General features: G+C 72.5%; 44 protein-coding genes, 1 tRNA gene and 1 rRNA gene. 30 read left to right on the forward strand and 16 right to left on the reverse strand.

The window, feature by feature from the left end:
- The 3 genes from rrf to ACIPM1_RS24250 all read left to right on the forward strand — a co-directional run.
- Positions 1-93, forward strand: a 5S ribosomal RNA gene (rrf, locus tag ACIPM1_RS24240); the annotation flags it as partial.
- Between the two features lie 114 nt (positions 94-207).
- Positions 208-870, forward strand: coding sequence for a DegT/DnrJ/EryC1/StrS family aminotransferase (locus ACIPM1_RS24245; protein ID WP_402438367.1), 663 nt, complete (start codon positions 208-210; stop codon positions 868-870).
- 109 nt (positions 871-979) lie between these two features.
- A tRNA-Thr gene (locus tag ACIPM1_RS24250) sits at positions 980-1,055 on the forward strand.
- Between the two features lie 125 nt (positions 1,056-1,180).
- Here the strand turns inward: ACIPM1_RS24250 and ACIPM1_RS24255 are convergent.
- Positions 1,181-3,937: a SpoIIE family protein phosphatase gene (locus ACIPM1_RS24255; protein ID WP_402437933.1), complete on the reverse strand. Its 2,757-nt coding sequence runs from the start codon at positions 3,935-3,937 to the stop codon at positions 1,181-1,183.
- A 375-nt stretch (positions 3,938-4,312) separates the two neighbouring features.
- Between ACIPM1_RS24255 and ACIPM1_RS24260 the strand changes: the two genes are divergently transcribed.
- From ACIPM1_RS24260 to ACIPM1_RS24300, 9 genes are all read left to right on the forward strand, one after another.
- Positions 4,313-9,817 (forward strand): HAMP domain-containing protein, encoded by a 5,505-nt coding sequence (locus ACIPM1_RS24260; RefSeq protein WP_402437936.1) that lies wholly within the window; start codon positions 4,313-4,315, stop codon positions 9,815-9,817.
- Between the two features lie 294 nt (positions 9,818-10,111).
- Positions 10,112-10,792: a response regulator gene (locus ACIPM1_RS24265; protein ID WP_356193643.1), complete on the forward strand. Its 681-nt coding sequence runs from the start codon at positions 10,112-10,114 to the stop codon at positions 10,790-10,792.
- Positions 10,793-10,973: 181 nt separating this feature from the next.
- The gene (locus tag ACIPM1_RS24270; RefSeq protein ID WP_402437940.1) at positions 10,974-13,781 is read left to right on the forward strand and encodes a DNA translocase FtsK; all 2,808 of its coding nucleotides are present in this window, start codon (positions 10,974-10,976) and stop codon (positions 13,779-13,781) included.
- Between the two features lie 285 nt (positions 13,782-14,066).
- On the forward strand, positions 14,067-14,909 hold the full coding sequence (locus ACIPM1_RS24275) for a RodZ domain-containing protein (protein WP_356193639.1): 843 nt from the start codon (positions 14,067-14,069) through the stop codon (positions 14,907-14,909).
- 100 nt (positions 14,910-15,009) lie between these two features.
- A complete protein-coding gene (gene rimO / locus ACIPM1_RS24280) occupies positions 15,010-16,482 on the forward strand; it encodes a 30S ribosomal protein S12 methylthiotransferase RimO (protein WP_402437943.1) in 1,473 nt (490 codons plus the stop codon).
- A 248-nt stretch (positions 16,483-16,730) separates the two neighbouring features.
- A complete protein-coding gene (pgsA, locus tag ACIPM1_RS24285) occupies positions 16,731-17,552 on the forward strand; it encodes a CDP-diacylglycerol--glycerol-3-phosphate 3-phosphatidyltransferase (protein ID WP_402437945.1) in 822 nt (273 codons plus the stop codon).
- A complete protein-coding gene (locus ACIPM1_RS24290) occupies positions 17,549-18,094 on the forward strand; it encodes a CinA family protein (protein ID WP_402437948.1) in 546 nt (181 codons plus the stop codon). Before pgsA ends, ACIPM1_RS24290 begins: the two co-directional genes overlap by 4 nt.
- Positions 18,095-18,203: 109 nt before the next feature.
- On the forward strand, positions 18,204-18,578 hold the full coding sequence (locus ACIPM1_RS24295) for a helix-turn-helix domain-containing protein (RefSeq protein ID WP_402437951.1): 375 nt from the start codon (positions 18,204-18,206) through the stop codon (positions 18,576-18,578).
- 289 nt (positions 18,579-18,867) lie between these two features.
- On the forward strand, positions 18,868-19,101 hold the full coding sequence (locus ACIPM1_RS24300; RefSeq protein WP_402437954.1) for a hypothetical protein: 234 nt from the start codon (positions 18,868-18,870) through the stop codon (positions 19,099-19,101).
- Between the two features lie 7 nt (positions 19,102-19,108).
- On the opposite strand, the gene ACIPM1_RS24305 is transcribed toward ACIPM1_RS24300, so the two are convergent.
- Positions 19,109-19,972: an Fpg/Nei family DNA glycosylase gene (locus ACIPM1_RS24305; protein ID WP_402437957.1), complete on the reverse strand. Its 864-nt coding sequence runs from the start codon at positions 19,970-19,972 to the stop codon at positions 19,109-19,111.
- Between the two features lie 117 nt (positions 19,973-20,089).
- Positions 20,090-25,123 carry a DEAD/DEAH box helicase gene (locus ACIPM1_RS24310; protein ID WP_402437960.1) on the reverse strand — a complete coding sequence of 1,678 codons (5,034 nt, stop codon included), beginning with the start codon at positions 25,121-25,123 and terminating at the stop codon, positions 20,090-20,092.
- A 124-nt stretch (positions 25,124-25,247) separates the two neighbouring features.
- On the opposite strand from ACIPM1_RS24310, the gene ACIPM1_RS24315 reads away from it, so the two are divergent.
- From ACIPM1_RS24315 to ACIPM1_RS24325, 3 genes are read left to right on the forward strand one after another with little or no spacing between them, the layout of a single operon-like run.
- Positions 25,248-26,213 carry an AraC family ligand binding domain-containing protein gene (locus tag ACIPM1_RS24315; RefSeq protein WP_402437962.1) on the forward strand — a complete coding sequence of 322 codons (966 nt, stop codon included), beginning with the start codon at positions 25,248-25,250 and terminating at the stop codon, positions 26,211-26,213.
- Positions 26,114-26,860 carry an AzlC family ABC transporter permease gene (locus tag ACIPM1_RS24320; protein WP_402437965.1) on the forward strand — a complete coding sequence of 249 codons (747 nt, stop codon included), beginning with the start codon at positions 26,114-26,116 and terminating at the stop codon, positions 26,858-26,860. The genes ACIPM1_RS24315 and ACIPM1_RS24320 overlap by 100 nt, the downstream gene beginning before the upstream one ends.
- Complete coding sequence (locus ACIPM1_RS24325; RefSeq protein WP_402437968.1) at positions 26,857-27,165, forward strand: AzlD domain-containing protein; 309 nt, start codon at positions 26,857-26,859, stop codon at positions 27,163-27,165. Before ACIPM1_RS24320 ends, ACIPM1_RS24325 begins: the two co-directional genes overlap by 4 nt.
- Positions 27,166-27,281: 116 nt before the next feature.
- On the opposite strand, the gene ACIPM1_RS24330 is transcribed toward ACIPM1_RS24325, so the two are convergent.
- Entirely contained in the window at positions 27,282-28,226 is a 945-nt protein-coding gene (locus ACIPM1_RS24330; RefSeq protein WP_402437971.1) for a prenyltransferase/squalene oxidase repeat-containing protein, read from the reverse strand.
- An 80-nt stretch (positions 28,227-28,306) separates the two neighbouring features.
- Here ACIPM1_RS24330 and ACIPM1_RS24335 point away from each other — a divergent pair, with 80 nt between their 5' ends.
- The 4 genes from ACIPM1_RS24335 (at position 28,307) to recX (ending at position 32,049) form a co-directional block, all read left to right on the forward strand.
- Positions 28,307-28,501 (forward strand): DUF3046 domain-containing protein, encoded by a 195-nt coding sequence (locus ACIPM1_RS24335; RefSeq protein WP_392195203.1) that lies wholly within the window; start codon positions 28,307-28,309, stop codon positions 28,499-28,501.
- Positions 28,502-28,561: 60 nt separating this feature from the next.
- Entirely contained in the window at positions 28,562-29,905 is a 1,344-nt protein-coding gene (locus ACIPM1_RS24340) for an AI-2E family transporter (protein ID WP_402437975.1), read from the forward strand.
- 230 nt (positions 29,906-30,135) lie between these two features.
- Complete coding sequence (gene recA / locus ACIPM1_RS24345; RefSeq protein WP_402437978.1) at positions 30,136-31,260, forward strand: recombinase RecA; 1,125 nt, start codon at positions 30,136-30,138, stop codon at positions 31,258-31,260.
- Between the two features lie 3 nt (positions 31,261-31,263).
- Positions 31,264-32,049 carry a recombination regulator RecX gene (recX, locus tag ACIPM1_RS24350; RefSeq protein WP_402437981.1) on the forward strand — a complete coding sequence of 262 codons (786 nt, stop codon included), beginning with the start codon at positions 31,264-31,266 and terminating at the stop codon, positions 32,047-32,049.
- Between the two features lie 120 nt (positions 32,050-32,169).
- Here recX and ACIPM1_RS24355 read toward each other — a convergent pair whose 3' ends face one another.
- The 8 genes from ACIPM1_RS24355 to ACIPM1_RS24390 form a co-directional block, all read right to left on the reverse strand.
- Entirely contained in the window at positions 32,170-32,592 is a 423-nt protein-coding gene (locus ACIPM1_RS24355) for a rhodanese-like domain-containing protein (RefSeq protein ID WP_402437984.1), read from the reverse strand.
- Positions 32,589-33,143 (reverse strand): cysteine dioxygenase, encoded by a 555-nt coding sequence (locus ACIPM1_RS24360; protein ID WP_356193600.1) that lies wholly within the window; start codon positions 33,141-33,143, stop codon positions 32,589-32,591. The genes ACIPM1_RS24355 and ACIPM1_RS24360 overlap by 4 nt, the downstream gene beginning before the upstream one ends.
- An 81-nt stretch (positions 33,144-33,224) precedes the next feature.
- Positions 33,225-33,311, reverse strand: a complete 87-nt coding sequence (locus ACIPM1_RS24365; protein WP_356936238.1) for a putative leader peptide — start codon at positions 33,309-33,311, stop codon at positions 33,225-33,227.
- 211 nt (positions 33,312-33,522) lie between these two features.
- On the reverse strand, positions 33,523-35,124 hold the full coding sequence (locus ACIPM1_RS24370; protein ID WP_402438370.1) for an FAD-dependent monooxygenase: 1,602 nt from the start codon (positions 35,122-35,124) through the stop codon (positions 33,523-33,525).
- A gap of 211 nt (positions 35,125-35,335) precedes the next feature.
- Entirely contained in the window at positions 35,336-36,217 is an 882-nt protein-coding gene (locus ACIPM1_RS24375) for an amino acid ABC transporter permease (protein WP_402437988.1), read from the reverse strand.
- Positions 36,214-36,879 (reverse strand): amino acid ABC transporter permease, encoded by a 666-nt coding sequence (locus tag ACIPM1_RS24380; RefSeq protein WP_402437990.1) that lies wholly within the window; start codon positions 36,877-36,879, stop codon positions 36,214-36,216. The genes ACIPM1_RS24375 and ACIPM1_RS24380 overlap by 4 nt, the downstream gene beginning before the upstream one ends.
- 76 nt (positions 36,880-36,955) lie before the next feature.
- Positions 36,956-37,792, reverse strand: coding sequence for a glutamate ABC transporter substrate-binding protein (locus tag ACIPM1_RS24385; protein ID WP_402437993.1), 837 nt, complete (start codon positions 37,790-37,792; stop codon positions 36,956-36,958).
- Between the two features lie 167 nt (positions 37,793-37,959).
- Positions 37,960-38,736, reverse strand: a complete 777-nt coding sequence (locus ACIPM1_RS24390; protein ID WP_402437997.1) for an amino acid ABC transporter ATP-binding protein — start codon at positions 38,734-38,736, stop codon at positions 37,960-37,962.
- Between the two features lie 286 nt (positions 38,737-39,022).
- On the opposite strand from ACIPM1_RS24390, the gene ACIPM1_RS24395 reads away from it, so the two are divergent.
- Positions 39,023-39,709: a response regulator transcription factor gene (locus ACIPM1_RS24395; RefSeq protein WP_402438000.1), complete on the forward strand. Its 687-nt coding sequence runs from the start codon at positions 39,023-39,025 to the stop codon at positions 39,707-39,709.
- Between the two features lie 9 nt (positions 39,710-39,718).
- Positions 39,719-41,128: an ATP-binding protein gene (locus ACIPM1_RS24400; RefSeq protein WP_402438003.1), complete on the forward strand. Its 1,410-nt coding sequence runs from the start codon at positions 39,719-39,721 to the stop codon at positions 41,126-41,128.
- A gap of 223 nt (positions 41,129-41,351) precedes the next feature.
- On the opposite strand, the gene ACIPM1_RS24405 is transcribed toward ACIPM1_RS24400, so the two are convergent.
- Positions 41,352-42,350, reverse strand: a complete 999-nt coding sequence (locus ACIPM1_RS24405; protein WP_402438006.1) for a TAXI family TRAP transporter solute-binding subunit — start codon at positions 42,348-42,350, stop codon at positions 41,352-41,354.
- 96 nt (positions 42,351-42,446) lie between these two features.
- On the opposite strand from ACIPM1_RS24405, the gene ACIPM1_RS24410 reads away from it, so the two are divergent.
- Positions 42,447-42,851: a MazG nucleotide pyrophosphohydrolase domain-containing protein gene (locus tag ACIPM1_RS24410; protein ID WP_402438009.1), complete on the forward strand. Its 405-nt coding sequence runs from the start codon at positions 42,447-42,449 to the stop codon at positions 42,849-42,851.
- A gap of 72 nt (positions 42,852-42,923) precedes the next feature.
- Here ACIPM1_RS24410 and ACIPM1_RS24415 read toward each other — a convergent pair whose 3' ends face one another.
- Positions 42,924-44,276, reverse strand: a complete 1,353-nt coding sequence (locus ACIPM1_RS24415) for a glycosyltransferase 87 family protein (protein ID WP_402438012.1) — start codon at positions 44,274-44,276, stop codon at positions 42,924-42,926.
- 161 nt (positions 44,277-44,437) lie between these two features.
- On the opposite strand from ACIPM1_RS24415, the gene miaB reads away from it, so the two are divergent.
- Both miaB and ACIPM1_RS24425 read left to right on the forward strand, forming a co-directional pair.
- Entirely contained in the window at positions 44,438-45,958 is a 1,521-nt protein-coding gene (miaB, locus tag ACIPM1_RS24420; RefSeq protein ID WP_402438015.1) for a tRNA (N6-isopentenyl adenosine(37)-C2)-methylthiotransferase MiaB, read from the forward strand.
- Between the two features lie 183 nt (positions 45,959-46,141).
- A complete protein-coding gene (locus ACIPM1_RS24425; RefSeq protein ID WP_402438018.1) occupies positions 46,142-46,855 on the forward strand; it encodes a class III extradiol dioxygenase subunit B-like domain-containing protein in 714 nt (237 codons plus the stop codon).
- Positions 46,856-46,882: 27 nt separating this feature from the next.
- On the opposite strand, the gene ACIPM1_RS24430 is transcribed toward ACIPM1_RS24425, so the two are convergent.
- Positions 46,883-47,293, reverse strand: coding sequence for a hypothetical protein (locus ACIPM1_RS24430; RefSeq protein ID WP_402438021.1), 411 nt, complete (start codon positions 47,291-47,293; stop codon positions 46,883-46,885).
- 196 nt (positions 47,294-47,489) lie between these two features.
- Here ACIPM1_RS24430 and miaA point away from each other — a divergent pair, with 196 nt between their 5' ends.
- The 6 genes from miaA to hflX all read left to right on the forward strand — a co-directional run bounded on the left by miaA (position 47,490) and on the right by hflX (position 56,252).
- Positions 47,490-48,428, forward strand: a complete 939-nt coding sequence (gene miaA, locus ACIPM1_RS24435; RefSeq protein WP_402438024.1) for a tRNA (adenosine(37)-N6)-dimethylallyltransferase MiaA — start codon at positions 47,490-47,492, stop codon at positions 48,426-48,428.
- Between the two features lie 108 nt (positions 48,429-48,536).
- Positions 48,537-49,037, forward strand: coding sequence for a hypothetical protein (locus ACIPM1_RS24440; RefSeq protein ID WP_356193722.1), 501 nt, complete (start codon positions 48,537-48,539; stop codon positions 49,035-49,037).
- Positions 49,038-49,213: 176 nt separating this feature from the next.
- Positions 49,214-50,083, forward strand: a complete 870-nt coding sequence (dapF, locus tag ACIPM1_RS24445; protein WP_402438027.1) for a diaminopimelate epimerase — start codon at positions 49,214-49,216, stop codon at positions 50,081-50,083.
- Positions 50,084-50,385: 302 nt separating this feature from the next.
- Entirely contained in the window at positions 50,386-52,872 is a 2,487-nt protein-coding gene (locus ACIPM1_RS24450; protein ID WP_402438030.1) for a RelA/SpoT family protein, read from the forward strand.
- Between the two features lie 185 nt (positions 52,873-53,057).
- On the forward strand, positions 53,058-54,563 hold the full coding sequence (locus ACIPM1_RS24455) for a M1 family metallopeptidase (protein WP_402438374.1): 1,506 nt from the start codon (positions 53,058-53,060) through the stop codon (positions 54,561-54,563).
- A 360-nt stretch (positions 54,564-54,923) separates the two neighbouring features.
- Entirely contained in the window at positions 54,924-56,252 is a 1,329-nt protein-coding gene (hflX, locus tag ACIPM1_RS24460; protein ID WP_402438377.1) for a GTPase HflX, read from the forward strand.
- A gap of 70 nt (positions 56,253-56,322) precedes the next feature.
- On the opposite strand, the gene ACIPM1_RS24465 is transcribed toward hflX, so the two are convergent.
- A complete protein-coding gene (locus ACIPM1_RS24465) occupies positions 56,323-57,546 on the reverse strand; it encodes a trypsin-like serine peptidase (protein ID WP_402438033.1) in 1,224 nt (407 codons plus the stop codon).
- Between the last annotated feature and the right edge of the window lie 125 nt (positions 57,547-57,671).

The following is a 57,671-nucleotide window of genomic DNA, read 5'->3' on the forward strand; positions in this document are numbered from 1 at the left end:
ACGCCCGGTTACATTCCGAACCCGGAAGCTAAGCCTCACAGCGCCGATGGTACTGCAGGGGGGACCCTGTGGGAGAGTAGGACGCCGCCGAACAATTCTTCAAAGGGTTGGACCCCGAACTTCGGTTCCGGGTCCAACCCTTTTTTGTTTGCCGTCACTTGAAGTTCACGTTGCGCAACCAGCATCCGTGGCATGGGTACTGCTGCACTGCTCAGGGCTGCCGGCGTCGGAATCGGTGACGAGGTCGTCGTACCGGCGTTCGGGAACGTGGAAGTCACCGAGGCCGTGGTCCAGGTCGGCGCGCTGCCGGTGTTCGCCGACATAGACCCGGTGACGTACTGCCTCGACGTGACCGCCGTCGAGGCGGCCGTAACTCCGCGGACGGCGGGCGTCGTTGCCGTACACCGCTTCGGGCGGTCGGCCGACATCGCGCGGCTGCACGCGCTCGGACGGCGGCACGGTCTGCTGGTGCTGGAACAGGGCGAGTCCGAGGCGCCGTACGACGAGACGGCCCAGCGCAGGGAACGGGCCGCCTATCTGGACGCGAAGCTGCGGGGCGTGCGCACGCCGGACGGCGGCGCCGGGCACACCTACCAGCAGTACGTGGTGCGGGTGCCGGGGAACGGCCGGCCGGACCGGGACGCCTTCGCACGGGCGATACGGACCAGGGGAGTTGACTGCCGGGTGCCCGTGAAGACCCCCGTGCACCGGCTGCCCGAGTACCGGCGGTGCGTGTCGCTGCCGGAGACCGAACGGGCCGCGGAGGAGACGCTCGCGCTGCCGGTGGACGCCGCGTTGACCCGGCGGGAGATGCAGCGGATCGTCTCCGCGTGCAACGCGCTCGGCGGACTGCTGCAGCCCGCGCTGTGACGGCCGTCCGTGACAGGTCGCGTGACCGACCGTCGAGGTTGGGAGCACGGCTTCGTTCGGGGTATTATCTATTCCGTTGCCGCGAGGGAAACCTCGCAGAAGGCGACAGGCCCCTATAGCTCAGTCGGTAGAGCGTCTCCATGGTAAGGAGAAGGTCAACGGTTCGATTCCGTTTGGGGGCTCCAGAACGAAAGGCCTCACCCTACCGGGTGGGGCCTTTCGCATATCCGCGTGTAGGTCCGCGCGCATGTCCGTGTCCGGCCCGGACGGTTCGGTCCGCCGGGCCGGTCCGTGGGGTCCGACCGCCGGTTCAGTCCGTCATGATCTCCGGGACCCGCATCGCCAGGATCGCCATGTCGTCCGACGGCGCGTCCGACGCGAAGCGCTCCACGGCGCGCATGATGCGGGCCGCCACCGCGCCGGCCGTCAGGCCCGTGCAGGTGGTGAGGACGTCCGCGAGGCCGTCGTCGCCCAGCATCCGGGTGCCCTCGCGGCGCTCGGTGACGCCGTCCGTGACGCACAGCAGGACGTCGCCCGGGTCCAGCGTGACCGTCTGCTCGTACAGCTCCAGGTCCTCCATGACGCCGAGGAGCGGCTGCGGTTCGGCGGCCGGCTCGACCGTGCCGTCCTGGCGCAGACGCAGCGGCAGCGGGTGACCGGCGCAGACCACCTTCAGGACCGCGCTGCCGTCCTCCTGCGGCCACAGCTCGCCGTAGAGCAGGGTCAGGAAGCGGCTGCGGGCGCCCTCGTCGAGGATCGCGGAGTTCAGGCGCTGCAGGACCGCGGGGCCGCCGAAGCCCTCGCGGGCCAGCAGCCGGAGCGCGTGCCGGGCCAGGCCCGTGACCGCCGCCGCCTCCGGGCCCGTGCCGCAGACGTCGCCGATGGCGAAGCCGTAGGCGCCGTCGCGGATGGGGAAGAGGTCGTAGAAGTCGCCGCCGACCTCGTTGCCCTCGCCGGCCGCGCGGTAGATGACGTCGACCTCCACGCCGGCGACCTCGGGCAGGCCGGGCGGCAGGAGGCTGCGCTGGAGGGACTGGCTGATCGCCGTGCGCTCCGAGTACAGGCGGGCGTTGTCCAGGGCCAGGGCGGCCCGGCGGCTCAGGTCCTCGGCCAGTTCCAGGATCTCCTGGCGGAAGTGCTCGTCGGTGGGCTTGCCGAGGGTCAGCATGCCGATGACGCGGTTTCGGGCGACCAGGGGCAGGACGACCGTCTCGCCGCCGATCGCGGAGGCCGTCGCCAGGGTCGGGCCGACGGAGGTGCCGACCCGGTGGTGCGAGTCGCCCAGGCCGAGGCTGCGCATGGAGGTGCGCAGCGCGGCCTGGTGGGCCGCCTCGGCCGGGGTCGTCCAGACCCGGGCGCCGGGGGTGGGGACCGGGTCCGGCGGCGGCACCTTCGACAGCAGGGACTTGATCCCGTCGATCAGGTCCTCGTCCTCGTGCAGGACGTACGACAGGTACGGCTCGGAGGCCTGGTCGGCGATCGTGTAGACGGCGCACCAGGTGGCCAGGGTCGGGACCGTCATCTGTGCCATCAGGGCCAGGGTCTGGTCGCGGTCCAGGGTGCCGGCGAGCAGGTCGGAGGCCTCGACCAGGAAGCTGAGGGAGCCCCGGCGCAGCCGCTCCAGTTCGCCGAGGCGGGCCGACTCGACGGCCAGGGCGATCCGGTCGGCGGCGAACTGCAGACGCAGCGCCTCCTCGTTGGAGTATCTGCCGGGGGCCTCCGCGGCGACGCCGAGGGAGCCGGTGAGGCGGCCCTCGACCTTGAGGGGGACGGTGACGACCGAGCGCATGCCGGTGCCGTGCAGCAGCGGCACGGCGCCCGGTACGGCCGCCAGGTCGTCGTGGACGGCCGGCATCCGGGCGGAGCCGTAGCGGCCGGGGCCGGCCTCGACGGGGACGCGGGCGAAGCGCTGGCGGGCGGAGGGCAGGCCGGTCGAGGCACGGACCTCCAGCTCCGTCTCGTCGTCGGTCGCGAGGAGGAGGAAGGCCGCGTCGGCGTCGAGCATGTCGCGGGCGCGTTCCACGGTGCGCTGGAGCAGGCCGTCGAGGTCGTCGGGGGCGGGGGAGCCGATGAAGACCTCGAACGGGTCGGCGCTCTGGCCGTCGGAGGCGGTGCCCGCGTCGGTGGACGCCGGGACGCGCGACGGGGTCTGCAGAACGGCCCGTTCGTGGTCCTGCACCAGCAGGCACACGGTTGACGGCTCGCCGGCGGTGTCGCGGACGCGCAGGTGTGAGGCGTAGACGGGGATGACGCGGCCGTGGGCGCCGCGGATGCCGTAGCTGCCCTCCCAGCGGGAGAGCTGGAGCGCCTCCGCGATGCCGGTGCCGGTGCCCGGGGTGTGCGGCCAGGCCGCGAGGTCGGTGAGCGGCTTGCCGGTGACCTGCTCGGCGGCGTAGCCGAAGAGGGTCTCCGAGTCCTCGTTCCAGGACGTGATGGAGCCGCCGCGGTCGATCTGGACGACGGCCACGCGGACCCGGCCGTCGGCGAGGGGGAGCATGGCGGCGGGGAGGGCGGGGCCGGCGGCGCGGGTGCCGACCGGGCGCTCGGGCAGGTCCAGCAGGAACCAGACGTTCTTGTGCGTGGGCGTGTACTCCACGCCCCAGCGGCCGGCCAGGGCGGCGCACAGCTGGAGTCCCCGTCCGCCCTCGCGGTCGGGGCTGCCCATGTTGATCGCCGCGCCCTGGAGCGGGATCTCCCGCTCGGGATAGCGGTCGGCGACCTCGATCCGCACCCCCGCGTCGCTGCGCAGGCACAGGACGTCGGCGGCGGTGCCCGCGTGGACGACGGCGTTGGTGACCAGCTCGCTGGTCAGGACCACGGCGTCGTCGACGATGTCGCCGAAGCCCCACCCCTGGAGGGTGTCGCGGACGAAGGAGCGGGCGGTCGCGACCGATCGTCCGACGGGCTCGAAGCTGGCGGCCGCGCGCGCGGTGATCACAGCACTCCTCGTCCGGTTGTCGACGTGCAGGGGTCCGTGGCCGCCCGGCTCGCGCCGCTGCTCGGGCAGCTGCGGGTCGGTCGGCCGTGGCTCCGGGGACTGTCCCCCCGGGATCACTCCGGTGGTCATTGTGTGCGGCCGCCTCCATGCCCGCTCGTTCCGTGCCACCGCCCAGGCCGGGACCGGACCGGCGTGGCTGGACAGCCGCATGCAAGGTTACTTACCTTCGGCGCCCCCGCGGATGCCGGTCAGCAGTGTTTCCGCCCGGAGAGTGTGCGGACGGTGTGCGAAGCTGCCGAACTGTTATGGCCTGGTTCGGGCGGGGTGAAACACTGGGCAAGCTTCCGGTGAAGGTCCGGGCAGGCTGAGTGTGTTCTTCGCATGGGGGGCAGCAACCCTTTAGGTGACCTGATTACATCGGGCAGGAATACGCAGCAGTAACTGGCACGCCGGGTGACACCCGGGCACAGAGCGTGAATGGTCGACCCTTGCGGGAGGGACACAGTGGAGTCTGGCGCAGCGGCGCGGAGCACGAAGACGCGCGCGAAGGGCGGACAGTCCCTGAGCAGCCAGCGCAAACCCCGCGGCGGGACCACCGCGGTCGACACGGCTGCCCTGAACCGGCTGCTCGCCGCGCTCGTCTCCATGCGCGACGGGAACTTCCGCAAGCGGCTCACGGTGTCCGGGGACGGCGTGATCTCGGAGATCGCGGCGGTCTTCAACGAGGTCGCGGACCGCAACCTGCATCTGACGGGTGAGCTGTCGCGGGTGCGGCGCATGGTCGGGCGCGAGGGCAAACTCACCGAGCGCCTGGAGACGGGTGCCTGCGAGGGCTCCTGGGCCACCGCGATCGACAACTCCAACGCGCTCGTCGACGACCTGGTACGGCCCGTGTCCGAGGTCGGCCGGGTGCTGTCGGCGGTGGCCGAGGGCGACCTGTCCCCCCGGATGGAGCTGCGCTCGCAGACGCCGGAGGGGGCCGGGCATCCGCTGCGCGGGGAGTTCCTGAAGGTCGGGCGGACCGTCAACAACCTGGTCGACCAGCTGTCGACGTTCACCGACGAGGTCACGCGGGTGGCCAGCGAGGTGGGCACCGAGGGAAAGCTGGGCGGGCAGGCCCAGGTGCGGGGCATGTCCGGGTCGTGGAAGGACCTCACCGACTCCGTCAACACCATGGCGTACCGGCTGACCGCCCAGGTGCGGGACATCGCGCTGGTGACCACGGCGGTCGCCAAGGGCGATCTGTCGCGCAAGGTCACCGTGCACGTGGCCGGCGAGATGCTGGAGCTGAAGAACACCGTCAACACGATGGTCGACCAGCTCTCGGCGTTCTCCTCCGAGGTGACGCGGGTCGCCCGGGAGGTGGGCACGGACGGCATCCTCGGCGGCCAGGCGCATGTGCCCGGCGTGGACGGGACGTGGAAGGAGCTCACCGATTCGGTGAACCTGATGGCCGGGAACCTGACGGCCCAGGTGCGCGGGATCGCGCAGGTCACCACGGCGGTCGCCAACGGTGACCTGTCGCAGAAGGTGACGGTTCCGGCGCGCGGCGAGGTCGCGCAGCTCGCCGAGACGATCAACCAGATGACGGAGACGCTGCGGATCTTCGCCGACGAGGTCACGCGCGTGGCCAACGAGGTGGGCGCCGAGGGCCGCCTCGGCGGGCAGGCGAACGTGCCGGGCGCGGCGGGCACGTGGAAGGACCTGACCGACTCGGTCAACACCGTCTTCCGCAATCTCACCACGCAGGTGCGGGACATCGCCGCGGTGACGACGGCGGTGGCCAGCGGTGACCTGTCGCAGAAGGTCACCGTGGACGTGGCCGGCGAGATGCTGGAGCTGAAGAACACCGTCAACGGCATGGTCGACCAGCTGTCGTCGTTCGGTGCCGAGGTCACGCGGGTGGCGCGGGAGATCGGTGTCGAGGGTGAGCTGGGCGGTCAGGCGCAGGTGGCGGGGGCCGCGGGGACGTGGAAGGACCTGACGGACTCCGTCAACACCGCGTTCCGCAACCTCACCGGTCAGGTGAGGAACATCGCCCAGGTGACGACGGCGGTGGCCAACGGCGATCTGTCGCAGAAGGTCACGGTGGACGTCTCCGGCGAGATGCTCCAGCTGAAGAACACCGTGAACACGATGGTGGACCAGCTGTCGTCCTTCGCCGACCAGGTGACCCGGATGGCCCGGGACGTGGGCACGGAGGGCCGGCTGGGCGGTCAGGCGCAGGTGGACGGCGTCTCCGGCACGTGGAAGGAGCTCACCGACTCCGTCAACTTCATGGCCGGGAACCTCACCTCGCAGGTGCGGCAGATCGCCCAGGTGACGACGGCGGTGGCGCGCGGTGACCTCTCCCAGAAGATCGACGTCGACGCGCGCGGGGAGATCCTGGAGCTGAAGAACACCATCAACACGATGGTCGACCAGCTCTCCGCCTTCGCCGACCAGGTCACGCGGGTCGCCCGCGAGGTGGGCACGGAGGGCCGGCTGGGCGGTCAGGCGCAGGTGCCCGGCGTCGCCGGTGTGTGGCGGGACCTGACGGACTCGGTGAACGGCATGGCCGGGAACCTGACGGCCCAGGTGCGCAACATCGCGCAGGTCGCCACCGCCGTGGCGCGCGGCGACCTGTCCCAGAAGATCACCGTGGACGCGCGCGGGGAGATCCTGGAGCTGAAGAACACCCTGAACACGATGGTGGGCCAGCTGTCGTCGTTCGCCCAGGAGGTCACCCGGGTGGCCCGTGAGGTGGGCACGGAGGGCATCCTCGGCGGTCAGGCCGAGGTCCAGGGCGTCTCCGGCACCTGGAAGGACCTCACCCAGTCGGTGAACTTCATGGCGAACAACCTGACCATCCAGGTCCGCAACATCGCCGAGGTCACCACGGCGGTCGCCAAGGGCGACCTGTCCAAGAAGATCACCGTCGACGCCAAGGGCGAGATCCTCGAGCTGGTCACCACGGTGAACACGATGGTCGACCAGCTGTCGTCGTTCGCCGAGCAGGTGACCCGGGTGGCCCGTGAGGTGGGCACCGAGGGCATCCTCGGCGGCCAGGCGCACGTGCCGGGCGTCGTGGGCATCTGGAAGGACCTGAGCGACAACGTCAACCTGATGGCCAACAACCTGACCATGCAGGTGCGCAACATCTCCCAGGTCGCGGCCGCGGTGGCCAACGGCGACCTGACGCGGACGGTGACGATCGAGGCGCGCGGCGAGGTCGCGCAGCTCGCGGACACCTTCAACACCATGGTGAAGACGCTGAGTTCCTTCGCCGACCAGGTCACCAAGGTCGCCCGCGAGGTGGGTACGGACGGCATCCTCGGCGGGCAGGCCTACGTTCCGGGTGTGGCCGGCACCTGGAAGGACCTCACCGAGTCCGTGAACCAGATGGCGTCCAACCTGACCGGCCAGGTGCGCAACATCGCCATGGTCACCACCGCCATCGCCAAGGGTGATCTGACCAAGAAGATCGACATCGACGCGCGCGGCGAGATCCTGGAGCTGAAGACCACGATCAACACGATGGTCGACCAGCTGTCCTCCTTCGCCGAGGAGGTCACGCGTGTGGCCCGCGAGGTGGGCACGGAGGGGCAGCTCGGCGGTCAGGCCCGTGTGCGGGACGTGGACGGCACCTGGCGCGACCTCACCGAGTCGGTGAACGAGATGGCCGGGAACCTGACCCGGCAGGTGCGTGCCATCGCGCGCGTGGCGACCGCGGTGACCCGCGGTGACCTGAACCTGAAGATCGACGTCGACGCCTCCGGCGAGATCCAGGAACTCCAGGACTACATCAACAAGATGATCGCCAACCTGCGCGACACCACGATCGCCAACAAGGAGCAGGACTGGCTGAAGGGCAACCTGGCGCGCATCTCCGCCCTGATGCAGGGCCGGCGCGATCTGCAGGACGTGGCCTCGCTGATCATGAGCGAGCTGACGCCGGTGGTCTCGGCGCAGCACGGCGCGTTCTTCGTCGCGATGTCGCCGGCCGACGGCACCGAGCTCGGCGGTGACAGCGGGGACGAGTACGAGCTGCGGATGCTCGGCTCGTACGGCTACTCGATGGGCTCCATGCCGGCGTCGTTCCGGCCGGGTGAGGCGCTGATCGGCACGGCCGCGCAGGAGAAGCGCACGATCCTGGTGGAGAACGCGCCCAGCGGCTATCTGAAGATCTCCTCCGGTCTCGGCGAGGCGCCGCCCGCGCAGGTGATCGTGCTGCCGGTGCTGTTCGAGGGGAAGGTGCTCGGCGTGATCGAGCTGGCGTCCTTCACCCCGTTCACGCAGATCCAGAAGGACTTCCTCAACCAGATCGCGGAGATGATCGCCACCAGCGTCAACACCATCTCCGTCAACACCAAGACCGAGCTGCTGCTGAAGCAGTCGCAGGAGCTGACCGAGCAGCTGCGGCTGCGCTCGGAGGAGCTGGAGCAGCGGCAGAAGGCCCTGCAGGCGTCCAACGCGGAGCTGGAGGAGAAGGCCGAGCTGCTGGCCCAGCAGAACCGCGACATCGAGGCGAAGAACTCCGAGATCGAGGAGGCGCGGCAGGTCCTGGAGGAGCGCGCCGAGCAGCTCGCGGTCTCCATGCGCTACCGCAGCGAGTTCCTGGCCAACATGTCGCACGAGTTGCGCACCCCGCTCAACTCCCTGCTGATTCTGGCCAAGTTGCTCGCCGACAACGCGGAGGGGAACCTCTCGCCGAAGCAGGTGGAGTTCGCCGAGACGATCCACGGCGCGGGCTCCGACCTGCTCCAGCTGATCAACGACATCCTCGACCTGTCGAAGGTCGAGGCGGGCAAGATGGACGTCTCGCCGACGCGTATCGCCCTGGTCCAGCTGATCGACTACGTGGAGGCCACCTTCCGGCCGCTGACCGCGGAGAAGGGCCTGGACCTGTCGGTGCGGGTGTCGCCGGAACTGCCCGCCACCCTGCACACCGACGAGCAGCGGCTGCTGCAGGTGCTGCGCAACCTGCTGTCCAACGCGGTGAAGTTCACCGACTCCGGTTCGGTGGAGCTGGTCATCCGGCCCGCGCGGGGCGACGTCCCGCAGGCGATCCGGGAGCAGTTGCTGGAGACGGGCTCGCTGACCGACCCGGACGCCGAGATGATCGCCTTCTCGGTCACCGACACCGGTATCGGCATCGCGGGCAGCAAGATGCGGGTCATCTTCGAGGCGTTCAAGCAGGCCGACGGCACCACCAGCCGCAAGTACGGCGGTACGGGACTGGGGTTGTCCATCTCGCGGGAGATCGCGCAGCTGCTCGGCGGCGAGATCCACGCGCAGAGCGAGCCCGGCCGCGGCTCGACGTTCACGCTGTACCTGCCGCTGCACCCGGGCGAACTGCCGCCCCAGGGCTACCAGCAGCCCGGATCGGCGCTGAACGCCGACGAGTTGGTCGTGTCCTCGGAGCCGGCGCCGTCCGACCTGTCCGAGCTGTCCGCCGCGGAGATCGAGACGCCGGCGGAGGTGAAGTCGTACCGGGAGACGCAGAACGGAGCCGCGGCTCTGTTCCGGCGCCGTCGCCGTGCGCTGCCGCCCGCCGCGCCGCGGCCCGCGGTGCAGGGCCGGCCGGCGGCGGAGCAGTGGCCGGCCGCCGGGGAGCAGGACGCCGCCGGGCAGGAGCAGCGCGACGCGCGGTTCGGCGGCGAGAAGGTGCTGATCGTCGACGACGACATCCGCAACGTGTTCGCGCTGACCAGCGTTCTGGAGCAGCACGGGCTGTCCGTGCTGTACGCGGAGAACGGCCGTGAGGGCATCGAGGTCCTGGAGCAGCACGACGACGTGGCGGTGGTGCTGATGGACATCATGATGCCGGAGATGGACGGGTACGCGACGACCACGGCGATCCGCCGGATGCCGCAGTTCGCCGGGCTCCCGATCATCGCGCTGACCGCCAAGGCGATGAAGGGCGACCGCGAGAAGGCGATCGAGTCGGGCGCCTCCGACTATGTCACCAAGCCGGTCGACCCCGACCACCTGCTGGCCGTGATGCGGCAGTGGATGCGGGAGGAGTGACGCCCGGGAGAACCAGGGGTGCGCACGCGGAGTTGGCGACGCGTGCGGCCGAAGCCGTGTAGGAGCACGGGATTCGGGGAACCTTCTGGTCTCCCGCTACGTTTCTGCTACGGACACAGTGACATGCACAGTGACATCACGGTGACAGGGTGTGGCGACGGGCGGGGTGCGGCTACGATGACCGGCACAAGGACGGACGGCGTAAGGGAGCCGTCCCCTGGGGCGGCACCCGCGGGTGTCTCCCCGGTTCACGCGGACAGGGGTGGCCCCACGCCGGGGCGAGGAGGGCGGGCCATGGTGCAGAAGGCCAAGATCCTCCTGGTCGATGACCGGCCGGAGAATCTGCTGGCGCTGGAGGCCATCCTCTCTGCGCTCGATCAGACGCTGGTGCGGGCATCGTCCGGGGAGGAAGCGCTGAAAGCGCTGCTCACGGACGACTTCGCGGTGATTCTGCTCGACGTGCAGATGCCGGGTATGGACGGTTTCGAGACGGCGGCGCACATCAAGCGGCGGGAGCGGACCCGGGACATCCCGATCATCTTCCTCACCGCGATCAACCACGGCCCGCACCACACGTTCCGCGGGTATGCGGCGGGCGCCGTGGACTACATCTCCAAGCCCTTCGACCCGTGGGTGCTGCGCGCCAAGGTCTCCGTCTTCGTCGACCTGTACATGAAGAACTGCCAGCTGAAGGAGCAGGCGGCCCTGCTGCGGCTCCAGCTGGAGGGCGGCGGCAAGGCCGGTGTCGGCGAGGGCAAGGAGTCGGCCGGGCTGCTCGCCGAGCTCTCCGCCCGCCTCGCGGCCGTGGAGGAGCAGGCCGAGGCGCTGTCCAAGCAGCTCGACGACGACTCGGCGGACGCGGCCGCGGTGGCCACCGCGGCCCATCTGGAGCGCAAGCTGACGGGCCTGCGGCGGGCGTTGGACGCCCTGGAGCCGGGGGCGGGCAGCACCTCCTCGGTCTCGTCGGCCAACTGATTCGCGCCGCCCGGACGTTCGGCGCCTTCCGGACATGTCGGATGCGCTGTTCGCGGTGTGCGGGTGACGGCCCGTCGGCTCATGAGGTGCCGTCAGTTTCCCGGCCCCGTCGGCACGACACGAACGGGTGAAGCACTGGGCACACGTGTCCGGCGTCGTCTGCACCGGTAACCTCACACCTATGGCCTCACGTCCCTCCGCAGCCAAGAAGCAGCCCGTCAGGAAGGCGGCCGCTCCCGTGAAGGCTGCGGCGAAGAAGGCCGCCGCTACGAAGAGGGCCCCGGCCAAGAAGGCGCCGGCGCGCAAGGCACCCGTCAGGAAGGCCGCGGCCAAGGCGCCCGCGCCCCGGCCGGCGCCGAGTCCGACCGGGGGCGTCTACCGGCTCGTGCGCGCCCTCTGGCTCGGCCTCGCGCACGCCGTCGGCGCCGTGTTCCGCGGCATAGGGCAGGGCGCCAGGAACCTCGACCCCGCGCACCGCAAGGACGGCGTCGCCCTGCTGCTGCTCGCGGTCGCGCTGATCGTCGCGGCCGGCACCTGGGCCGACCTGCGCGGTCCCGTCGGCGACCTGGTCGAGATCCTGGTGACCGGGGCCTTCGGCCGCCTGGACCTGCTCGTGCCGCTGCTGCTCGCGGTCGTCGCCGTGCGCTTCATCCGGCACCCCGAGCAGCCGGAGGCCAACGGCCGCATCGTGATCGGCCTGTCCGCGCTCCTCATCGGCGTGCTCGGCCAGGTCCACATCGCCTGCGGCTCACCGGCCCGCAGCGACGGCATGCAGGCCATAAGGGACGCCGGCGGCCTCATCGGCTGGGGCGCGGCGACCCCGCTGACGTACGCCATGGGCGCCGTGCTCGCCGTACCGCTGCTCGTGCTGCTCACGGTCTTCGGCCTGCTGGTCGTCACCGCCACCCCGGTCAACGCGATCCCGCAGCGGCTGCGGCTGCTCGGGGTGAGGCTCGGCATCCTGCCCGAGCCCGAGGACGACGAACTCGCGTACGCCGAGGACGACGCGCGCTACGACGAGGAGTGGCGCGAGGCGCTGCCCGAGCGGCCCCGCAAGCGCCAGAGCGCCCCTCAGGCGTACGACCCCGAGGGCGCGGAGCAGGAGGCGCTCGCCAAGCGCCGCGGCCGCCCCCGGCGTTCCGCCGTGCCGCAGCCCGACATGGGGCGGCAGATGGACGCCGTGGACGTCGCCGCGGCCGCCGCGGCGGCGCTCGACGGCGCGGTCCTGCACGGCATGCCCCCCTCGCCGGTCGTCGCCGACCTCACCCAGGGCGTGAGCGTGGGCGACCGCGTGGAGACGACCCCGACCCCGGTCCCGGCCGCCCGCCCCGAGCAGGACACCCCCGCCCCCCGCCCCGACCGGGACGAAGCGGCCGCCCGCCCGGCCAAGGCCGCCGCGGCCCCCCGCCCCCCGCAGGAGGAGCGGCCGGCCGGCGTCCCCGACCTCACCAAGACGCCGCCCGCAGAGACCCGCGAGCTGCCGCCGCGCGCCGAACAGCTCCAGCTGTCCGGCGACATCACCTACTCCCTGCCCTCGCTGGACCTGCTGGAGCGCGGCGGCCCGGGCAAGTCGCGCAGCGCGGCCAACGACGCGATCGTCGCCTCCCTGACCACCGTCTTCACCGAGTTCAAGGTCGACGCCCGCGTCACCGGCTTCACGCGCGGGCCGACGGTCACCCGGTACGAGGTCGAACTCGGGCCCGCCGTCAAGGTCGAGCGCATCACCGCGCTCACCAAGAACATCGCGTACGCCGTCGCCAGCCCGGACGTCCGGATCATCAGCCCGATCCCCGGCAAGTCCGCGGTCGGTATCGAGATCCCCAACACCGACCGGGAGATGGTCAACCTCGGCGACGTGCTGCGCCTGGCGGAGTCGGCGGAGGACGACGACCCGATGCTCGTCGCGTTCGGCAAGGACGTCGAGGGCGGCTACGTGATGCACTCGCTGGCGAAGATGCCGCACATGCTGGTCGCCGGCGCGACCGGTTCCGGCAAGTCGTCCTGCATCAACTGCCTGATCACCTCGGTCATGATGCGGGCCACGCCCGAGGACGTCCGGTTGATCCTGGTCGACCCCAAGCGCGTCGAGCTCACCGCGTACGAGGGCATCCCGCACCTGATCACGCCGATCATCACCAACCCCAAGCGGGCCGCCGAGGCGCTCCAGTGGGTCGTCCGGGAGATGGACCTGCGGTACGACGACCTCGCGGCGTACGGCTTCCGGCACATCGACGACTTCAACCGCGCGGTGCGCGAGGGGAAGGTCAAGCCCCCCGAGGGCAGCGAGCGGGAGCTGCAGCCGTACCCGTACCTGCTGGTGATCGTCGACGAGCTCGCCGACCTGATGATGGTCGCGCCGCGCGACGTCGAGGACGCCATCGTGCGCATCACCCAGCTCGCGCGGGCCGCCGGCATCCACCTGGTGCTCGCCACCCAGCGGCCCTCGGTGGACGTCGTCACCGGTCTGATCAAGGCGAACGTGCCCTCACGGCTCGCGTTCGCCACCTCGTCGCTCGCCGACTCGCGGGTCATCCTCGACCAGCCCGGCGCCGAGAAGCTGATCGGCAAGGGCGACGGGCTCTTCCTGCCGATGGGCGCGAACAAGCCGACCCGTATGCAGGGCGCCTTCGTCACCGAGGAGGAGATCGCGGCCGTCGTCCGGCACTGCAAGGACCAGATGGCGCCCGTCTTCCGGGACGACGTCACCGTGGGCACCAAGCAGAAGAAGGAGATCGACGAGGACATCGGCGACGACCTCGACCTGCTGTGCCAGGCGGCCGAACTGGTCGTCTCCACCCAGTTCGGGTCGACCTCCATGCTCCAGCGCAAGCTGCGGGTCGGCTTCGCCAAGGCCGGGCGGCTGATGGACCTCATGGAGTCGCGGAACATCGTCGGCCCCAGCGAGGGCTCCAAGGCACGTGACGTTCTGGTGAAACCCGACGACCTGGACGGTGTGCTGGCGGTGATTCGCGGGGAGTCCGCCGGGTAGCAGCGGAACGGCCGTCCGGCGGATCCGCTTGCTGCGGGTGGGTGAGGTGCGTGCACCGTGACCCACCCGTTAGCGAGCGAAGGGCAACCGTTTCCCCCTGGACATACGTCAAGTTGAGCGAAAGGACGGGCGCGGGTCCCACCCCGGGCTCCGGATCTGTCCCACCATCGGATCGTCCGGCCATTCCGATGGCGTACAAAGTCCTACCGCCGGGTCGCTCCACCTTTCGCACCCCCCTAGACTGAACCTCCAGCACAGGCGGCAACACGCTCGAAAGGCGCCCCCGTGTCCATCGGCAACTCCCCTGAAGACGAGCGTCCGTTCGAAGACGTTTCCGAGGAAGACCGCCCCTCCATCGGCCAGACCCTGCGGCAGGCTCGCATCGCCGCCGGGCTGACCGTCGACGACGTCAGCAGCGCCACGCGGGTCCGCACCACCATCGTGCACGCCATCGAGTCCGACAACTTCGCCCCCTGCGGCGGAGACGTGTACGCGCGCGGGCACATCCGGACCCTGGCGAAGGCCGTGCACCTCGATCCCGCCCCGCTCCTCGCGCGGTACGGCGCCCAGCACGGCGCGGGCCCCGCCCCCACCCCGGCCGCCCCCCTGTTCGAGGCGGAACGCATCCGCCCCGAGCGGCGCGGCCCGAACTGGACCGCGGCCATGGTCGCCGCGATCGTCGCCGTGGTCGGCTTCGTCGGCTTCACCGCCTTCAAGGGCGGCGACTCCGGTGACGGCGCCGGCACCCAGGTCGCCGAGGGGACCACGCCGACGGCCGGCAAGCCGGCCTCGCCCACCCCCAAGAGCAGCAAGCCCGCCGACCAGAAGCCCGAGCCCTCCGACAGCGCCATCGCGGCCGCCCCGCAGGACAAGGTCACCGTCAAGGTCAGCGCAGCGGGCGGACGCAGCTGGATCTCCGCCAAGGACCACAACGGCCGGATGCTCTTCGACGGGCTGCTCAAGAAGGGCGACTCCAAGACCTTCCAGGACGACTCCGAGATCAACCTCATCCTCGGTGACGCCGGAGCGATCCAGCTCTTCGTCAACGGCAAGAAGATCGAGGACCAGTTCCAGCCGGGCGCCGTGGAACGCCTCACGTACACCAAGGGCGACCCGCAGGTCGGATAGGCCCGCGAGGGCCGCAAGGGGTGCGCTTGTGACGGGGTTGGCCAAGATCGGCCAACCCCGTCGACGTGGGGTGTCAGCGGGACGAAGTAGTCTTGAGCCCATGCCTGAACGCCGTACCGTCGCACTCGTCACTCTCGGCTGCGCCCGTAACGAGGTGGACTCGGAGGAGCTCGCAGGCCGTTTGGAGGCGGACGGCTGGCAGCTCGTGGAGGACGCCGCGGAAGCGGACGTCGCCGTGGTCAACACCTGTGGCTTCGTGGAAGCCGCCAAGAAGGACTCCGTCGACGCCCTCCTGGAGGCCAATGACCTCAAGGGCCAGGGCAGAACGCAGGCGGTGGTGGCGGTCGGCTGCATGGCCGAGCGCTACGGCAAGGAGCTCGCCGAGGCCCTTCCCGAGGCCGACGGTGTGCTCGGCTTCGACGACTACACGGACATCTCCGACCGCCTGCAGACCATCCTGTCCGGCGGCATCCACGCCGCGCACACCCCGCGGGACCGCCGCAAGCTCCTGCCGATCAGCCCCGCCGAGCGGCACTCCGCGACCGACGTCGCCCTGCCCGGGCACGGCGCCCCCGCGGACCTCCCGGAGGGGCTCGCCCCGCAGTCGGGCCCCCGCGCGCCCCTGCGCCGCCGCCTCGACGGCGCCCCCGTCGCCTCGGTGAAGCTCGCCTCCGGCTGCGACCGGCGCTGCTCCTTCTGCGCCATCCCGTCCTTCCGCGGCTCCTTCATCTCCCGCCGCCCGAGCGACGTGCTCAACGAGACGCGGTGGCTGGCCGAGCAGGGCGTCAAGGAGGTCATGCTGGTCTCCGAGAACAACACCTCCTACGGCAAGGACCTGGGCGACATCCGCCTGCTGGAGTCCCTGCTGCCCGACCTCGCCGAGGTCGACGGCATTGAGCGTGTCCGCGTCAGCTACCTCCAGCCCGCCGAGATGCGGCCCGGCCTGATCGACGTGCTGACCGCCACCCCGAAGGTCGCCCCCTACTTCGACCTGTCCTTCCAGCACTCCGCGCCCGGTGTGCTGCGCGCCATGCGCCGCTTCGGCGACACCGACCGCTTCCTGGAGCTGCTCCACACCATCCGCACCAAGGCCCCCGAGGCCGGCGTGCGCTCCAACTTCATCGTCGGCTTCCCCGGCGAGACGGAGGCCGACTTCGCCGAGCTGGAGCGCTTCCTGAACGGCGCGCGACTGGACGCCATCGGCGTCTTCGGCTACTCGGACGAGGAGGGCACCGAGGCCGCCGGCTACGACGGCAAGCTCGACGAGGACGTCGTCGCCGAGCGGCTCGCCCACCTCTCGCGGCTCGCGGAGGAACTCGTCTCGCAGCGTGCCGAGGAGCGCGTCGGCGAGACGGTGCGCGTGCTCGTCGAGTCGGTCGACGCCGAGGAGGGCGTGTACGGCCGTGCGGCGCACCAGGCGCCGGAGACCGACGGTCAGGTGCTGCTCACGAGCGGCGAGGGCCTGGACGTCGGCCGTATGGTCGAGGCGAAGGTGGTCGGTACGGAAGGCGTCGACCTGGTGGCGGAGCCGCTCCAGGGCTCGCTCGCGTGCAGTGAGGAGGCGGGCAGATGACGGGAGTCCCGGCATCCGCCGCAGGCGGCTCCTCCGGCGGGCAGGGGGCGACCGCGAGGACGGTCTCGGGCCGTGCCGACACGGGCGGGGCCTCCCCTCGTGCCGGTCGTCCCGGCTCCGGCGCCCTGGCCGGCGGTCAGGTGGGTGTTCCCGCGATGACGGGGGGTTCCGGTGCGTCCGGGGGCGTCGCGGGCGGGCCGGGGGAGTCCGGTGTTTCCGGAGGTGCCGGAGACCCCGGTGTGTCCGGCGTGCCCGGAATTCCTGGGGCGTCCGGCGGTGTCGACGGTGACTCCCGTGCTGCCGGTTCGGCTTCCGTTTCCGGCGCCGGTGTCGGCGCCGGTGCGGGCACGGGTGCCGGGGTCGGATTCGGCGCCGAGGGAGTCGATGCCGGCGCCGAAGTCGCCGGTGCCGAGTCCGGGGCGGGCGAGGAGGGCGGTGTCCGGCCGCTGCGCGGCGGGAAGATCGCGGCAGCGGCGGTCAACCAGGCCAGCGTCTGGAACGTCGCCAATCTGCTGACGATGCTGCGGCTGCTGCTGGTCCCCGGCTTCGTCGCCCTGATGCTCGCCGGCGGCGGATACGACCCGGCCTGGCGCTCGCTCGCCTGGGCGGCCTTCGCGGTCGCCATGATCACCGACCTCTTCGACGGGCATCTGGCGCGGACCTACAACCTCGTCACCGACTTCGGGAAGATCGCCGACCCCATCGCCGACAAGGCGATCATGGGAGCGGCGCTGATCTGTCTCTCCGGCCTGGGCGATCTGCCGTGGTGGGTGACCGCCGTGATCCTCGGCCGGGAACTCGGGGTCACCCTTCTGCGTTTCCTCGTGATCCGCTACGGCGTCATCCCCGCGAGCCGAGGCGGCAAGCTGAAGACCCTCACGCAGGGTGTGGCCGTCGGGATGTACGTGCTGGCGCTGACGGGGTGGCTGGCCACTCTCAGGTTCTGGGTGATGGCCGTGGCGGTCGTCCTGACCGTGGTGACCGGTCTCGACTACGTGAGGCAGGCCGTGGTGCTGCGCAGGCAGGGAATCGCCGAGCGCCGGGCGGCGTTGGAGGAGTCGGAAGCGTGAGTTCCCCGGTCACCGAAGTGGTGAGACTACTCACGGTGAGGGGCGAGTCGCTCGCCGTCGCCGAGTCGCTGACCGGTGGCCTGGTCGCGGCGGAGATCACCACGGTGCCCGGGGCCTCCAAGGTCTTCCGGGGCTCGGTGACGGCCTACGCCACCGACCTCAAGCACGAGCTGCTCGGCGTCGACGCCACCCTGCTGGCCGAGCGGGGAGCGGTGGATCCGCAGGTCGCGGCCCAGATGGCGGCCGGAGTGCGCAAGGCGCTGGGAGCCGACTGGGGCATCGCGACCACCGGAGTGGCGGGCCCCGACCCGCAGGACGGGCAACCCGTCGGGACGGTCTTCGTGGCCGTGGACGGGCCCTCGGAGGCGGGAAAAGGCGCCGTTCACGGCGGGAAAACGGCCTCGCTGCGGTTGAACGGCAGCCGGGCGGAAATTCGTATGGAGAGTGTACGGAGCGTACTCGCACTGCTTCTCCAGCGGCTCGCGAGCGAACAGACCGGAAATGAGCGGGCACAGGATACGGAACGGAACGGGGGGTTTTGATGTTTGCAGCCCTGAGTGAACACGACATCGCTCCCCGCACGGCCGCGGCGCGAGGCGGTACGGTGGGGCGTGAAGGATGCGGCTACGCGGTCCGAGGAGGGAGCCACCGATGATTCTGCTCCGTCGCCTGCTGGGTGACGTGCTGCGTCGGCAGCGCCAGCGCCAGGGCCGTACTCTGCGCGAAGTCTCCTCGTCCGCCCGAGTCTCGCTCGGCTATCTCTCCGAGGTGGAGCGGGGGCAGAAGGAGGCTTCCTCCGAGCTGCTCTCCGCCATCTGCGACGCGCTGGACGTACGGATGTCCGAGCTCATGCGGGAAGTGAGCGACGAGCTCGCCCTCGCCGAGCTGGCCCAGTCTGCCGGGGCCACCGAGCCCGTGCCCACGCCGGTTCGCCCGATGCTGGGTTCCGTGTCGGTGACCGGTGTGCCGCCGGAACGGGTGACCATCAAGGCCCCCGCCGAAGCGGTGGACGTGGTCGCCGCGTGACCTGCCACGCACCTGCCTGCGTGCACTGACGCACACGATGTGAGGCCCCGGCCGGGGTTTCTCCGGGAAGACCCGGAGGGACGCCGGCCGGGGTTTTCGCATGTCCGCGGGGGCTACGGCGCCGTCCTGGCCGTGCCCGTTTGCCGGTGGGGTGAGGTGCGGTCATGGTGGAGGGCGGGCTTCGTTCGGGTGACCGGCGCGGGAAGGGACGGACGCGCCCTCTGTGCGACTCGGTGCGCCCTCCTGCGGGAGGGGGCCGCGTTCTAGCGTCGGGCTGGAGGTGGGAGCGATGACGGGGCCGATAGTGCGCCGGGGGGCCGGTCTGGCGATGGCGCTGGTGTGGTGGTGGGCGGTACTGCGGCTGGCGCTGACGGACGACGCGGGGGTGCTGGAGGGGGCGGTCGCGGCCGGGGGCTGGGGCCTGAGCCTGCTGCCGGTGCACTGCGTGCCCAAGTCCGGGGCGACCGGGACGGCAGGGTCGGACCCGTCCCAGGCATGGCGAAAGCTGGACGAATGGTTCTGACGGGCCGTCAATCAGGCTTGCGGCTCGGAGGACTTGTACGGGCGTAGCGTTCCCGCCACCGCTGGGGGGAACCCGGTGCCGGAGCGGGGCCCGCCTGGCAGGTGGGGCACCAGTAGGTGGGCCGCTCCTGGGAGCCGTCGCCCTGGTCGGCCACCCGGACCGACGTCCGGCAGCGCAGGCAGGGGCGGGGTGCGCGGCCGTACACGAACAGGTCCTGGTGGGGAAGGCCCGTGGTCCGGCGGACCACCCGCTCGCGGTTGACCTCCAGGAGCTTCTTGGCGAGGGCGGGCAGCTTCGCGGCGCGGTCGGCGGGCAGTGCCCCGACGGTGAGCCAGGGGGTGACGCCGAGCAGGAAGCAGACCTCGCTCTTGTACACATTGCCGATGCCGGCGAGGTTGCGCTGGTCGAGCAGGGCCTCGCCGAGCTGGCGGGCGGGGTCGGCGAGGAGATTGGCCAGGGCCCGCTCGGGATCCCAGTCCGGCCCGAGCAGATCGGGGCCCAGATGGCCGACGGCGCGCTCCTCGGCGCTGGTGTGCAGGAACTCCAGGACCGGGAGCCGGTATCCGACGGCCGTGCGGTCGGCGGTGCCGAGGATGACCCGGATCTGGTGGGCGGGGCCTCCCCGCCAGCGTTCGCCGGGTGCGTACACCTTCCAGGCGCCTTCCATCCGCAGATGCGAGTGCAGCGTCACGCCGCCCTCGACCCGGGTGAGCAGGTGCTTGCCGCGCGCGACGGTGTTCAGGACGGCCCGGCCGGTGAGGTCGACCGTGGCGTACTTCGGCACCCGCAGGTCGCTGCGGGTCAGCACCTGGCCCGCCAGGGCGTCGTGCAGCCGTCGTGCGGCCTGCCAGACCGTGTCACCTTCGGGCATGTGTCCAGGGTGCCACGACGGCTGCGCCCCGTGCGCTTCGTATGCCCCGCGGGCCTCGTGCGCCTCGCGTGTCCCGGGAGCACGCGTATGTCCCGGCTCCGGGCGGGCGTGTCCTGTTCACGCCCGCAGCCTCAGGCCGCGCGGGGTGGCGATGAAGCCCGCTCCTTCCAGGAGGGTGCCGATGGGGGAGGTCAGCGCCGGGGTGCCGTTGACCCGCTCGACGGTGACCGTGCCGAGGGAGCCCGCGCGGGCGGCCGCGGCGAGCGCACCGGCGGCCGCCCGCAGCCGCGCGTCCTCGGTGGCCTTCTCCTCCGGGTCGGTGGGCCAGGCCAGCAGTGTCTTGCCGCCTCGCTCCATGTAGAGGGTCAGCTCACCGTCGACGAGGACCACCAGGGACCCCGCCTTGCGGCCCGGCTTGTGCCCCGCGCCGGTCGGTGGTTCGGGCCAGGGCAGGGCGGCGCCGTAGGCGTTCGCGGGGTCGGAGGCGGCGAGGACGACGGCCCGGGAGTCGGCGGTGGGGGTACTGGATCCGCGGCTCCCGAAGCCGTTGCCGTAGCCGGGCCGGGTGCCGGACTCGTGGCCGTTGCCGTGACCGGTGCCGTAGGGGCCGCTGCCTCTCGGGCCGCCGCCGCGGGGGCCGCCCGCGCCCGGGTCCGCGAAGTCGTGGGGCGACCCGTACTCGCCGGGCCGAGGGGGTGCGGGGGGTGGCCAGTCGCCGTCGAGGCCCGGTCCGCCGTCCCAGGGGTCGGCCTGCGGGGCGGGGCCCTCGGACGCGGCCGAGTCGCCGAAGCCGTCCGGGGCGCCGGAGCCGTCCGGGGAGCCGATGCCGTGAGTGGCGCCGAAGTCGTCGGGTGCGAAGCCGCCGCTTCCCAAGGCCGCTGCCGGCGAACCCTCGCCCCGCTCGAGGGCGTTGGACACCGCCCGCAGGCGGTCGACCGCGCCGTCCATCGCGAACTGGGCGGCGCCCAGGCCCTCCACCACGTAGCCCCGCCGGGCCTGCCCGCTGTCCTCGAAGGCGGACAGGATCCGGTACACGGCCGAGAACCCGCCCTCGACGCCCTCGGCCGCCACCGCTCCCCGGGTGACCACACCGTGCCGGTCGAGGAGCGTGCGCGCCAGGGCGTGGGCGCGCACGGTGGCGTCGCCCTCCCGGCCGGGCAGCAGGGACCAGCGGCCGGCGACGGTCGGCGGGCCGGTGCGCGACGCGGCACGTGCGGCGGCCGTGAGCGAGCCGTACCGTCCGCGCGGGACCGAGCGCTTGGCGCGGTGGGCCGTGGACCCCGCGGTACGGCCCGAGCCCAGCAGGGAGCGCATCGGGGCGAGCGTGTCGTTGGTGAGGCGGCCGGACCAGGCCAGGTCCCAGAGGGCGTCGGCCAGTTGCGGATCGCCGGCCTCGGGGTGGGTTGTGGCGCGGACCTGGTCGGCGATCTGACGGAAGAACAGGCCGTAGCCGCCGGCGAGGGTGTCGAGGACGGACTGGTGCAGCGCGGTCAGCTCCAGCGGGTGCGGTGGCGGCAGGAGCAGCGGGGCCGCGTCCGCCAGATACAGCGAGACCCAGCCGTCCTTGCCGGGCAGCGCGCCCGCGCCCGCCCACACCACCTCGCCGGCGGCGGTGAGTTCGTCGAGCATCGAGGGGGTGTAGCCCGCGACGCGGGACGGCAGTACCAGCTTCTCCAGCGCGGAGGCGGGTACGGACGCGCCCTGCAACTGCTCCACGGCGCGCACCAGTCCGTCGATGCCGCGCAGTCCGTGTCCCTTGCCGACGTGCTGCCACTGCGGCAGGAACTGGGCGAGCGCGGCCGGCAGCACCGGTTCCAGTTCGTGCCGCAGCGCGGCCAGTGACCGGCGGCGCAGCCGGCGCAGGACGGCTGCGTCGCACCACTCCTGCCCGATCCCGGCCGGGTGGAACTCCCCTTGCACCACACGGCCGCCGGCCGCGAGCCGCTGTAGCGCGCCCTCCGTGACCGCCACGCCCAGGCCGAAGCGGGCCGCCGCCGTGGCCGACGTGAACGGGCCGTGCGTACGGGCGTGACGCGCGAGCAGGTCGCCCAGGGGGTCCTTGACCGGCTCGGTGAACGCCTCCGGGACACCCACCGGCAGCGCCGTGCCGAGGGCGTCGCGCAGCCGGCCCGCGTCCTCGATCGCCGCCCAGTGGTCGGCCCCGGCGATCCGCACCCGGATGACCCGGCGGGCGGAGGCCAGCTCCTGAGCCCAGTGCGGCTCGGCACCGCGCTCGGCCAGCTCGCCGTCGGTGAGCGGACCGAGCACCCGCAGCACGTCGGCGACGCCCTCGACGTCCTTGACGCGGCGGTCCTCGGTCAGCCACTGCAGCTCGCGCTCCAGCTCGGTCAGCACCTCGGCGTCCAGCAGCTCCCGCAGCTCCGCCTGGCCGAGCAGCTCGGCCAGCAGCCGCGAGTCCAGGGACAGCGCGGCGGCGCGACGCTCGGCCAGCGGCGAGTCGCCCTCGTACAGGAACTGGGCGACATAGCCGAAGAGCAGGGAGCGCGCGAAGGGCGACGGCTCCGGGGTGGTCACCTCGACCAGGCGCACCTTGCGGGACTCGAGGTCGCCCATCAGCTCCACGAGACCCGGAACGTCGAAGACGTCCTGGAGGCACTCGCGGACGGCCTCCAGGACGATCGGGAACGAACCGAACTCGCTCGCCACCTGAAGCAACTGGGCCGCGCGCTGCCGCTGCTGCCACAGCGGTGTGCGCTTGCCGGGGTTGCGGCGGGGCAGCAGCAGGGCGCGCGCCGCGCACTCGCGGAAGCGGGACGCGAACAGGGCCGAGCCGCCGACCTGGTCGGTGACGATCTGGTCGACGTCGCCCTTGTCGAAGGCGACGTCCGCCGCGCCGACCGGCGCCTGGTCGGCGTCGCCCGCGCCGCCGAAGGGGGCGCCCGCCTTCACGGGCTCCTGGTCCAGCAGGTCCAGGCCCATCAGGTCGGCGTCGGGCAGCCGCAGCACGATGCCGTCGTCGGCGTGCATGACCTGCGCGTCCATGCCGTACCGCTCCGACAGGCGGGCGCCGAGCGCCAGCGCCCACGGGGCGTGCACCTGCGCGCCGAACGGGGAGTGCACGACCACCCGCCAGTCGCCGAGTTCGTCGCGGAAGCGCTCCACGACGATCGTCCGGTCGTCGGGGACGTGACCGCAGGCCTCGCGCTGCTCGTCCAGGTAGGTCAGCACATTGTCCGCGGCCCAGGCGTCGAGGCCGGCCGCCAGCAGGCGCAGCCGGCCGTCCTCCTTCGACAGCGCGCCGACCTCACGCAGGAACGCGCCCACCGCGCGCCCCAGTTCCAGCGGCCGGCCCAGCTGGTCGCCCTTCCAGAACGGCAGCCGGCCCGGCACGCCCGGCGCGGGGGAGACCAGGACCCGGTCGCGGGTGATGTCCTCGATGCGCCAGGAGCTCGTGCCGAGCGTGAACACGTCGCCGACCCGGGACTCGTAGACCATCTCCTCGTCCAGCTCGCCGACCCGGCCCCCGCCCTTCTTGGGGTCGGAGCCGGCGAGGAAGACCCCGAAGAGGCCGCGGTCGGGGATCGTGCCCCCGGAGGTGACGGCGAGGCGCTGCGCGCCGGGGCGGCCGGTGACGGTGCCCGTCACCCGGTCCCACACCACGCGCGGGCGCAGCTCCGCGAACGCGTCGGAGGGGTAGCGGCCCGCGAGCATGTCGAGGACGGCCGTGAACGCGGACTCCGGCAGCGAGGCGAACGGCGCGGCCCGCCGGACCGCGGCGAGCAGGTCGTCCACCTGCCAGGTGTCCATCGCCGTCATCGCGACGACCTGCTGGGCGAGGACGTCCAGCGGGTTGGCGGGCACCCGCAGGGCCTCGATGGCGCCGGACCGCATCCGCTCGGTGACGACCGCCGCCTGGACGAGGTCGCCGCGGTACTTCGGGAAGACCACGCCGGTGGAGACCGCGCCGACCTGGTGTCCCGCGCGGCCGACGCGCTGCAGGCCGGAGGCGACGGACGGCGGGGACTCGACCTGGACGACGAGGTCCACGGCGCCCATGTCGATGCCGAGTTCGAGGCTGGAGGTGGCGACCACGGCGGGGAGCCGGCCCGCCTTGAGGTCCTCCTCCACCAGGGCGCGCTGCTCCTTGGAGACCGAGCCGTGGTGGGCGCGCGCGATGACCGCCGGCGCGCCGTGCGCCGCGCCGGAGCCGCCCATCAGTTCGGCCGGGGAGTGGTGCTCGTCCAGGGACTCGCCCGTCGCCCGCTCGTACGCGATCTCGTTGAGCCGGTTGCACAGGCGCTCGGCGAGCCGGCGGGAGTTGGCGAACACGATCGTCGAGCGGTGGGCCTGGACCAGGTCGGTGATCCGCTCCTCGACGTGCGGCCAGATGGAGGGACGCTCCGCGCCGTCGTCGCCGTCGGCCACCGGGGAGCCGCCGAGCTCGCCCAGGTCCTCGACCGGGACGACGACCGAGAGGTCGAACTCCTTGCCGGACTCCGGCTGGACGATCTCCACCTTGCGGCGGGGCGAGAGGTAGCGGGCGATCTCGTCGACCGGGCGGACCGTCGCGGACAGGCCGATGCGGCGGGCCGGCCGGGGCAGCAGCTCGTCCAGCCGCTCCAGTGACAGCGCGAGGTGCGCGCCGCGCTTGGTGCCGGCCACCGCGTGCACCTCGTCCAGGATCACCGTCTCGATGCCGGTCAGCGCGTCGCGGGTGGCCGAGGTGAGCATCAGGAACAGCGACTCGGGGGTGGTGATCAGGATGTCCGGCGGGCGCGTGGACAGGGCACGGCGCTCGGCGGCCGGGGTGTCGCCGGAGCGGATGCCGACCTTCACCTCGGGCTCGGGCAGCCCGAGGCGGACGGACTCCTGGCGGATGCCGGTGAGGGGGCTGCGGAGGTTGCGCTCGACGTCGACGGCGAGGGCCTTCAGCGGGGAGACGTACAGGACGCGGCAGCGCTTCTTCGGGTCGGCCGGGGGCGGGGTGGAGGCGAGCTGGTCGAGGGCGGCGAGAAAGGCGGCCAGCGTCTTGCCGGAACCGGTCGGGGCGACCACCAGCACGTCCGAGCCCTCCGCGATGGCCCGCCACGCGCCCGACTGGGCGGCGGTGGGCGCGGAGAAGGCCCCCGTGAACCAGCCGCGGGTCGCGGGGGAGAAGCCGTCGAGGGCCCGGTGCGCTGAGCTGGACATGCATCAATCCTGCACCCGGCCACTGACAATCCCCTCTGAGCTGCGGCTTTGTCATGCCCCGTGGCGGAGCCGGCGGAGCGGCGGGGCGGTCCGCCGCCCGTCCGGCGTGACGGAAGATGGACGCATGGAAGGGTCTGGCGAGGAGCGGGCGCGGCACTGGAGCTACGAGGAGCTGCCCGGTGTCGACCTGCTGCGGGCCCGGTACGTCAGGAAGGCGTTCGTGCGGCACACGCACGAGCACTTCGTGATCGCCGCCATCGCCGAGGGCGTCGAGGTGTTCCACCACCGCGGGTCCGACCAGTACGCGGGGGCGGGATCGCTCGCGCTGGTCAATCCGGACACCCCGCACACGGGGCGCGCGGGCGTGCCGGAGGGGTGGCGGTACGGGGCGGTGTATCCGGCGCCGGAGCTGGTGGCCGAGATCGCGGGCGAGACCACGGGGATCCGCGGGACGCCCGGCTTCGCGAGCCCGGTGCTCGACGATCCGTACGCCGCCCGCCTGGTCCATCAGGTGCTGCGGGCCGCGGACGAGGGGAACGCGCTGGCGGCCGACACGCTGCTGCGGGTGGCCGTGACCCGGCTGCTGCGGTCGAACGGCGGGACGCTCCCGCGTCGGGAGGTGCGGACGGCCGGCACGCGCCTCGCGGCACGCGCGCGTGCCGTGCTGGAGGAGCGGATGGCCGGGCCGCCCACCCTGGAGCGGCTTGCGGCCGACCTGGGGACCAGCCCGTTCGCGCTGCTGCGGGCGTTCCGGGACGCCTACGGGATGCCGCCGCACGCCTGGCTGACCGACGCCCGCGTGCGGCGCGCCCGACGGCTGCTCGACGCGGGCGCGCCTCCGGCGGAGGCCGCCGCCGTGGTGGGGTTCACCGACCAGGCGCACCTCAGCCGGCACTTCTCCCGCATCGTGGGCGTGCCTCCGGGGGCCTACCGGCGTGAGCGCAAGAACGTACAAGACGCGCGGCAGCGGCTGCTCCTACCGTCGCGGGCGTGGCAGAACAGACAGCACTCGCAGACATACGCCCCGACGACGGAGACAAACCGGACGCAGCGGTCGTACGGGACGCCCTCGGAGTCGGAATCGCCGTAGGCCTGTCCGGGTTCGCCTTCGGGGTGACCTCGGCGGGCAGCGGACTCACGCTGCTCCAGACCTGTGCGCTCAGCCTGCTGGTGTTCACCGGTGCCTCCCAGTTCGCGCTCGTGGGGGCGCTCGCGGCCGGAGGCAATCCCTTCACGGCTGCGGCGGGCGCCTTCTTCCTCGGGGTGCGCAACGCCTTCTACGGCCTGCGCCTGTCCCAGGTGCTGGCCCTCCCGCGCGCGCTGCGCCCGCTGGCCGCCCAGTGGGTCATCGACGAGACCACCGCGGTGGCCCTGGCCCAGCCCACCCGGCGCGCCGCGCGGCTCGGCTTCACCGTCACCGGGATCACCCTGTACGTGCTGTGGAACCTCACCACGCTGCTCGGCGCGCTGGGCGCCAAGGCCATCGGCGACACCGCGGCGTGGGGTCTCGACGCGGCCGGTCCCGCCGTGTTCCTGGCGCTGCTCGCGCCCATGCTGAGGACCGCCACCGAGCGGGCCGTCGCCGCTCTCGCCGTGCTGCTCGGGCTCGGGCTGCTGCCCGTGCTGCCCGCGGGGGCGCCCGTCCTGCTGGCCGCGCTCGCGGCACCGGCCGTGCTCTGGCTGGACGGCCGGCGCAGGGGCGGCGCACGCGACGGCGGACGGGAGGGGAAGCGTTGAACGCCTGGATCGCGATCGCCGCGACCGTCCTCGGCTGCTACGCCGTCAAGCTCGCCGGGCTGCTCGTGCCGGCGGGCGCGCTGGAGCGCCCGCTCGTGAAGCGGCTCGCCGCGCTGCTGCCCGTCGCCCTCCTCGCTGCTCTCACCGCCCAGCAGACCTTCGCCGACGGGCACACGCTCGTCCTCGACGCGCGGGCCGCCGGCCTCGCGGCCGCCGCGGTCGCGCTGCTGCTGCGTGCGCCGTTCCTGCTCGTCGTCGCGGCGGCCGTGGTGGTGACGGCGGGAGTGCGGGCCATGGGCGGATGACCCGAGCCGCGGGCGGCGGAGGAGGGGGAACGGGCGGAGGGCGTGAGCCGCGGGTGGCACGGCGGGCCGGATGGCGTGCGGCAACCACGCGCGCGTGCCGCAGGGACGGTCCCGCCTCAGCCGATGGCCCGGCCGTACGCCCGGAGGGTGCGCAGTGCCTCGATCGTCACCATGGGGCGCGCCTCCAGGGCGACGCCGGGGGCCCACTGGCGCCAGGTGATCGGCCAGCCGCCGTCCTCCCGCTGCCGGCTCGCCAGGAAGTCCAGCGAACGGTTCATCTCGTCGTCCGTGAACCACGCGCGCGCGAGGGAGCCGGGGGTCCTCGCGTAGTCGTACGGGAAGTGGTGCTCCTCCGGGGCGTAGCCGGGCGCGACCGGGAAGGCCTCCAGGTGCTCCGGGTCCAGCGCCGCGAGCCGGTGGTCGCGGACCAGGCGGCCGAGCCGGTCGGCGGCCGCCTCCGCGCGCTTGCGGTCGGCGGCGGCGTCCAGGAAGGTGACGGCCGCCTCGATCTCGTAGGGGTGGGACCTGTCCAGGGACTCGATGCGCTGCCAGCAGTAGTCGGTCGCCCGGAACAGCCAGGCGTGCCACACCTCGTTGCGGTGCAGCAGCCCCACCACGGGACCGGTGGCGAGGAGGTCGCTCGGCGGGTCGTCCACGATCGGCACGAAGGGAGCCGCCGGATAGCCGCGCTGGCTGGGGTGGACGGCGGGCAGGGCGCCGTCCGGCGTGGAGACGGAGGTCAGGTACCGGCAGACGCGTTCCACCCGCTGTCCGCCGCAGCGCCCGATGGAGTCCAGGACGCGCAGCGCGTGAGCGGTGTGCAGCGGCTGGCTGACCGGGCCGCGCAGATCGGGCTCCAGCGCGTGGCCGAAGCCGCCGTCCTCGTTGCGGTAGGCGTCCAGCGCGGTCTCCACCGGGTCGGCGGCGCCGTTCAGGAAGTGGTGCGCGAACAGCCGCTGCTCCAGCACGCGCGCGGTGAGCCAGACGAAGTGTTCGGCGCGGAAGAGCGGGGAGGACGCCGGGGGCGTCGGGGGGAGTGGGGAGGCTCCGGTTTCGGGCATGAGTCAGACCGTAGGGCGGAAAGCGGTCTCGGCACGCGGTCCCGGCTCGGGCCCACCCCCAGGGGCGGGATACTGGACTCATGCGGTTGACGGTCTTCTGGGAGCGGATGGCGGAGCACTTCGGCACGGGGTACGCCGACACCTTCGCGCGCGACCATGTGATGTCCGAACTCGGCGGGCGCACGGTGCACGAGGCGCTGGACGCGGGCTGGGAGGCCAAGGACGTGTGGCGCGTGGTCTGCCGGGTCATGAACGTTCCGCCGGAGAGGCGCTGACCGGGACCGGGCCCCGCACGACCGGCGCTCGTTGTCGGCGGCGTGGGCGAGACTTGCAGCGTGGCACCCACTGACGACACCGGGCGGATCCCCCGGCACGCATCCCCGTCCGACCCGACGCCGCCCGCCCGGCTCCCGGCCGAGGGTGCCGCCGGGGCGGGCGCCCGGATGCCGCGCTGGCTGCCGCGCGCCATGGTGCTGGCGCTCGCGCTGGTTGCCGCGTTCCAGCTGGGCAGCTGGGCCTTCCACCAGGTGACGGGCCTGCTGATCAACGTCCTCATCGCGTTCTTCCTGGCCCTCGCCATAGAGCCGGCGGTGAGCCGCATGGCCGCCCGCGGCATGCGCCGGGGCCTGGCGACCTTCCTGGTGTTCCTGGGCCTGATGATCGCCGTGGCGGGCTTCGTCACCCTGCTCGGCTCGATGCTCGCCGGGCAGATCATCAAGATGGTCGAGGGCTTCCCGGAGTACCTCGACTCGGTGATCAACTGGGTCAACACGACGTTCCACACCGAGCTCCGGCGCGTGGACGTCCAGGAAGGCCTGCTGCACTCCGACTGGCTGCGCAAGTACGCGCAGAACAGCGCCGCGGGTGTGCTCGACGTTTCAGCCCAGGTGCTCGGCGGCCTGTTCCAGATGCTCACCGTCGGCCTGTTCTCCTTCTACTTCGCCGCCGACGGGCCGCGTCTGCGCCGCGCCCTCTGCTCCGTCCTGCCGCCCGCCCGGCAGGCCGAGGTGCTGCGCGCGTGGGAGATTGCCGTCGACAAGACCGGCGGCTACCTGTACTCACGCGGTCTGATGGCGCTGATCTCGGGGATCGCCCACTACGTCCTGCTGCAGGCGCTGGGCGTGCCCTACGCCCCCGTGCTGGGTGTCTGGGTGGGCCTGGTGTCCCAGTTCATCCCGACCATCGGCACCTATCTCGCGGGTGCCCTGCCCATGCTGATCGCCTTCACGGTCGACCCGTGGTACGCGCTGTGGGTGCTGGTCTTCGTCGTCATCTACCAGCAGTTCGAGAACTACGTGCTCCAGCCCAAGCTGACCTCGAAGACCGTCGACATCCACCCCGCGGTCGCCTTCGGGTCGGTGATCGCGGGCACCGCGCTCCTCGGCGCCGTCGGCGCCCTGATCGCCATTCCCGCGGTCGCCACCCTGCAGGCCTTCCTCGGGGCCTACGTGAAGCGGTACGACGTCATGGACGACCCCCGGGTCCACGGTCATCGCGGAGGGGGTTCGGCGCGGGGCCTGTTCACGCGGGCGCGCGGACTGTGGGCGCGGCGCCCGGAGGGGCCGCGGGCCGGGGCGGAGGGCACCCGGGTCGTGGCGCAGGCCGGGGCCGCGGAGACACCGGTGGCGGGCGAGTCCGGGCACGGGCCGTCCGGGGAGCGGCCGGGGACGGGGCGGTAGGCGGCCGGTTCGCCCGGGGCGCCGCGCCGCGTGATGCGCTTGACACGAAAATCGAACATCCATTCTTATGGAGTCTCCGGCGCGGCTCGACAAGGGGGATTTCGCCCCGTTCAAGGGGTAGAAGTGCCCGAGTTATCCACAGGCCGGACGGGCGTCGGGGCGCATTGTCAGTGGCAGGCGTTAGCGTCTTTGACGTGAAGCGATCGACTCAAGCAAACCGGGTGGAACCCATGGCAGGAACCGACCGCGAGAAGGCGCTCGACGCCGCGCTCGCACAGATTGAACGGCAATTCGGCAAGGGCGCGGTCATGCGCATGGGCGAGCGGTCGAGGGAGCCCATCGAGGTCATCCCCACCGGGTCGACCGCGCTCGACGTGGCGCTCGGCGTCGGCGGCCTGCCGCGCGGCCGCGTGGTGGAGATCTACGGACCGGAGTCCTCCGGTAAGACCACCCTCACCCTGCACGCCGTGGCCAACGCCCAGAAGGCCGGCGGCCAGGTCGCCTTCGTGGACGCGGAGCACGCCCTCGACCCCGAGTACGCGAAGAAGCTCGGCGTCGACATCGACAACCTGATCCTCTCCCAGCCGGACAACGGCGAGCAGGCCCTGGAGATCGTGGACATGCTGGTCCGCTCCGGCGCCCTCGACCTCATCGTCATCGACTCCGTCGCCGCACTCGTCCCGCGCGCGGAGATCGAGGGCGAGATGGGCGACAGCCACGTCGGTCTGCAGGCCCGGCTGATGAGCCAGGCCCTGCGGAAGATCACCAGCGCGCTCAACCAGTCCAAGACCACGGCCATCTTCATCAACCAGCTCCGCGAGAAGATCGGCGTGATGTTCGGCTCGCCGGAGACCACGACCGGTGGCCGGGCGCTGAAGTTCTACGCCTCGGTGCGTATCGACATCCGCCGCATCGAGACGCTGAAGGACGGCACGGAGGCGGTCGGCAACCGCACCCGCTGCAAGGTCGTCAAGAACAAGGTCGCGCCGCCCTTCAAGCAGGCCGAGTTCGACATCCTCTACGGCCAGGGCATCAGCCGCGAGGGCGGTCTGATCGACATGGGCGTGGAGCACGGCTTCGTCCGCAAGGCCGGCGCCTGGTACACGTACGAGGGCGACCAGCTCGGCCAGGGCAAGGAGAACGCGCGCAACTTCCTGAAGGACAACCCCGACCTGGCCAACGAGATCGAGAAGAAGATCAAGGAGAAGCTGGGCGTCGGCGTCCGTCCGGAGGAGCCGACCGCCGAGCCGGGCACGGACGCCGCGGTCTCCGCCGGCGCCGGGGACGCCCCGAAGGCGGTGCCCGCGCCGGCGGCCAAGGCCACCAAGCCCAAGGCCGCCGCAGCCAAGAGCTGACCCGTGACACGACGAACGGACTGGGCCGAGGAGTACGCCGTTCCCGGTGCCCCACGGGGGAGGGGCACCGGTGACGACACCGGCTCCGTCACGGACGGCGCGAGGGACGGTCTCGGCGCGCACGGGGGTGCCGAGACCGGATCACGCGCGGGCGGCTCGCGCACAGGCGGCTCACGTGACGGTGGGCCGCGGCGGGGCCGTGGGCGTCGTCGGCGCGGGTTCGGCGATACCTCCGCCGAGGACGGAGACGCCTTCTCCTCTTCGAGGGCCGAGCGGGAGGAGTCTCCGGGGGACCCGGTGGAGCGGGCGCGCGCGATCTGCCTGCGCCTGCTCACCGGGACCCCGCGCACCCGCAAGCAGCTCGCCGACGCCCTGCGCAAGCGGGAGATCCCGGACGACGCGGCGGAGGAGGTGCTGTCGCGGTTCGAGGAGGTCGGGCTGATCGACGACGGTGCGTTCGCGGACGCCTGGGTGGAGTCCCGGCACCACGGGCGGGGACTGGCCCGGCGGGCCCTCGCGCAGGAGCTGCGCACCAAGGGCGTCGACGCGGCGCTGATCGACGAGGCCGTCAACCAGCTCGACACCGAGCAGGAGGAGGCCACCGCGCGCGAACTCGTCGACCGCAAACTGCGCGCCACGCGCGGCCTCGACCGTGACAAGCGCCTGCGCCGCCTCGCGGGCATGCTCGCCCGCAAGGGCTACTCCGAGGGCATGGCCCTGCGGGTGGTCCGCCGGGCACTGGAGGAGGAGGGCGAGGACCCGGAGTTCCTCGGGAACGAGGGGTACTGAGGCGTACTGAGGGGTACTGCGAAGGCGCCTCAAGGCCCTCTTCCCCGTACCCCGGTGTCGGGCCCCGGTGTCCGGCGGTGTGCAGCGCCTGTCAGGCCGCACCGGGCCGTCGCGGACCGGTCAAGCCGGGGCGTCGGGAACCGGTGGCGGTGTCACGGGAAGCCCGGCCGCCCGCCAAGCCTGGAAACCGCCCACGAGGTCGGTCGCCCGGTGCAGACCCAGCCGGTGCAGGGACGCGGCGGCCAGGCTCGACGCGTAGCCCTCGTTGCAGATGACGACGACGCGCAGGTCGTGGCCGGTGGCCTCGGGCACGCGGTGGCTGCCCCGGGGGTCGAGTCGCCACTCCAGCTCGTTGCGTTCGACGACGAGAGCGCCGGGGATCAGGCCGTCCCTGTCGCGCAGCGCCGCGTAGCGGATGTCCACCAGGAGGGCCTCGCCGGCCCGGTGGGCGGAGTGCGCCTCCCGCGGTTCGATCCGGTCGTAGGCTTGGCGCACCCGCTCCAGCAGTTCGTCGATGCCGACCGGCGGCCGACCCGCGCTCACTGCCAGTCCTCCGGGCGCTCGACCTGCTCGAGGCGCAACACCTGCCCGGTGCGGCTGTAGCGGCGGATCCGAGGCAGTGGCGGGTGGTAGGCGTGCACCGAGACGGCGTGCCGGTCGGGGGACTCATTGAGCACCTCATGGACATGGTGGCGGCCGAAGGAGCGGCCCCGTCCCGCCGGGAGACGCCGCTCGCGGTCCACGCCGTCGGTGAGCTCGAGGGTCTTCCAACCGTCGGTGGGCAGCCGGGCGGCGAGCGAGTTCTCCCTCAGCTCGCCGGAGGCCGTGAAGAAGGCGCCGACCGACTCGGCGTGGTCGTGCCAGCCGGTGCCACTGCCGGGCGGCCAGCCGATCAGCCACGCCTCGCTGCCGCCGGGGCCCTCCAGGCGGACCCAGGTGCGGCCTTGCGGATCGAGCGGGAGCGAGGCGATCAGCGCGGCGTCGGCGGCGGTGCGCCGTACGAAGTCGAGGAGGTCCGCCTGTGTGGGCGCCTGCGCGGCGGGCGCGGTCACGGGAACGGACGTGGAGGGGTAGGGCGAGGGGGAGACAGACACGTACACCGTCCTGGAAATGCGTCGAGAAGGGCGCGCCGCGGCAGGGAGGCGGCGTGGCGCCCGAGGAGGGGAGATGCGCATTCAGCAGGACGGACGACACACGCAGCCCGCGTAGCGGACGAGGTCCATGTGGACCCTCCGCCACAGGCACACATCGGTGTCGGTCATGATCCGGAGTACACCACGGGGGTGCGAAACGGTCAACCGACCCTCACCATGCGGACGGGGCGGCGCGTTGGGAACCCGCAGACCGGCGCCCGCGACGGACCGCGGCCGCCCACCGGCCCGCGTCCCGGCGCCCACCCACAGCCCGCGCCCCGGCGCCCCGCGCTCAGTGCGTCCCCGCGCCGCAGGTGTCGGCGAACCGACCCGCCGATCCTCAGCGCGCCCCCGCCTCGGCCCGTGCCGTCGACGGAAGGGGGCCGCCGAGTGCCGCCTCCGCCGCCGAGTACAGGTCGGCCGGCCGTACCCCGCTCAGCGCGGTGACGAGGTGTCCGTCGGGCCGTACGAGGAGCACGGTGTGGGCGGCGGCGCCCGGGTAGCTCTCGGCGACGAGCAGTTCGGCCGGTCGGGGCAGCGCGGTCACCGCGGCCGCCAGCCGGGGCATGAGACCGGCGCTCACCCAGTGCCGGCGTTCCCACACGACGGTGCCCGGCGCGACCAGCACCACCAGCAGCGCGCCGCGGCCGAGCCGGTCCCGCAGTTGTACGAGGGAGCCGTCCTCCGCGGTGACCGGTACATCGGCGACCTGCGCGCCGACCGGCGTGTCGACCGGGGTCTCGCCCTCGGCGGGCGCGGGCGCGAGCGGCGAGTCGGCGTACGTCCCCGGCGCGCCCAGCGGCCCGCGCCCCAGATGGGCGTCCAGGAAGAGAGCGTCGTGCCCGCGTGACGTCCCGGGGACGTACGAGCGCAGCCCGCCGCCCCCGCGCAGCAGGGGCAGGGCCTGGTCCGCGGCACGCAGCCGGGCGGCGACGGCGGCCCGCCGCTCCGCCTGGTAGCTGTCCAACAGCGCCTCGTGCGGCCCGTGGTGCCAGGCGAGCGAGAGCTTCCAGGCGAGGTTGTCGGCGTCCCGGAGCCCCTCGTCGAGGCCCTGGGTCCCGAACGCGCCCAGCAGGTGCGCCGCGTCGCCGGCGAGGAAGACCCGCCCGGCGCGCCAGCGGCGGGCCAGCCGGTGGTGGACCGTGTGGACGCCGGTGTCCAGCAACTCGTACGCCGGTGTGGGGTCGCCGGTCCAGCCGGTGAGGGTCTCGCGGACGCGATTGACGAGCAGTTCCGGCGTGACCAGGTCCTTGCCGGGCGGCAGCAGCCAGTCCAGGCGCCAGGCCCCGCCGGGAAGCGGGCGGGCGGAGACCTCCCCGGCCGAGGGGCCGGTGGTACGCCAGGGCGGCAGACGGTGGAGGAACGCTTCGCCCGGCCGGGGGAGTTCCGCGCGCAACGCGGCGACGGCGTGCCGCTCGACGGCCGTACGGCCGGGGAAGCGGATGTCCTCCAGCTTGCGCACGGTCGACCGCGGGCCGTCGCAGCCCACCAGGTAACTGCCGCGCCACCACGTGCCCTTGGGACCGCGGGTGTGCGCGGTCACACCTGACGGCTCCTGCTCGATGGCGTCGAGGCGGCTGTCCACGGCGAGCTCGACCAGCGGTTCGTCGGCGATGGCGGCGCGCAGGGCGCCGGTCAGGACGTGCTGGGCGAGGTGCAGGGGAGCGGACGCCGCGTCGTCGAAGGCGACCTCGCGCATCACCTGTTTGCGCCGCATCGACCGCCAGCCGGACCAGCGCAGTCCCGCGTCGCCGAGCGGGACCCGCGCGAGACGCTCCACCAGGGCGGCCGTGTCGGCGCGCAGCACCACGGTGCGCGCGGCGCGCGCAGCGTCCCTGCCCGGCTCCTCGTCCAGGACGACGGACGGCACCTCCTGACGCGCCAGCGCCAGGGCGAGCGTGAGCCCGACGGGACCCGCCCCGACGACGATCACCGGATCCACGACGCAGCGCCCCCTGCCCGCGGCGATGTCCTGACGGACAGACGTGAACAAACGGTTGGAGCAGGGTGCACGATCACAGAACGTATGCAACCCATTGCCGCTGCTTGCGTCAAGTGACGGGGGCAGTGGTGATCACTCCACTGCCCCCGTGTCACACGCGTTCCGTGACCGTCCGTCAGGTATGCGTCTTCCCTGCGTAGCCGCCCGCCACTCAGCTGCTGGCGCCGGTGGACTCGCCACCGCCCACCGCCGCCGGCGCGAGCACCACACCGGTCGACTTCTTGCCGCGCCGCAGTCGCTGCTCCAGCCAGCTCGCGAAACTGGTGATGCTGAAGTTGAGCACCACGAAGATCAACGCCACGATGGTGAAGGAGGCGATGACGTTCGCGCCGTAGTACGAACTCATCGAGCTGACCGCCGCCAGCAAGTCCGGGAAGGTGAGGATCGCGCCGCCGAGCGCGGTGTCCTTCACGATCACCACCAGCTGGCTGACGATCGCCGGCAGCATCGCGGTGACCGCCTGCGGCAGCAGGATCGAGGTCATCGTCTGCGTCTTGCGCAGACCGATGGCGTGGGCGGCCTCCGTCTGCCCCTTGGGCAGGGCCAGGATGCCCGCGCGGACGATCTCCGCCAGGACCGCGGCGTTGTAGAGCACCAGGCCGGTGACCACGGCGTACAGCGGTCGGTCGTCCGAGCTGATGGCGGTGGACTGCGCGAACAGGGCGTTGCCGAAGATCATCAGGATCAGCACCGGGATGGCGCGGAAGAACTCCACGACCACCGCGGCCGGCACCCTGATCCAGGAGTGGTCGGAGAGCCGCGCGATGCCGAAGACGGCGCCGAGGGGCAGTGCGATGACCATCGACAGGGCCGCCGCGATCAGCGTGTTCTCCAGGCCGGGCAGGAGGTAGGTGGTCCACGCCTCCGAACCGGTGAAGGGCTTCCACTTCTCCCAGTCCAGCTGGCCCTTGCTGTCGAGGCTCTTGTAGACCCACCACAGCAGCGCCGCGAGGGCGACGAGGAACACGACCGTGTAGAGGACGTTGCGCCGCTTGGCCCGGGGGCCCTGCGCGTCGTACAGCACGGAGGTCATCGCTTCACCGCCACCTTCTTGCCCACCCAGCCCAGGATCAGGCCGGTCGGCAGCGTCAGGCACACGAAGCCGAACGCGAAGACCGCGGAGATCAGCAGGAGTTGTGCCTCGTTCTCGATCATCTTCTTCATCAGCAGAGCCGCCTCGGCGACGCCGATGGCGGCGGCCACCGTGGTGTTCTTGGTGAGCGCGATCAGGACGTTGGCGAGCGGGCCGACCACCGAACGGAACGCCTGCGGCAGCACCACCAGGGTCAGGACCTGGGTGAAGCTCAACCCGAGCGCGCGGGCCGCCTCCGCCTGCCCCACCGGCACCGTGTTGATGCCGGAGCGGATCGCCTCGCAGACGAAGGCCGAGGTGTAGGCGATCAGTCCGAGGACGGCGAGCCGGAAGTTGATGCTGTCGAAGGCCTGGGCACCGAGGCTGACGCCGAGGGTCTGGTTCAGACCCAGCGAGGTGAACAGGATGATCACCGTCAGCGGGATGTTCCGCACGATGTTGACGTAGGCGGTGCCGAAGCCGCGCATGAGAGGCACCGGGCCGACGCGCATGGCGGCCAGCAGGGTGCCCCAGACCAGGGAGCCGGCGGCCGAGAGCAGGGTGAGCTGCACGGTCACCCAGAAGGCTCCCAGCAGGTCATAGCCTTGAAGAAAGTCGAACACGATCTCCCGCGCTTCCGCGTGTGAAGGGACCCCGGGTGCGCCGCCCCCGTGAACGGCGCACCCGGAGCACGCTGACTCAGCTCTTGATGTCGCCGATCTTCGGCGCCGGCTCGTTCTTGTAGTTCGCCGGACCGAAGTTGGCCTTCACGGCCTTGTCCCAGGAACCGTCGGAGACCATCTCCTCAAGGGCCTTGTTGATCTTGGCCTTGAGGTCGCTGCCCTTCTTGACGCCGATGCCGTAGTTCTCGTTCGTCATCTTGAAGCCGCCGAGCTTGAACTTGCCCTTGAACTGGGCCTGGGCCGCGTAGCCGGCGAGGATGGAGTCGTCGGTCGTCAGGGCGTCGATCGCCTTGTTCTGCAGACCGCTCAGGCAGGCCGAGTAGGTCGGGTACTGCTGCAGGTTGGCCTTGGGGGCCAGCTTGTCCTTGACGTTCTGCGCCGAGGTGGAGCCGGTGACCGAGCACAGCTTCTTGCTGTTGAGGTCGGCCGGCGACTTGATCGAGTTGTCGTCGGCGCGGACCAGCACGTCCTGGTGGGCGAGCAGGTACGGGCCGGCGAAGTCGACCTTCTGCTGGCGCTCCGGGGTGATCGAGTAGGTGGCGGCGATGAACTGCACGTCACCGCGCTGGAGCATGGTCTCGCGGTCGGCGCTCTTCGACTCCTTCCACTCGATCTGGTCCTCGCTGTAGCCGAGCTTCTTGGCCACGTACTTGGCCACGTCCACGTCGAAGCCGGAGTAGCCCTGAGGCGTCTTCTGGCCGAGACCCGGCTGGTCGAACTTGATGCCGATGGCGATCTTCTTGCCGCCGCCGGAGGACCCCCCGCCGTTCTTGTCGTTCGAGCCGCACGCCGTCGCCGAGACGGCGAGGGCGAGCACGACGGCCGAGGCGGCAGTGACCTTGCGGAGCTTCATGGGGAACATCCTTCGCTTGATGAGGAGATTCGGCCGTCAGGGACGGGCGACGAGGTCGTGGGGCACGGACCGCCGGCCGCTCGGGTCACGCGGACCGCCCGGTCCGGACGGCCCCAACGACCCGAGTGGAGCCCGGGCCGGGCGCGGCGGCGCGGAGCCGTCAGGGCTCAGTGGTGCAGGATCTTCGACAGGAAGTCCTTGGCCCGGTCGCTGCGCGGGTTGCTGAAGAACTGGTCGGGTGTGGCCTGTTCGACGATCCGGCCGTCGGCCATGAAGACCACGCGGTTGGCGGCCGACCGGGCGAAGCCCATCTCGTGGGTGACGACGATCATCGTCATGCCGTCCCGGGCGAGCTGCTGCATGACCTCCAGGACCTCGTTGATCATCTCCGGGTCCAGGGCGGAGGTCGGCTCGTCGAAGAGCATGACCTTCGGGTCCATCGCCAGCGCCCGGGCGATGGCCACGCGCTGCTGCTGGCCGCCGGAGAGCTGGGCGGGGTACTTGTCGGCCTGGGCGCCCACGCCCACCCGGTCGAGCAGGGCCCGGGCCCGCTCCTCGGCCTTCTTCTTGTCCGCCCTGCGGACCTTGACCTGGCCCAGGGTGACGTTCTGGAGCACTGTCTTGTGCGCGAAGAGATTGAAGGACTGGAAGACCATGCCGACGTCGGCGCGCAGCCGGGCCAGCTCCCTGCCCTCGTGGGGCAGCGGCTTGCCGTCGATCGTGATCGTGCCCGAGTCGATCGTCTCCAGGCGGTTGATGGTGCGGCACAGGGTGGACTTTCCGGACCCGGAGGGCCCGATGACCACGACGACCTCGCCGCGGGCGATCGTCAGGTCGATGTCCTGGAGCACGTGCAACGCGCCGAAGTGCTTGTTGACGCTCTTCAGGGCGACCAGATCCCCGGTCGACGCCACGTCTTCCTTGGCCATCGATACTTCGGTCATCGCTTCTCTGGCTCCGTCCTCCTCGGTTTCGGAGGACACTAATTTCCCCGTACGACCTGCGTCATTACATCTGAGGGAGATCTGAGCATCACGATCCGATAGCAATCGGACACGTGTCGTAGCAGTAGCCGCCGGGCCGCGTACCGGCTGGATAACGGAAGCCGCGCGCTACCGGAACCCTCTTGACTCCGTCGTCGTCCATCAGCGTGACTGCCATGGTGCACACGTGCGTGCACGCGCCTCTACAGACCACGATCGTACGACCGATGAACCGGAGGGGGCCGGGATGAGACTGCTCCTCGTCGAGGACGACAACCACGTCGCCGCCGCCCTGTCCGCGGTCCTGGCGCGGCACGGTTTCGACGTCACGCACGCCCGCAGCGGCGAGGAGGCCCTCCAGGCACTCGTCCCGGAGAGCGCCGGCTTCGGGGTGGTCCTGCTCGACCTGGGCCTGCCCGACCAGGACGGCTACGAGGTCTGCGGCAAGATCCGCAAGCGCACCAGCACCCCGGTGATCATGGTCACCGCCCGCTCCGACGTCCGCTCCCGCATCCACGGCCTCAACCTCGGCGCCGACGACTACGTCGTGAAGCCCTACGACACCGGAGAGCTGCTCGCCCGCATCCACGCGGTCAGCAGACGCACCGCCCACGAGGAGCAGGACGGCGGCGGCGAGACCGCGCTGCGCCTCGGCGCCGTGCGCATAGAACTGCCCACCCGGCAGGTCAGCGTCGACGGCTCGGTCGTCCAGCTCACCCGCAAGGAGTTCGACCTCCTCGCCCTGCTCGCCCAGCGCCCGGGTGTCGTCTTCCGGCGGGAGCAGATCATCAGCGAGGTGTGGCGCACCAGTTGGGAGGGCACCGGACGCACCCTGGAGGTGCACGTCGCCTCCCTGCGCTCCAAGCTGCGCATGCCGGCCCTGATCGAGACCGTACGCGGCGTCGGCTACCGCCTCGTCGCCCCGGCCGCGTAGCGGGCACGGGTGCGCACGCGTCTTCTGCCGCTGCTCATCGTCCTGATGGCGGCGGTGCTGCTCGCGCTCGGCGTCCCGCTCGCCGTCAGCGTGGCGGCGGCCGAGCAGCAGAAGGTGGTCGTCGACCGGATCGACGACACGGCACGTTTCGCCGCCCTCGCCCAGTTCGTCACCGACCGCCCCTCCGGCTCCCGCCAGACGACCCCGGACGAGCGCCGCGAGACCCTCGCCCGGGAACTCGCGAGCTACTACGAGGTCTACGGCATTCGGGCCGGGGTCTTCTACCGCACCAGCACCCCCATGGCCAACGCGCCGACGGACTGGTTCCTCCCCCGGACGGGCGAGGTCCACGACGCGTTCCAGGAGGCGCTGCTCAGCCGCCGCAGCCACGACCCCGCCCAGGTCTGGCCCTGGCAGCGCCGTCGGCTGGTCGTCGCCTCGCCCGTCATCCGGGACGGCGACGTCGTCGCGGTCGTCGTCACCGACTCGCCGACCGGGCAGATGCGGGCGAGCACACTCCGCGGCTGGCTGCTCATCGGGGCCGGGGAGATCGCCGCGATGCTGCTCGCCGTCGGCGCCGCGCTGAGGCTGACCGGCTGGGTGCTCAAACCCGTCGGAGTCCTCGACGCCACCACGCACGACATCGCCACCGGACGGCTGAAGTCACGGGTCGCGGTGGCCAGCGGACCGCCGGAACTGCGACGGCTGGCCCGGTCGTTCAACGAGATGGCGGACAACGTCGAGGACGTGCTGGAGCAGCAGCGCGCCTTCGTCGCCGACGCCTCGCACCAACTGCGCAACCCGCTCTCGGCTCTGCTGCTGCGCATCGAGCTCCTCGCGCTGGAACTGCCCGAGGACAACGAGGAGATCGCCTCGGTCCGCACCGAGGGCAAGCGCCTGGCCCAGGTCCTGGACGACCTGCTCGACCTGGCGCTCGCCGAGCACGCCGAGGCGGACATCCGGCTCACCGACATCGGCGCGCTGACCGAGGAACGGGCCGCCGCCTGGGCCCCGGCCGCCGAGGCCAAGGGGGTGCGGCTGGTGGCGGACTGCCCGGCCACCACGGCATGGGCCGACCCGGTGGCGCTGTCGTCGGCGCTGGACGCCGTGATCGACAACGCGGTGAAGTTCACCCCGGAGGGCGAGCGGGTCGAGGTGACGGCCTCCGCGGACGGCGGCACCTCGACGATCGTCGTCGCCGACCACGGCCCCGGCCTCGCCGAGGAGGAACTCGCCCGCGTCGGAGACCGCTTCTGGCGCAGCGGCCGCCACCAGAACGTCAAGGGCTCCGGCCTCGGCCTGTCCATCGCGCGGGCGCTCCTCGCGGCGGGTGGCGGCTCGATCGCCTACGACCGCAACGCACCGCACGGCTTGAGGGTGACGGTGACGGTGCCCAGGTCGGAGCCGGGGGCGGGGTAGTCCCCGCGGCCTGATCGCAGGCGCTGGGCGCGGGCGCAGGCGCAGGCGCCGGGGCCGGTGTGCCGTGGCGGAGGCGCCGGACCTCGGGCGCCCAGGCGTGAAGTCCGGCGCGCCCGGGCGTAGGAGCCGTGGCGCCCAGGCGTAAGGGCGCGTGGCGCCCCACGAGTCAGGGCCGTGGGGCGGAGACGTAAAGGCCGTGACGCGGAGGCGCGCGCGGCGGGTGCTACGGCTTGACCGAGCGGTAGTAGCGGCGCGCGCCCTCGTGCAGGACCAGCGGGTCGGTGTAGATCGCGGTGCGCAGATCGACCAGCTGGGCCGAGTGGACGTGTTGGCCGATCTTGTCTCGGCTCCTGATCACCGTACGGGTCACCCAGTCGGTGAGTCTGGGATCCATGTCCTTGCGGGTGATCAGCACATTGGACACGGCTATCGTCGGCACGGTCGAGCCCTGCTGGACGCTCGGATAGGCCGACTCCGGCATGTTCGTGGCGCGGTAGTAGCGGGTGGCGCCCCCCGCCGCGTGCAGCCGGGCCACGAGGTCGGGCCCGATCGGCACGAAGCGGAACGCGAACTTGTAGGCCAGCTGCTTGAGGCCGCCCGTCGGCAGCCCGCCCGACCAGAAGAACGCGTCGATCGCTCCCCGCCGCAGCTGGTCCGGCGCCGTGTCTATGCCGTCGCTCCGCGGCCGGATCCCCTTGGCCGGGTCGATCCCGGCCGCCTTGAGCACCCGCCCGGCGATCAGCCGCACCCCCGAGTCCCGGGGCCCGATCGCCACCCGCTTGCCCCGCAGATCCGCGACGGAGGCGATGCGCGAGTCACGCGGGACGACGAGCTGTACGTAGTCGTCGTAGAGGCGGGCGACCCCGCGCAGGCGGGCGGCGCCCGGTCCGTCGTCCAGCTCGTACGTCTCCACCGCGTCGGCCGCGGCGATCGCGAAGTCGGCCTGCCCGGTCGCCACACGCGTGACGTTCTCCTGGGAACCCTCGCTGTTTTGCAGCCGTACCTTCAGGCCCGGCATCTCCCGGTCCAGCTCGGTGCGCAGCAGCGTGGCGTACTCCTGGTAGACGCCGCGGGAGGTGCCGGTGCTGAAGGTGATCGTCCCGCTCGGCGGCTCGTCGCCCAGCGGCAGCAGCCACCACAGCAGCAGGCCGAGCGCCACGACGCCGGCGGCCGCGCCCCGCAGGGCCCCGCGCCTGCCGATCCGGGAGAACATCTTGGACATGCGCGCGATCCTGCCAGCCGGGGCGCGGTGCTGACCAGGGCCGGGCGCCCGCCTGCCCGGCCGGGGCGGTCCCGGGCGGCGGCTACAGTCGCCGTTATGAGCTCCTCGCCCGCCGATCTCGTCCGTGAGTTCCACCGCGCCTTCGGGCTCGACACCCGCGGCACACCCGCCGAGGTGTCACCGGAACTCGCCGCGCACCGCGGGGAACTGCTCGCCGAGGAGGCCGCGGAGGTCGCCGAGGTCTCGGTCGGCGGACCGCTGGACCGGCTCGCGCACGAACTGGCGGACGTCGTGTACGTGGCGTACGGCACAGCTCTGGTGCACGGCATCGACCTCGACGAGGTGATCGCCGAGATCCACCGCTCCAACATGACCAAGCTCGGCCCCGGCGGGCAGGTCGCCCGCCGCGCCGACGGCAAGGTGCTCAAGGGCGACCACTACCGCGCACCCGACGTGTCGGCCGTCCTGCGACGTCAGGGCTGGGCGCCCGAGGGCGCCTGACCTCCACGCCCCGGGGCGGTGCGGTGCCCCCGGCGCGTCCGACACCCGCCGCGGTCCGGCCGTCCGGCGCGGTCAGCGACTGCCTTCGCGTACGCCGTTCCGGGCCGTCGCGCGACCCGAGGGCGGAAGCGGCACCTGGGGAACGGGACGGCCCGTGGTCCGCGCGCGGTCCGCGGGCAGCGCCCGGTCCCCGGACGGCGCCGGCTCGGCGGCCGCCCGCGCGGAGAACGGCCGCGCGCACCGCACGGCCAGCGCCGACGCGAGCAGGAACAGGGTGACCGCGTCCTTGAACGCCCTGCGCGTCGAGGCGTCCAGCAGCGGAAACGTGAACTCGGGAACCTGGGGGACGAGCGCCGCCCAGAACCACGGCGAGCGCGCCACCGAGTCCCTCTCCAGCGCACCGGCCAGCAGCAGCGGCACGACGACGACCAGATAGTGGTCGTAGGACGGGCGGGACACCAGGTAGGAGGCCAGCATGAGCATCGCGGCCGTGTCCGCGAGCCGCGCCGGGCCGGGGCCGGCGCGGCGGCGGCGCAGCCAGGCGCACCCCACCCCGGCCGCCGCCGCGACCAGGGCCACCCCCTCCGCGAGGGCGGGCGGCACCCCGAGGCGCGGCAGCACCGCGGGCAGGGAGGAGTCGAACGGCCGCATCAGGGCGTCCCCGCCCTTGAGGAGGAAGGGCAGCGTGCGGGTGAAGAACCCGCCCGGATCCGGCATCATCAGGGCGGCGCCCAGCGACAGGGCCGCGGGCAGCCCCGCCATCCACGCCAGCGCGCGCCACCGCCGGGCCAGGACGAACAGCAGGACGACGGGCAGCAGCAGCGGCTTGACGGCCACGGAGATCCCGAGGACCACCCCGGCGGCGTCCCAGCGTCCGCGGTCCGCCAGCAGCAGCGCCAGCGGCAGGGCGAGGGCGCTGACGGCGGTCCAGTTGCCGAGGTTCACCAGGTGGCCGACGGGAGCCCAGGCCAGCACCAGCCCCAGCAGCCCGAGGACCGCGAACCGGCTGCGCGCCGGCACCCGGAACAGCCATAGGGCGCACCACCAGCCGCCGGCGATCAGCGCCACGCACACCACCGGGGCGGCGACGCGCAGCACGGACGCCGGCAGTGCGGCCTGCGCCCCGGCGAACAGCACGGCGCTCGGCAGGTACAGAAAGCGCCGGTCCGCGTAGGGGGCGCCACCGTGCAGCCATACCTGCCCGGCGTGGACGACGAAGGCGTTGTCCATGCCGCCCCCCGCGAAGGCGACCGCCACCCGCGCGGCCCGGGCGGCCAGCACCACGGCGAGGAGCGCGATCGCGACCGGCCCGGCCGGACGCAGCAGCCACGCGCGCAGCGCCCCGGCCGAGGGGGCGCCGGCCCGGGGGGCGCCGATCGAGGGGGCGCCGGGCGCGGTCCTCCGGAGGGCGTCACGAAGCTGCATCACACCTGCCTGTCCGGGAGGGCCCGCGGGAGGGTGCTCCGCGGCTGCCGTACTGCAACCCCATTTTGTGCTCTTTGCACCCATTTCCCGGTGATTCCGGCGAGGCGTTCCCCGTCCTTCCGCCGTCCGGACGCACTTCGCGGACCGCCTACCCTTGTGGCATGAGCAGCATCGACCGGAGCCGAGAAGTGGGCGTCACTCGCAGCTATGAGATCCGCACCTACGGGTGCCAGATGAACGTCCACGACTCCGAGCGGCTCGCCGGGCTGCTCGAGGACGCCGGCTACGTGCGGGCGCCGGAGGGCGCGGACGGCGAGGCGGACGTCGTCGTCTTCAACACCTGCGCCGTGCGGGAGAACGCCGACAACCGGCTCTACGGCAACCTCGGCCACCTCGCGCCGAAGAAGGCCGCGCGGCCCGGGATGCAGATCGCGGTCGGCGGCTGCCTCGCGCAGAAGGACCGCGACACCATCGTGAAGAAGGCGCCCTGGGTGGACGTCGTCTTCGGCACGCACAACATCGGCAAGCTGCCGGTCCTGCTGGAGCGCGCCCGCGTCCAGGAGGAGGCGCAGGTCGAGATCGCCGAGTCCCTGGAGGCCTTCCCCTCCACGCTGCCGACGCGGCGCGAGAGCGCGTACGCGGCCTGGGTCTCCATCTCGGTCGGCTGCAACAACACCTGCACCTTCTGCATCGTCCCCGCGCTGCGCGGCAAGGAGAAGGACCGGCGCACCGGCGACATCCTCGCCGAGATCGAGGCCCTCGTCGGCGAGGGCGTCTCCGAGATCACGCTGCTCGGCCAGAACGTCAACGCCTACGGCTCCGACATCGGCGACCGCGAGGCGTTCAGCAAGCTGCTGCGGGCCTGCGGGAACATCGACGGCCTGGAGCGGGTCCGCTTCACCTCCCCGCACCCGCGCGACTTCACCGACGACGTCATCGCCGCGATGGCGGAGACGCCGAACGTGATGCCGCAGCTGCACATGCCGCTCCAGTCCGGCTCCGACCCGGTCCTGAAGGCCATGCGCCGCTCCTACCGGCAGGAGCGCTACCTCGGGATCATCGAGAAGGTCCGGGCCGCCATCCCGGACGCGGCGATCACCACCGACATCATCGTGGGCTTCCCCGGCGAGACCGAGGAGGACTTCGAGCAGACACTGCACGTGGTCCGCGAGGCCCGGTTCGCGCAGGCGTTCACCTTCCAGTACTCCAAGCGGCCCGGCACCCCGGCCGCCGAGATGGAGAACCAGATCCCCAAGGAGGTCGTCCAGGCGCGCTACGAGCGTCTCGTCGCCCTCCAGGAGGAGATCTCCTGGGAGGAGAACAAGAAGCAGGTCGGCCGCACCCTGGAGCTCATGGTCGCCGAGGGCGAGGGCCGCAAGGACGGCGCCACGCACCGCCTCTCCGGCCGTGCCCCCGACAACCGGCTGGTCCACTTCACCAAGCCGGAGCAGGAGGTCCGCCCCGGCGACGTGGTCACGGTGGAGATCACCTACGCCGCTCCGCACCACCTGCTCGCCGAGGGCGCGGTGCTCGGCGTGCGCCGCACCCGCGCGGGCGACGCCTGGGAGAAGCGCAACGCGGCCGAGGCGGCCAAGCCGGCCGGCGTGATGCTCGGGCTGCCCAGGATCGGTGTCCCGGCCCCGCTCCCGGCGGCCACGGGCAGCGGCTGCGGCTGCGACTGATGGGCGGAAACGGCTGCGACTGGTCGGCGGCCCGCGGCTGAGGACGGGGGGTTCCGGCTGACGGCCGTGAGTTCCGGTACGAGACCGGCGGACGGCCGCTGAGCGCCGGCTGCGGGGCCCGGGTTCCGGCTGCCCCGCCCCGGGAATGCCGTACCGGCGGCGAGCGGCGTTACCCTGCCGATCATGCTTGTCGCCGCCGCAGTCTGCCCCTGCCCGCCCCTTCTCGTACCCGCGGTCGCCGCGGGAGCCGCGCACGAGCTGGACGTCGCGCGGGCCGCGTGCACCGGCGCCCTCGGCGTCCTCGCCGCCGCCCGGCCCGACCGGCTCGTGGTCGTGGGACCGGCCGCGCGGTCCGGGCGCGGCCCGCACCCCGAGGGCACCCCGGGCTCGTTCCGGGGCTTCGGCGTGGACCTCGACGTACGGCTCGGCCGGGACACGGGGACCGCGTCCGGGCGCGCGTTGCCGCCCTCGCTCGCCGTCGCCGCCTGGCTGCTGGGCCGGACCGGCTGGTCCGCCGCGCCGATCGAGGGGCTCGGCGTCGGGGAGACGCTGGAGCCCGAACGGTGCGCCGAGACCGGGCGCGACATCGCCGCGCGCTCCGAGCGGGTCGCCCTGCTGGTGATGGGCGACGCCAGCGCCTGCCGCACCCTCAAGGCGCCGGGATACCTCGACGAACGGGCCGCGCCCTTCGACGCGGAGGTCGCGCGCGCCCTCGGGGAGGCGGACGTCGCGGCCCTCAAGGCGCTCGACCCCGGGCTGGCCGACGAGCTGAAGGCGTCGGGCCGGGCCCCCTGGCAGGTGCTCGCGGGCGCCGCCGAGGAGGCGGGACTCTCCGGCGCCCTGCTGTACGACGACGCTCCGTACGGGGTGGGATACCTGGTCGCCACCTGGTCGTGACGGCGCCGCGTCCTGGCGCCCCGGGTGTCAGGTGCGGGCGCTCTCGCCGACCTCGTGCCCGGCCGACTCCGAAGAGGTCTGCTGCCGGGGAAGCTCCACACCGTCGGCGTCGCCGCCCGCGCCGCCCGGGCCTTGCGGGTCGTCGGCGGCCGACTCCGCCACGCCGTCCGGGGCCGCCGCCGCGACGCCCTCCTCGGCCTCCGCAGCCGCCGTGTCTCCGTCCTCGGCCCCCGCAGCCGTCGTGTCGCCCTCGGCCCCGGCGGCCGCCGCGTCACCGTCGTCGGTCCGCGCCGCCTCCGCCGCGTCCCCCTCGCCGACGCCCTCCGCCTCCGGGCCGGCCGGCTGCGGGTCGAGGTCGGTCCGGTCCGCTCGCTCCCCGGCGGCCGATGCCTCCTCCGCAGCCTTCGACCTGCCGAAAAGTCGCGCGAATACGCCCATGTCCACTCCCTAGATGGCTCCTGTGTGCGGGCGAAAACCCGACCGGAGCGGCGCGTCCGACCGCGATGTCCCGCACGGTGCGGACCGCGGCCGCCGGAATCCGGCAACGGGTGTCTCACAACGCGCAACGAACCCCGGCCCGCGCCGTCACGTAACTCGTTCGAGGCGCCGCCAGGACGTTTGCGAGACTGGGGCGGTGAGCAGTGCACCCACCGCCCCCCGTGTCATCGCCGTCGTCGGCCCCACCGCTGCCGGAAAGTCCGATCTCGGCGTCTTCCTGGCCCAGCACCTGGGCGGTGAGGTCGTCAACGCCGACTCCATGCAGCTCTACCGAGGGATGGACATCGGTACCGCGAAGCTGACGCCCGATGAGCGCCAGGGCGTCCCGCACCACCTCCTCGACATCTGGGACGTCACGGTCGCCGCCTCCGTCGCCGAGTACCAGCGGCTCGCGCGGGAGCGGATCGACGCGCTGCTCGCCGCGGGACGCTGGCCGGTCCTGGTCGGCGGTTCCGGTCTCTACGTCCGGGGAGCCGTCGACAACCTGGAGTTCCCCGGCACCGACCCCGAGGTCCGAGCCCGGCTGGAGGACGAGCTCGCGCTGCGCGGCTCCGGCGCGCTGCACGCCCGCCTCGCCGCCGCCGACCCCGAGGCGGCGCGGGCGATCCTGCCCAGCAACGGCCGCCGCATCGTCCGGGCGCTGGAGGTCATCGAGATCACCGGCCGCCCCTTCACCGCCAACCTGCCCGGCCACGACTCCGTCTACGACACCGTGCAGATCGGCGTCGACGTGGCACGCCCCGAACTGGACGAGCGCATCGCCCGCCGGGTCGACCGGATGTGGGAGGCGGGCCTCGTGGACGAGGTGCGCGCGCTGGAGGAGCAGGGCCTGCGCGAGGGGCGCACGTCGTCGCGCGCGCTCGGCTACCAGCAGGTGCTCGCGGCGCTCGCCGGGGAGTGCACCCTCGACGACGCGCGCGCGGAGACCGTGCGCGCCACCAAGCGCTTCGCGCGCCGCCAGGACACCTGGTTCCGCCGGGACCCGCGGGTGCACTGGCTGAGCGGAGCTGCGGCGGATGTCACAGAACTTCCGCACCGCGCCCTGGCATTGGTCGAACGACCGGTTACAGCCTGATCACGTGATGGCATCGGGACGCCCAGGCCGTCATCCGCGCCTCCGGCGCCATGCCATCATCGAGCTTCGATCGACCAAGTGGAGTCCGAGTTGGGAGGGCGCGTGGCGATGGAGGCCGGCCCTCGCGACACCGCACAAGGCACCGAGCACATCATCGTGGAACGCGGTGACGCGGATCCGGACGAGGGCTCGCTGAGCCCCGACGGGCCCGACGAGACGCACGGCGGTGTGACCGACGACGGCCCGGCGCCCGAGGAGATGTTCGCCGGGCCCGAGGTCGAGGTCGAGCTGCGCCCGCAGCGGCGGCTGCGCATCTGGCAGCTCGCCCCCATCGTGGGCCTGGCCGCGGTCGGCTCCCTGATGTTCGCCTTCCCGCTGGCCTTCGACTTCGGTGACAGCGGCGCCGTGATCGCCATGCTGGGCCTGCTGATCTGCTCCTGCGCGGCCGGCTGGGGCATGATGGCCGCCCGCCGGGTCGGCCACACCTGGCCGGGCTTCCCGCAGCGGGGCTCCGGCCGCCGCCCCGACTGGCGCGTGGCCGGCATGTACGCCCTCCTCGTCGCCGTCGTCGTGTTGCTCGCCGTGTGGAGAGTGGCCCGGCTGCGCTAGGCACGCCCGGCAGCCCGTGCCCCTGCTCGTGCCCGTGCCCATGTCCTTGCCTGTGCGCCTGTGCCGAGCCGGGCGACCGAAGCCCGGCAGCCCCTGACCGGCAGGTCGTGCCCACGCGCTACCGACCGTGATCGGCCGGCGGTCCCGTGGACGTACCGACCACGTACGATCGAGGCATGAGCACGCGGATCGCCTTCCTCAAGGGGCACGGCACGGAGAACGACTTCGTGATCGTCCCCGACCCGGAGAACACCGTCGACCTGTCCCCGGCCGCCGTCGCCGCCCTGTGCGACCGCCGCGCGGGCATCGGCGGGGACGGCGTGCTGCACGTCGTACGGTCGGCCGCCCACCCCGAGGCCGGGGCGATGGCCGCCGAGGCGGAGTGGTTCATGGACTACCGCAACGGCGACGGCTCGGTCGCGGAGATGTGCGGCAACGGCGTCCGGGTCTTCGCGCGCTACCTCCAGCACGCCGGGCACGTGGCCGAGGGCGACCTCGCGATCGCCACGCGCGGGGGAGTGAAGACCGTGCACATCGCCAAGAACGGGGACGTCACCGTCGGCATGGGCCGGGCCCGGCTCCCCGAGGGCGACGTCACGGTGAGCGTCGGCGACCGCAGCTGGCCCGCGCGGAACGTGAACATGGGCAATCCGCACGCGGTCGCCTTCGTGGACGACCTCTCGGACGCCGGCACCCTGTACTCCGCGCCCCCGTTCAGCCCGGCCTCGGCCTATCCGGACGGGGTGAACGTCGAGTTCGTGGTCGACCGCGGACCCCGCCATGTGGCGATGCGCGTGCACGAGCGCGGCTCCGGCGAGACCCGCTCGTGCGGCACGGGCGCCTGTGCCGTCGCGGTGGCGGCCGCCCGGCGGGACGGCGCCGACCCCGCGGTCGCCGGCAGCCCGGTGACGTACACGGTCGACGTGCCCGGTGGCACCCTGGTGATCACCGAACGGCCGGACGGCGAGATCGAGATGACCGGTCCGGCGGTGATCGTCGCCGAGGGCGAGATCGACGCCGAGTGGCTGGAAACCGCGGTTCGCTGACACCGCGGCCGGCGAGGCATCGCAGCCCGGGCCGCCTTTCGTCACCCCCTCTCGCCCGCTCGCGGGCCGGGCCGGGAAGTGAATCCACGGCTGACCGCCCATCAGGTGACCGGAAATCGTAAACCTCGCAACCATCGCTCGAATGGGTGATCCGTTTCACGCTCGTCGAGAGACGGCCGGTTGTGGGTGCTGGGGTCGGTAGCATCAAGCACCGGCCCGGACGGGGGAATCCGAAGCCATCCCCTGAGCCGTGTACGCCCTGGGGGCACCCCGTCCGCCGGTCCACGCAGCCGGAGGTGCCCATGAGTGCGGATGCCACGAATCCTGCGACGCCGGGCCCAGTCGCTCCCGCGGCGCCCCGCAGAAGGGCGCGCCCCCGGATCGACCTGCGCCGCCTCGGCCGGGCGGCCCTGCTCGGCACCGCCTCCCGCGACCGGCTGCCCGACGCCATCGGCCACGTGGCCGAGGCCCATCGCGCCCACTTCCCCGACGCCGACCTCGAACCGCTGCGCCGTGCCTACGTCCTGGCCGAGTCCTCGCACCGCGGCCAGATGCGCAAGAGCGGGGAGCCCTACATCACGCACCCCCTCGCCGTGACCCTGATCCTGGCCGAACTGGGCGCGGAGACCACGACGTTGACGGCATCCCTGCTCCACGACACGGTCGAGGACACGGACGTGACCCTGGATCAGGTCGGCGAGCAGTTCGGCGCCGAGGTGCGCTATCTCGTCGACGGCGTCACCAAACTGGAGAAGGTCGACTACGGCGCCGCGGCCGAGCCGGAGACGTTCCGCAAGATGCTCGTCGCCACCGGCAACGACGTCCGCGTGATGTCGATCAAACTCGCCGACCGGCTGCACAACATGCGCACCCTGGGCGTCATGCGCCCGGAGAAGCAGGCCCGCATCGCCAAGGTCACCCGGGACGTCCTCATCCCGCTCGCCGAACGACTCGGCGTACAGGCGCTCAAGACCGAACTGGAAGACCTCGTCTTCGCGATCCTGCGCCCCGAAGAGTACGAGCACACCCGCGAGTTGATCGCGCAGAACGCGACCCGCCCGGACGACTCGCTGGCCGTGACCGCCGAGAAGGTCCGCACCGTCCTGCGCGAGGCCGACATCCAGGCCGAAGTCCTCATCCGGCCACGGCACTTCGTCTCCGTGCACCGGGTGGCCCGCAAGCGCGGACGGCTGCGCGACTGCGACTTCGGCCGCCTGCTGGTCCTGGTCAACGAGGACGCCGACTGCTACGCGGTCCTCGGCGAACTGCACACCTGCATGACGCCGGTCGTCTCCGAGTTCAAGGACTTCATCGCCGTACCGAAGTTCAACCTGTACCAGTCGCTGCACACCGCCGTGGCCCTCCCGAAGGCGCGACCGGACGGCTCCGCCGGGCTCCCGGCGGACGACCAGGTCGTCGAAGTCCTCATCCGCACCCACCAGATGCACAAGGTCGCCGAGGCCGGCGTCGTGGCGCTGGGCAACCCCTACGCCCCGGTCTCCGACCCCTCCGCCGCCGACGCCACCGCCCTCGACGCCCCGGCCGACGGCGAGCGCGTCGACCCCACCCGGCCCGGCTGGCTCTCCCGCCTCCTCGACTGGCAGCGGGCCGCGCCCGACCCCGACACCTTCTGGTCCACCCTGCGCGAGGACCTCGCCCAGGACCGCGAGATCACCGTCTTCCGGCCCGACGGCGGCAGGCTGGGCCTGCCCGAGGGGGCCAGTTGCGTGGACGCCGCCTACGCGCAGTACGGCGAGGACGCGCACGCGTGCATCGGCGCCCGGGTCAACGGCCGCCTGGCGACGCTGAGCACCGTCCTGCGGGACGGCGACACCGTGCAGCTCCTCATGGGCCAGGACCCCGCCTCGGAGCCCTCCAGGGAGTGGCTGGACCACGCGCACACCCCGGCCGCGCGGATCGCGATCCAGCGGTGGCTGACGGCCCATCCTGCACCGGTCGGCGACGGGACCGGGGAGGCTGTCGCCGCCGACTCCGCCGCTCCCGGCCCGGGGGCCGGCGAGGCCGCGCGACGCGCCTCGGGCGTCCTCGCGCCGGACGGCCCGGCGGGTGCGGGGACTTCCGCCGGGACGGGAGAGGGCGCAGTTCCGGGAGGGCGGGACGGCGCGGAGGCCGGGGAAGGCGACGCCGCGTGTTCCCTCCCGGCAACGGGTGCCGCACGAACAGCGCGGACCGCACACGCCCCACAGACCGCAACCGTCCCACGGACCGCACACGGGCAACACGCCGCACCGGCCGGACAGTCCGCGCAGTCCGCCCGGGCGGCGCAGGCCGCACCGTCCGCAGACGGCCCGTCCGCGAGCGGCCCGGCCCGCCGCCCCGGCCGGGCGAGCGCGGTGGTCGTGGACCGGCCGGAGGCGACCGCGCGGCTCGCCGGCTGCTGCACTCCGGTGCCGCCCGACGAGGTGACCGGGTTCTCCGTACGCGGGGGAGTGGTGACGGTGCACCGCGTGGAGTGCTCCGCGGTGGAGCGGATGAAGGACGCGGGGCGCGCGGAGGTCGCCGTGCGCTGGGGTGACACCACCGCGTGCCGGGTCACCCTGCTCGCCGAATCGTTCGGCCGCCCGCATCTGCTCGCCGACCTCACGGAGGCCATCGCCCTCGAAGGCGTCGAGATCGTCTCGGCGACCGTGGCCCCTCCGGCCCAGCAGCGCGTCCGCCACACGTACACCCTCCAACTCCCCGACGCGGCCGGGCTCCCCGCCCTCATGCGGGCCATGCGCAACGTCCCGGGCGTGTACGACGTGAGCCGCACCCAGCCCCAGCCCTGACCGCCGAACGCCTGAGCGGACCCGACCGCCGGGGAAAACCCCGTTCGGGTGGGCCGGGCGCGCGCCGCCGCCGCCCCGCCCGCGCGCGCTGGTAGCCGTGGTGCATGGCGATCACCTTCCGCAACCAGGTCCGCCCCTCCGGCCCCGGCTCCTCCGATCCAGGCGCCGACGTCCACCCCCACGACATGGAGCCGACCGGCCCGCGCACCGCGGCCCGTCGACGCCCCCTGACGGCGGCACTGCTCGCGAGCGCCGCCTCCCTCGGCCTCCTCGCCGCGAGCGCCCCGCCCGTGGCGCTGGGCGTCGGCGACCGGCTCTTCCCGACCCTCGGAAACCCCGGGTACGACGTGACGTCGTACGACCTCTCCTTCACCTATCCCGGCCGCAACAGCGAGCCGCTGCGCGCCGTCACCACGATCGACGCGCGGGTCACCTCCACGCTCGAGCGCGTGAACCTCGACTTCGCGCACGGCACCGTCGACTCGGTGCAGGTCGACGGCCTGCCCGCGACGTTCGCCGCCGCCGGCGAGGACCTGGTGGTCACCCCGGCCGTGCCGCTGCCCCGGGGCAGCAGGATGCGGATCACCGTGCACCACACCAGCGACCCCGTGCCCGAGAAGGGACGCGACGGCGGCTGGGTGCGCACCGAGGACGGCCTCGCCATGGCCAACCAGGCCGACGCCGCCCACCTGGTGTTCCCGTGCGACGACCACCCCTCCGACAAGGCGATGTTCACCATCCGGGTCACCGCACCCGACGGCTACACCGCCGTCGCCAACGGCCTGCCCGTCACCGGCGTCGTGCCCGCCCGCGTCGGCCGGACCGGCGGCGGGACCACCTGGACCTACCGCACCCGCCACCCCATGGCCACCGAACTGGCGCAGGTCTCCATCGGCCGCTCCACGGTGCTGCACCGCACCGGTCCGCACGGCCTGCCGGTGCGGGACGTCGTCCCCACCGCCGACCGCGCGGCGCTGGAACCCTGGCTCGCCAAGACCCCCGACCAGATCGCCTGGCTGGAGGGCAAGGTCGGGCGGTACCCCTTCGAGACCTACGGCGTGCTCATGGCATCCGCCGCCACCGGCTTCGAACTGGAGACGCAGACCCTCTCCCTCTTCGAGAAGGGCATCTTCACCCAGCCCGCCTTCCCCAAGTGGTACGTCGAGTCGGTCATGGTGCACGAGCTCTCCCACCAGTGGTTCGGCGACAGCGTCACCCCGCGCACCTGGTCCGACCTGTGGCTCAACGAGGGACACGCGACCTGGTACGAGGCCCTGTACGCGGAGGAGAAGGCGGACAAGCCCATGGCGGTCCGTATGAAGGCCGCCTACGGCGCCTCCGACGGCTGGCGCGCGTCCGGCGGCCCGCCCGCGCTGCCCAAGGCGCCCAAGCCGGGCCAGAAGATCAGCATCTTCCGCCCGAACGTCTACGACGGTGCCGCGCTCGTCCTCTACGCGCTGCGCCAGGAGATCGGCAAGCCCGCCTTCGAGCGCCTGGAGCGCGCCTGGGTGCGCACGCACCGGGACGGCACCGCGACCACGGCCGACTTCGAACGCCTCGCCGAACAGATCTCCGGACGCGACCTCAGCGGCTTCTTCCGGGCCTGGCTGTACGGCGAGAAGACGCCGCCGATGCCCGGCCACCCCGACTGGAAGCCCAACCCGTCCAAGCCGGCGAAGGTCAAGAAGTAGCTTCGCGAGCGAGGGAATAACACCGTGGCGGGACGAACCGTGCCGTGCGACCATCTTCGGGTCGGCACGGCACGGGGCTCGGGAATCTCCCGGGGCACCCGAGCGTTGTGAGCAGTGACGGAGCGGCTGTCGAGGCCCCTGAGGTTCCGCCGCGGCTCCGTCGCCGCACTACGGATTCCCCAACGACGTAAGGACCCAATGACCTCCTCTTCTTCCTCTTCCCAGGCCACCAAGCGCCTCGCGCAGTCCCACCCCGAAGGTCTTCGGGCCGATGCCCTGATGGAAGAGGACGTCGCCTGGAGCCACGAGGTCGACGGAGCGCGGGACGGTGACCAGTTCGACCGCTCCGACCGCGCGGCCCTGCGCCGAGTCGCGGGTCTCTCCACCGAGCTCGAGGACGTCACCGAGGTCGAGTACCGCCAGCTCCGCCTGGAGCGGGTCGTGCTCGTCGGCGTCTGGACCTCGGGGACCGTGCAGGACGCGGAGAACTCGCTGGCCGAGCTCGCCGCGCTCGCGGAGACCGCGGGCGCGGTCGTGCTCGACGGTGTGATCCAGCGCCGCGACAAGCCGGACGCGGCCACCTACATCGGCTCCGGCAAGGCCCTCGAGCTGCGCGACATCGTCCTCGAGACGGGCGCCGACACCGTCATCTGCGACGGTGAGCTGAGTCCCGGCCAGCTGATCCAGCTGGAGGACGTCGTCAAGGTCAAGGTCATCGACCGCACGGCGCTGATCCTCGACATCTTCGCCCAGCACGCGAAGTCCCGGGAGGGCAAGGCGCAGGTCGCGCTCGCCCAGATGCAGTACATGCTGCCGAGGCTGCGCGGCTGGGGTCAGTCGCTGTCCCGGCAGATGGGCGGCGGCAGCGGCGGCCTCGCCACCCGAGGCCCCGGTGAGACCAAGATCGAGACGGACCGGCGCCGGATCCGCGAGAAGATGGCGAAGATGCGCCGGGAGATCGCGGACATGAAGACCGGCCGCGAGATCAAGCGCCAGGAGCGGCGCCGCAACAAGGTGCCGTCCGTCGCCATCGCCGGCTACACCAACGCCGGCAAGTCCTCCCTGCTCAACCGCCTCACCGGCGCGGGCGTCCTGGTCGAGAACGCGCTGTTCGCGACCCTGGACCCGACCGTGCGCCGGGCCGAGACCCCGAGCGGCCGGCTGTACACGCTGGCGGACACCGTCGGCTTCGTCCGGCATCTGCCGCACCACCTGGTCGAGGCGTTCCGCTCCACCATGGAGGAGGTCGGCGACTCCGATCTGATCCTGCACGTGGTGGACGGCTCGCACCCGAACCCGGAGGAGCAGCTCGCCGCCGTGCGCGAGGTGATCCGGGACGTCGGCGCCACCGACGTGCCCGAGATCGTGGTGGTCAACAAGGCGGACGCGGCCGATCCGCTGGTGCTCCAGCGGCTGCTGCGGGTGGAGAAGCACTCCATCGCCGTCTCGGCCCGCACCGGCCGGGGCATCGCCGAGCTGCTCACGCTCATCGACGACGAGCTGCCGCGGCCGTCCGTCGAGATCGAGGCGCTCGTGCCGTACACCCACGGCAAGCTGGTCGCCCGTGCCCACACCGAGGGCGAGGTGATCTCCGAGGAGCACACGGCGGAGGGCACCCTGCTCAAGGCCCGGGTGCACGAGGAGCTCGCGGCGGACCTGGCGCCGTACGTGCCCACCCCCGCGCTCTGACCGACCGCGCCACCGGCAGCGCGAAGGCCCGCCCCCGCATCGCGGGAGGCGGGCCTTCGCGCTGCCGTCGTCAGCGGCCGCCGTACGTCCGGCTCATGTTCTGGTAGAGCGCCTCGGCGCCCCGGCCGAGCTGCGGTCCGGCCAGCCAGGTGTGGTCCGACGGGCCGATCGACGTGTTCGAGACCAGCTCGGTCCTGCCGCCGACCACCCGGAACCAGCCGCCGCCGGACGAGCCGCCGGTCATGGTGCAGCCGATGCGGTACATCGTGGGCAGGGCGGGGCTGAGCGACAGCCGGCCCGGACGGTCGACGCACCGGAACATCTTCAGGCCGTTGTAGGGCGGCGCGGCCGGGTAGCCCCAGGCGCCCATCCTGGCGGCCTCGGCGGCCGACGGGGCGGAGAAGTCCACGTCCAGGGCGGCGCCGACCGTCTCCTCCAGGGACTTCGCGCCGGACTCCGGCTTCACGTGCAGCACGGCGTAGTCGTACGCCGCGCCCGCGCCGCCCGTCTCCGAACCGCCCTGGATCCACTGGTCGGAGGTCGAGGCCCAGTCCGCCCACCAGGCGCCGTACGGAGCGACCTCGGTGGAGTCCGCGTCGCTCAGTTCGGAGGCGGGCTTGCCGAGGTCGTTGTAGGCCGGGACGAAGGCGATGTTGCGGTACCAGCCGCCGCCCCGGCCGGCGTGCACGCAGTGGCCCGCCGTCCACACCAGGTTGGACCTGCCCGGATGGTTGACGTCCTTGACGACGGTGCCGGAGCAGACCATCGAGCCCTCGGGCGAGTCGAAGAAGACCTTGCCGACCGGAGCGGCGTTCTCGTGGTACGGGGTCTTCTCGGCCTGCGCCTGGACCGGGCGCGGCTCCGGGTCGCTGACGCCCTCGGCGGGGGCGTCCTCGGTGACCGTCTTGTCGGCCTCCTGCGCGGACTTCATCCGCTCCGGCTTCCACAGCCCCTTGATCACCGGGTTGACGAAGTCCTTGGCCTCACTGAGCCACTTGTCCCGGTCCCAGTTCTTCCAGCCGCCGTTCTTCCACCGGTCGACGTCGATCCCGTGCTCCTTGAGCTTGTTCGCGATGTCGGCCGGGACGTGGACCTTGCCGTCGCCGCCGTCGCCGGCCGCCCGTGAGGCGGTGGCGGCGGACCCGGCGCCCTCGTCCTTGCCGTCGGAGCCGCCGCAGGCGGTGGCGGTGAGCGCCAGGGCCGCGACGAGGCCGCCGGCCACGAAGACGGTGCGCCGCCCGTCGCGGCGGGACGCCGAAGGCGTGCGTATGGAACGCGTACGTATGGAACGCATGGTGCGTCGACCCCCGTTGAAGCGTGCGGGGACGGCTCCCGCGGTGGCGCGGGCGAGCCGTCCGAAGTAACACCTAACTATGCCCGTGGAGTTGGGAGAGGACTGCGAGGGGGCGGTGAAGGTTC

The sequence above is a fragment of the Streptomyces sp. NPDC086766 genome (assembly GCF_044746005.1).
Lineage (GTDB): Bacteria > Actinomycetota > Actinomycetes > Streptomycetales > Streptomycetaceae > Streptomyces.

Coding starts and splice junctions, on each gene's coding strand:
- ACIPM1_RS24450 (WP_402438030.1), top strand. CDS start 50,386: ATGAGTGCGGATGCCACGAATCCTGCGACGCCGGGCCCAGTCGCTCCC.
- ACIPM1_RS24430 (WP_402438021.1), bottom strand. CDS start 47,293: ATGGGCGTATTCGCGCGACTTTTCGGCAGGTCGAAGGCTGCGGAGGAG.
- ACIPM1_RS24455 (WP_402438374.1), top strand. CDS start 53,058: ATGGAGCCGACCGGCCCGCGCACCGCGGCCCGTCGACGCCCCCTGACG.
- ACIPM1_RS24465 (WP_402438033.1), bottom strand. CDS start 57,546: ATGCGTTCCATACGTACGCGTTCCATACGCACGCCTTCGGCGTCCCGC.
- ACIPM1_RS24385 (WP_402437993.1), bottom strand. CDS start 37,792: ATGAAGCTCCGCAAGGTCACTGCCGCCTCGGCCGTCGTGCTCGCCCTC.
- ACIPM1_RS24415 (WP_402438012.1), bottom strand. CDS start 44,276: ATGCAGCTTCGTGACGCCCTCCGGAGGACCGCGCCCGGCGCCCCCTCG.
- ACIPM1_RS24315 (WP_402437962.1), top strand. CDS start 25,248: ATGGAAGGGTCTGGCGAGGAGCGGGCGCGGCACTGGAGCTACGAGGAG.
- ACIPM1_RS24295 (WP_402437951.1), top strand. CDS start 18,204: ATGATTCTGCTCCGTCGCCTGCTGGGTGACGTGCTGCGTCGGCAGCGC.
- ACIPM1_RS24300 (WP_402437954.1), top strand. CDS start 18,868: ATGACGGGGCCGATAGTGCGCCGGGGGGCCGGTCTGGCGATGGCGCTG.
- ACIPM1_RS24405 (WP_402438006.1), bottom strand. CDS start 42,350: ATGTCCAAGATGTTCTCCCGGATCGGCAGGCGCGGGGCCCTGCGGGGC.
- ACIPM1_RS24335 (WP_392195203.1), top strand. CDS start 28,307: ATGCGGTTGACGGTCTTCTGGGAGCGGATGGCGGAGCACTTCGGCACG.
- ACIPM1_RS24310 (WP_402437960.1), bottom strand. CDS start 25,123: ATGTCCAGCTCAGCGCACCGGGCCCTCGACGGCTTCTCCCCCGCGACC.
- ACIPM1_RS24395 (WP_402438000.1), top strand. CDS start 39,023: ATGAGACTGCTCCTCGTCGAGGACGACAACCACGTCGCCGCCGCCCTG.
- ACIPM1_RS24305 (WP_402437957.1), bottom strand. CDS start 19,972: ATGCCCGAAGGTGACACGGTCTGGCAGGCCGCACGACGGCTGCACGAC.
- miaB (WP_402438015.1), top strand. CDS start 44,438: ATGAGCAGCATCGACCGGAGCCGAGAAGTGGGCGTCACTCGCAGCTAT.
- ACIPM1_RS24255 (WP_402437933.1), bottom strand. CDS start 3,937: ATGACCACCGGAGTGATCCCGGGGGGACAGTCCCCGGAGCCACGGCCG.
- ACIPM1_RS24265 (WP_356193643.1), top strand. CDS start 10,112: ATGGTGCAGAAGGCCAAGATCCTCCTGGTCGATGACCGGCCGGAGAAT.
- recA (WP_402437978.1), top strand. CDS start 30,136: ATGGCAGGAACCGACCGCGAGAAGGCGCTCGACGCCGCGCTCGCACAG.
- ACIPM1_RS24390 (WP_402437997.1), bottom strand. CDS start 38,736: ATGACCGAAGTATCGATGGCCAAGGAAGACGTGGCGTCGACCGGGGAT.
- ACIPM1_RS24270 (WP_402437940.1), top strand. CDS start 10,974: ATGGCCTCACGTCCCTCCGCAGCCAAGAAGCAGCCCGTCAGGAAGGCG.
- ACIPM1_RS24365 (WP_356936238.1), bottom strand. CDS start 33,311: ATGACCGACACCGATGTGTGCCTGTGGCGGAGGGTCCACATGGACCTC.
- ACIPM1_RS24425 (WP_402438018.1), top strand. CDS start 46,142: ATGCTTGTCGCCGCCGCAGTCTGCCCCTGCCCGCCCCTTCTCGTACCC.
- ACIPM1_RS24410 (WP_402438009.1), top strand. CDS start 42,447: ATGAGCTCCTCGCCCGCCGATCTCGTCCGTGAGTTCCACCGCGCCTTC.
- ACIPM1_RS24440 (WP_356193722.1), top strand. CDS start 48,537: ATGGAGGCCGGCCCTCGCGACACCGCACAAGGCACCGAGCACATCATC.
- ACIPM1_RS24330 (WP_402437971.1), bottom strand. CDS start 28,226: ATGCCCGAAACCGGAGCCTCCCCACTCCCCCCGACGCCCCCGGCGTCC.
- rimO (WP_402437943.1), top strand. CDS start 15,010: ATGCCTGAACGCCGTACCGTCGCACTCGTCACTCTCGGCTGCGCCCGT.
- ACIPM1_RS24375 (WP_402437988.1), bottom strand. CDS start 36,217: ATGACCTCCGTGCTGTACGACGCGCAGGGCCCCCGGGCCAAGCGGCGC.
- dapF (WP_402438027.1), top strand. CDS start 49,214: ATGAGCACGCGGATCGCCTTCCTCAAGGGGCACGGCACGGAGAACGAC.